Raw genomic sequence first — 56,995 nt, 5'->3', positions numbered from 1 at the left:
CGCCGCGCGGTGAGCGGGCTTCTCGGCGAGGAGATCCGGCAGGAGCTGGCCGGACCCAGGAACGAAGCCGGCAACGACCAGGGCGGGAGCCGCGCATGAAGCTGAGCGTGAACGGACAACCGCTGGACGCCCCGGCCGCTGCCGGCCAGGTGCTGCGCACCTACCTGCGCGCCAACGAGCACTTCGAGGTCAAGAAGGGCTGTGACACCGGCGACTGCGGCGCGTGCTCCGTGCTCGTCGACGGCACCCCGGTGCACTCCTGCATCTACCCTGCCTACCGCGCCGAGAACCGAAAGGTCACCACGGCGACCGGTATCGGCAGCCCGGAGAACCTCGCCCCGATCCAGCAGCGCTTCATCGATGCCGCCGGATTCCAGTGCGGATTCTGCACGCCGGGCATGATCGTGACGGCGTCCACCCTCCAGGAGCACCAGTTGCACGACCTGCCCCGGCTGCTCAAGGGCAACCTCTGCCGCTGCACCGGCTACCGGGCCATCGACGACGCCATCCGCGACCGGCACACCCCGGCCGACGGCGGCTGTGGGAACGAACACGAACACCCCGAACCCGGCGACGACGGGCATGACCACGGGCATGGCAACGCCCATGACCATGCGGCCCACCAGCACACGCCGGCTGCCGCACCCGTCACCGGCCTCGGCCCGCTCCGGTCCACCAAGCCCCGCACCGCCCGCACCTCCGCCACCGACGGTCAGGTCGGCGGCTCCTTGCGCGCGCCCGCCGCCGCCCGGGTGGTGAGCGGTCAGGAACCGTACACGCTCGACGTGGCCGTGCCTGGGCTGCTGCACCTCGCCGTGCTGCGGAGCCCGCACGCCCACGCCCGGGTGCTCTCCATCGATGCCACCGCTGCCCGCGCCCTGCCCGGGGTGCACGCTGTGCTCAGCTCAGCCGACTCCCCCGGCACGCTGTACTCCTCGGCCCGGCACGAGAGCCGCCTCGACGACCCCGACGACAGCCTGGTCTTCGACACCGTGATGCGCCATCGCGGACAGCGGGTCGCCGCCGTCGTGGCCGATTCAGTCGGCATCGCCGAGCACGCCTGCCGCCTGCTCGACGTGCAGTACGAGGAACTACCGGCGGTCTTCGATCCCGACGAAGCCCGCCAGCCCGGCGCCCCGCTCGTGCACGGCGACAAGGACGCCACCACCAGCCGGCTCGCCGACCCCTCCCGCAACCTGGTCGCCGAGCTGCACGGCGAATACGGCGACCTCGCCGCGGGTCTCGCCGCCGCCGACACCGTGGTCACCGGCACCTGGCAGACCCAGCGCATCGCGCACACCCAGCTTGAAACCCACGCCACCATCGGCTGGCTGGAGAACGAGCGGCTCGTCCTGCGCACCAGCTCACAGGTGCCGTTCCTGGTGCAGAAGGAGATCAGCCGCATCTTCGACCTGCCCCTCGACACCGTGCGCGTGTTCACCACGCGGGTCGGCGGCGGCTTCGGCGGCAAGCAGGAGATCCTGACCGAGGACGTGGTCACCCTGGCCGTGCTCGCCACCGGGCGTCCGGTGCAGTACGAATTCACCCGAACCGACGAACTCGCCGCCTCTCCCGCCCGGCACCCCATGCGAGTCGGCGTCACCCTCGGCGCCACCAGCGACGGCCGCCTCACCGCCCTGGCCGTCGATGTGCTCTCCGACACCGGTTCCTATGGCAACCACGGGCCCGGCGTCATGTTCCACGGCACCAGCGAATCCGTGGCGCTGTACAACGTGCCCAACAAGCGGGTGGATGCGCAGGCCGTGTACACGAACAACCCGCCGTCCGGCGCCTTCCGCGGCTACGGCCTCGGGCAGGTGATCTACGGCATCGAGAGCGCCCTCGACGAACTCGCCGTGAAGCTCGGCATGAACCCGTTCGACCTGCGCCGGCTGAACTCGGTGCGGCCCGGCGACCCGATCGTGGTCACCCACGAGGAGGGCGACGATATCGGTTTCGCCAGCTACGGCCTCGACCAGTGCCTCGACCTCGCCCAGGCGGCCCTGGCCCGCGGCAACGGTGTCACCGCCCCCGCCGGCCCCGAATGGCGGGTCGGCGAGGGCATGGCGTCGTCGATGATCGCCACCATCCCGCCCCGCGGCCACTACTCCGAGGCGTCGATCACCCTCACGCCCGACCACCGCTACACCGTGCGGGTGGGCACGGCCGAGTTCGGCAACGGCACCACCACCGTGCACACCCAGATCGCGGCGACGGCGTTGAACACCGGCCCCGACCGCATCACGATCCTGCAGTCCGACACTGACGCCAGCCAGTACGACACCGGCGCGTTCGGTTCGGCCGGCGTGGTCGTGGCCGGCAAGGCCGTGCACGGCGCCGCGCTCAGCCTGGCCGAGCAGCTGCGCGGCAGAGCCGCGATCCGCTCCGGCCTGGCTGCGGACTCATTCAGCCTCGAAGCAGAGGGTCTCCGCTCCGGCGACCTGTTCCTGCCCCTGGCCGACCTGGTCGATCCCGCCGACGGCGATCCCGCCGGTGGTACGGCCGGCCTCACTGCCGTGGGCCGCGAGAACGGCGGTCAGCGTTCACTGGCCTTCAACGTGCACGCCTTCCGGGTCGCGGTGAACACGGCCACCGGTGAGGTGCGGATGCTGCAGTCGATCCAGAGCGCGGACGCCGGCTTCGTGATGAACCCCGAGCAGTGCCGCGGCCAGATCGAGGGCGGCACGGCGCAAGCCATCGGCACCGCGCTGTACGAGGAACTCATTCTCGACGGCGCCGGAACCGTTGAGACCCGGGTGCTGCGCAACTACCACGTGCCGCAGCTGGCCGACCTGCCGGTGACCGAGGTGTACTTCGCAAACACCGCCGACCACCTGGGGCCATACGGCGCCAAGTCCATGAGCGAGTCGCCGTACAACCCGGTGGCACCCGCGCTGGCCAACGCCGTGCGCGACGCCATCGGCATCCGCTCCTACGAACTGCCGATGTCGCGCGACCGGCTGTGGCGCCTGATGAATGTGGTGAACGCGGTCAGGGGCTAACCCTCGAGGCCGAGCCGCACCCGCTTCGGCAGGGACGCCACCACGATGGCGTGCGATTCGGCGATCAGTTCTTGCACATGGCCACCAGGCACGGTGCCGTTCAGGCGCACGGTCACCCAGTGCTTCTTGGCCATGTGGTACCCGGGGTCGATGCCGGCAACGCTCCGGATGAGCCGGGGCACGTTTTCGGGCAGGGCCTTCACGGTGATGGAGACCGTCGGTTCGGACAGGCCCCGATGAACCGGGGTGTTGTCGATGGCGAAGACCTTGCCGTGCACCTTGAACACCCGGGCCTCGGGGCCGAAGGGATAGGTCTCTTCGGCCCCGTTGAGGCCCAGGAGGAACTCGGTCAGAGCGACCGCCGTCAGCGGTTCTGTCAGCGATTCCGCAGCGCCAACGTCGGGAAGCCGGTCAGTCATTCCTCGACACTACTGGCCCGACCCTGACTCGCCGTCATCGGCTTCATCTCCTTGCCGTGCATGGTCACCGCGTAGATCACCAGAACGTCGATGGCGATCATGGTGATAGACCAGAGCGGGTAGGCGCCGAGGAATGCGATGTTCACCAGGGCACTGCCGAAGGCCAGGATGATCGCAACGACGCGGGCCCACATCTGCCCGGCGAGCAGGGCGATGCCCGCGAGAATCACCACGGCGCCCAGGATCGTGTGCACCCAGCCCCAGGTCGTGTAGTCGACCTGCACCACCAGTCCCTCCTGGCCGACGAGGTAGTAGGTGTCCTGGAAGAGCGCGACCAGGCCCTGGATGACGTGGAACGCGCCCATCATCAGCATCATGACGCCGGCGAAGACGATCCAGCCGGTCCAGCCGGAGGTGCCGTAGTTGTCCATATTTTCGGCACCGGTCGCGGTGCCCGTTGCCTGCCGTGTGGTGGTCATTGTGGTTCCTCCCATTCAGTGGACTCGACGAGCACGCTAATGCGGCGGCTCGCCTGTTTCGTCCCCCGAAGAGGGTGAGGGCGAGAGGAAAATCCCGGTCAGCCCCGAGCAGGCCTGCCTCGGTTACGGCGAGGGGTGGATCGGGCCCGGCTTGCTGCGAAGCGGCGACCCGGACGCGCCGGAGCGGGCCACGAGCACCTCGGCGAGGATCGACACCGCGGTCTCCTCCGGGCTGCTCGCGCCGAGGTCCAGGCCGATCGGCGAGTGCAACCTGTCCAGTGCGTCGGCGGAGACACCCGCCTCGCGCAGCCGTGACATCCGTCGCTCGTGCGTGCGCCTGGACCCCATCGCGCCCACATAGGCGACGTCGAGGTTCAGGGCCGTGGTCAGCAGCGGCAGGTCGAACTTCTCGTCGTGGGTGAGCACGCACACGATAGTGCGGGCATCGGTCTCGGTGCGGGCGAGATAGTCGCTCGGCCACTCGACCACGACCTCCGCCGCGGTCGGGAACCGTTCGGCGGTGGCGAACACTGCTCGAGCATCGCAAACGGTCACCCGGTAGCCGAGCAGCGACGCCGCGGCCGAGAGCGCGCTGGCGAAGTCCACCGCGCCGAAGATCAGGCAGCGCGGCGGGGTCGAGGCCACCAGGTAGAGCACCCGACTGGTCGCCCCGTCGCAGTCGACGGTGCCCACCACACTTCGGCCGCTGGTGATGCCGGCGCGCAACGCGGCCCGGATGCGTCGCACGGCGTCGGCGTCCAGGCCGGCCGTTGTCTCCGGGTCGGCGCCGTTCTCGGAGCCGTCGGCGTCCCCGGGGCCGTCCTCCGGCACCACCATGAGTCCCGCCCCGGTGCCGGCGACCACCAGCGCGATCCCGGCGGCCTCGCCGGCGGCGGCTCGCTCCAACTGGGCACGCACCGCGGCCGGCAGGGTGTTACGCTCCCCCGCCGGCGCGAACTCGGCCAGGAACACCTCGACCGTGCCACCACAGCTCAGTCCTACCGCGAAGGCGTCGTCGTCGCTGACTCCGAATTCGGTCAGTTGAGGGCGCCCGGTCTCGAGCACCTCCTGGGCGCTCTCGTAGATCGCGCCCTCCACACAACCGCCGGAAATGCTGCCGATCACGGCACCGGCATCCGTCACGGCCATCGCCGTGCCGAGGGTGCGCGGCGCGCTGCCGAGCACCCGGGTGACCGTTGCGATCGCGACCCGGTGCCCGTGCGCGAGGGCGTCGAGCACCGGACCGGCGATCTCGAGCACGGTTAGCTGCCTGCGCTCTGGTCCATGCCCATACGGCGCAGCACCAGGTTCTCGGCGAACTGCGCCAGACCGTAGAGCACCATCGACACGATCGTGATGACGACCACCGACGACCAGACCTCGAAGTTCTTCACCTGCGACACGGCAACGACGATGCCGTAGCCCAGGCCCTGGCCGGTGGCCAGCCATTCGGCCAGCAGGGCGCCGGTGATGGCGCCGGGAATGGAGATCTTGATCGCCGCGAAGAACGACGGCAGCGAGCTGGGCAACGCCACCTTGCGAAGCGCGGTGAACGGGGTGCCGCCGTACACGGCGATGACATCGCTCACCTGCGGAGATGCGGAGCGCAGGCCGAAGGCGATGTTCACCAGGGCGGGGAAGAGCACCACGATGGCGCCGGTGACCACGGCGATCGACGGGCCGCGACCGGTGATCAGGATGAGCACCGGCACGAACGCCACCAGCGGCACGCTGCGCAGCAACAGGGCGATGGGCATCAGGGCGTGCTCGATGCCCTTGGACAGGGTGAACAGGGTGGCCAGCACCAGGGCGAGCACCATGCCGGCGACGAAGCCGAGGAACGCGTCGGTGAGCGTGACACCCAGGTTGGTGAGGATCAAGGCCCGGTTCTCGGCCGCTTCCGGCACCGTGAACAGCCAGTTGAAGACATCCAGCGGGCCCTTGGCGATGAACGGTGACACACCCAGGAGCAGGATCAGGCCCTGCCAGGCGGCGAGCACGATCACCAGGGTGAGCACGCCTGTGCCCAGCGCCCGGCCGATGTAGGCGCCGACGCCCCGAGCCTGCGCACCGGTGCTCTTGGTGACCACGGTCGGCCGGTTGCCGGAGAGGGTGGGCTTGTCCGAGACCGTCTGCGTGCTCATGAGCTGCTCCGTCCGGTGGTCCAAGGGGTGGCGAAGCGTGAGATCACGGCGAACAACAGGTAGCCGATGCCGGCCAGCAGGCCCGCGACCAGGGCGAGGCTCCACACCCGTTCCACGTTCGCGGCGTTGCCGGCGGCGAGCATGGCCAGGCCGAGCCCGCGTTCGGCACCACCGAGGTACTCGCCGAGGATAGCGCCGAGCAGCGCCGCCGGGGCGGCGATCTGCAGGGCGTTCAGCACGCTGGGCAGGCCGGCGATGAGCCGAACCTTGCGCAGCTGGGTGAACTTGGTGCCGCCGTAGACGGTGACCAGGTCGAGGCTGGCCTTGTCGGCCGCCTTCAAGCCCACCAGGGATCCGACCACGGTGGTGAAGAACACCGACAGGGCGGCGAGGAACACCGCGGTGCCGGACGGGTCGCCGCGGGGCGGGCCGATCACGATGTAGGCGATCGGGCCGATGGCCACGATCGGCACGCAGTAAGTGATCACGGCGACTTGCAGCGCGATCTTCTCGATGCGCGGCACGATCAGCACCAGGCCGGCGAGCAGCAGCGCCAGGCCGTTGCCCCAGAGGAAGCCGATGGCGGCTTCGCTGAGGGTCATGGTGATGTGCGGCCAATAGAAGCCGAAGCCGTCATTGATGAACTGGGAGACCACTTCGGCCGGGGTGGGGATGGCGCCGCCGGGCACCGACCCGGAGTTTTGGAAGATCGTGAGCGCGCTGATCCACCAGAGCGCCACGACGACGGCAACGCCGAGCAGGCCGGTCGCCCAGCCGGGCAGGCCACGGGTGACGGGCATCAGTGTGCTCCGCTGGTGGCCGGGGTGTCGGCGCCGAAGAGCAGTTCGGAGGCGCGGTCGTGCAGCGCGTGGAATTCGGGGGTGCGCATCATCTCGGGCAGCCGCGGACGCGGCAGGTCGATTTCGATGACCTCCTTGACCCGGCCGGGCCGGGGGCTCATCACGGCCACCTGGTCGGAGAGGAAGATCGCCTCGGAGATGCCGTGCGTGACCATCAGGGTGGTGGCGGGCTTCTCGGTCCAGATGCGCAGCAGTTCCACGTTGAGTCGCTGGCGGGTCATGTCGTCGAGGGCGCCGAAGGGTTCGTCGAGCAGCAGCACAGAGGGCTTGAGCACGAGCGACCGGGCGATCGACACACGCTGGCGCATGCCGCCGGAGAGCTGGGCGGGCTTGGCCTTCTCGAAGCCCGTGAGGCCGACGAGCTGGATCAATTCGGTGACATAGTCTTCGTCGACGGGCATCCGGGCGACCTCGAAGGGAAGCTTGATGTTACTGCGCACGCTGCGCCAGGGCAGCAGGGCGGAGTCCTGGAAGGCGATGCCGAGTTCGTGGCCGCTGCGGAGCTCCGCGGGGCTCTTGCCGTCGACCCTGGTCGTGCCGCTGGTCGGGTTCTCCAGGCCGGCGAGGATGCGCAGGATGGTGGACTTGCCACAACCGGAGGGGCCGAGCAGGGAGAGGAAGCTGCCCTTGTCGGTGTGCAGGTTCGCGTTGTCGAGGGCTACCACCTCCTTGCGGCCGACCGAGAAGGTCTTGTGCAGCCCTGAGATGTGCAGACCGGTTCCCGGGGCGGTTTCGGTGGCGGGAAGACCGGTGTCGATCGTGCTCACGTCGTACATTCCTTACTGGGCGTCGTCGGGTGCCGATACATCAGTATCGCCGACGGCACCCGCCTCGAGTGAGACGGGTGCCGCCGGCGTACCGCATGCTGGAGCGACTTGCGGGTGGAGCTGGATTACTTGCTGTAGGCGACGAGGTCGGGGTTCTCCTCGTAGACCTCGTCGAGCAGCGTGGTGTCGAACAGCGTGTCGGCGTCGATGTCGATGCCGGCGGCCTCCAGGGTGGCGATGGACTCCGCCTTGAGGTCGTCGCTGATCGTGAAGAGGCCGTTGGCCTCGGTGTCAGCACTCACGACGAGGTCGGTGGCCTGGATCTCCGCCTGGCGGGTTTCCTTCTCCATGGTCAGGCCCAGGTCCTTGCCGTAGGTGTCCACCGTGAGGGTGGCGGCAGCGGTGGGGTCGTTGATCGCGTCGGACCAGCCCTTGATCTCGGCGACCAGCAGGGCCTTGAGCATTTCGCGGTCGTTGGCGATCGCGTCGTCGGAGGCGGTGAAGGTCTCGGCGACGAACGGCAGGCCGTTGTCGGCCAGCGGCAGGTTGACCGGGTCGAGACCGGCCAGCTCGGCGTCGATCGACTCGTTGGTCAGGTAGGCGAACCAGCCGTCGACCTCACCGTTGAAGAGGGGGGTCGGGTCGTATTCGACCGGAACGACGGTGATCGTGGACGGGTCGATGTCGTTGATCTTGAGGAACGCATCCCAGAGGCTCTGGTTGCTGGCCTGCACACCGATGGTCTTGCCCGCGAGGTCGTCGAGGGTGGCGATGTTGCCGACGCCGGCCAGCGAGAGGATGGTGAACGGGTTCTTCTGGTACGTCGCGCCGATGATCTTCAGCGGTGCGCCCTCTTCGGCGATGACGGTGCCGGTGGAGATGGCGTTGCCGATGCCGAGGTCGACGTTGCCGGAGATGACGCCGGCTTCAGCCGATGCCGGACCGGGGATGAGGTCGACGGAGTCGAAGCCCGCGTCGGTGAAGTAACCGGCGTCGTCGGCGACGAACTCGCCCATGAACTCGGTGTTCTTGATCCAGGACAGCTGGATGCTGGCGTCACCGAACGAGGCGGCCTCAGCCGAGTCGTCCGAGGAGGAGCCGGCATCGCTGGCGCAGGAGGAGAGGACAAGGGTCAGGGCTGCGGCGGCGGCGATGCCGGTGCCGATGCGCTTCACTGATCGACGATTGAACGGGGAAAGTGGGGCTTGCGTCATGACGCGGTCCTCTCGGTGGTGCTCGGGGGTTGCCGTGGAACTCAACGGCGTGCTGGGGCGGATTGCCTGTTTGTGAATGTGATGTCGTGCTGTGGTGATGCTGGTGTGATTGCGGTGTTTCACGACGCCACATCCGCTGCAACAAACGTTCGGATGACTCGAACACTAATTGCTGTGTGTGACGCGGCGAAGACCGAAACATTTCCGGTTCATTACGGCCGAAAAGCCGTGCTGAAACGCGAGATTCTCCCCGGATGATCCGAAAACCCTGGCGTGATAGCGTCACGGGGTCCACCCTGAAAGGAACCCCAATGTCTTCAGCTATCGTACCGACCCCGGCGTTCGTCTCCGGCCTGCCCAAGGCGGAACTGCACTTGCACCTCGAGGGGACGCTGGAGCCGGAGCTCAAGCTGGCGCTCGCTCGCCGCAATGGGGTGGACATCGGCCAGACCACCGTGGAGCAGGTCAAGGCCACTTACGAGTTCGATTCGCTGGCGAGCTTTCTCGGGGTCTACTACCCGGCGGTGAATGTCCTGGTGGAGGAAGAGGACTTCTATGACCTCGCCACGGCGTACTTCGTTCGGGCAGCAGCCGACGGGGTGCGCCGGGTGGAGGCGTTCTTCGACCCGCAGGCGCACACCTCCAGGGGGGTGCCGATCGAGAAGGTGATCGTGGGCTACCACCGGGCCGCCGTCGACGCCGGAGCGTTGGGCGTCTCCGCCGAACTAATCCTCTGCTTCCTGCGCGACTTCTCGGCCGAGAGCGCCCTGGCCACCCTCACGGAGGCGCTGCCGTACGCCGACAGGTTCATCGGTGTGGGCCTGGACTCCGACGAACGGGACAACCCGCCGACGAAGTTCGCCGACGTCTTCGCGCTGGCGCGGGCGAACGGCCTCAAGCTCACCATGCACTGCGACATCGACCAGGTCGGCAGTATCGAGAACATCCGCCAGGTACTCGAAGACATCCAGGTTGACCGCATCGACCACGGCACGAACATCGTGGAGAACCCGGAGCTGGTGGCCCTGGTGCGCGAGCGCCGCCTGGGACTCACCTGCTGCCCGGTCTCGAACAGCTTCGTCACCGCGGACATGAAGGCCGCCGAGATGGTGGCGCTGCTGAAGTTCGGGGTGCTCGTGACGGTCAACTCGGACGACCCGGCGTACTTCGGCGCCTACGTCGCCGACAATTACTCGGCGTTGGCCGAGAAGGCGGGCCTCGACACCGACGAACTGGTGCTGTTGGCCAAGAACTCGTTCGAAGCGAGCTGGCTGCCCACGAACGAGAAGCAGGCCTTCCTCCACGCGATCGACGAGTACGTCGCGGGTTATTCAGCCGAGTAGCCTCCAGCGGCGAATGGTGTTTCATCCGCCTCGATCGTGTGTGTCCGACAGATTTCCGAACCCCGGAACGAGCCAGGAACGACTTCACTAGGGTGACAGGAAGGCAGTCAGAACCCGCTGCGATTAGCCACAGAATCCGACAGGAGAACCCGATGCACGACCTGGTTATCCGCTCGGCCCGAGTGCTCACCGCGCGAGGGTTCGGCGCCGCCGCGATCGCGATCTCCGACGGTGTGATAACGACGATCGAACCGGTGGATGCTGTGTTGCCGGCCCGCACTGACATCACCCTGCCCGCCGGCCAGGTGCTGCAGCCCGGCGTGGTCGACACCCACGTGCACGTGAACGAGCCCGGCCGCACCGACTGGGAGGGCTTCGCGAGTGCGACCCTCGCGGCCGCGGCGGGCGGTGTCACCACGATCATCGACATGCCACTGAACAGCATCCCGCCCACCACGACGGTGGCGGCGCTCGACCTCAAACGCCAGGCCGCCGCGCCCCAGGCCACGGTCAACGTGGGTTTCTGGGGCGGGGCGATCCCCGCTAACCTCGGTGCCCTGCAGCCGCTGCACGAGGCCGGCGTGTTCGGTTTCAAGGCGTTCCTCTCTCCCTCCGGCGTCGACGAGTTCCCGCACCTCTCCCCCGCCGAGCTCGAGACGGCCGCGGTCGAGATCGCCGGGTTCGGTGGCCTGCTCGTGGTGCACGCCGAAGACCCGGCTGTGCTGGATCGTTCCGAGAACGCCGGCGGCACGGCCTACGCCGACTTCGTGGCCAGCCGGCCCGATGAGGCCGAGGATGCCGCCATCGCCCGGGTGATCGACGTGGTGCGTCGCACCGGCGTGCGCGCGCACATCCTGCACCTCTCGTCCGCCACGGTGCTGCCGCGGCTGGCCGCCGCCCGGGCGGAGGGGCTGCCGATCACGGTGGAGACCTGCCCGCACTACCTGAGCTTCGCCGCCGAAGCCATCGCCGACGGCGCCACGGCGTTCAAATGCTGCCCGCCGATCCGGGATGAGGGCAACCGGGAGCTGCTCTGGCAGGGACTGGAGAACGGCGTGATCGATTTCATCGCCTCCGACCACTCACCGGCCACTCGCGAGCTCAAGCTCGGCCACGGCGGCGACTTCGGCCTGGCCTGGGGCGGCATCTCCGGGTTGCAGCTGAGCCTGCCGGCGGTGTGGACCGCTGCCAGGGATCGTGGCCTGCCGCTGGACCGGGTGCTGGCCTGGATGACCACGGCTACAGCCCGGTTCGCCGGCCTGGACTCCGGCGCGATCACGGTCGGCGCCGCGGCCGACCTGGTGGCCTTCGCGCCCGATGAGACCTTCACCGTGAGCGTGGACGCCCTGCGGCACAAGAACCGGGTGAGCGCCTTCGACGGCGCCACCCTGTTCGGCCGGGTGCACACCACCTGGTTGGCCGGAGCCGTGATTTTTGCGGCCGACGCGACCGGCGCATCCGCCCGGCCGCCGGCGGGCCAACTGCTGCGCGCCCGCTGACTTTCTCGTACGACCCGAACTGCGCACGACCCGAAGCACGCACCACCCGGACCATAAGGAGCACCCATGTCGATAGTTCTCGGACCCAACCGCTACGGCAAGGCGGAGAACCGCATCGTGCGCATCTACCGCGACACTCCTCGCCACGAGATCCACGACATCAGCGTCTCCACCGCCCTGCACGGCGACTTCGCCGACGCCCACCTGGTCGGCGACCAGCTGCAGGTGCTGCCCACCGACACCCAGAAGCAGACCGCGTACTCCTTCGCCAAGGAGAAGGGCCTGCTCTCGATCGAGAGTTACGGCCTCGACCTCGCCACCCACTTCGTCGACCACATCGACTCGGTCGCCGGCTCCCGGGTCGAGATCGAGGAATTCGCCTGGGAACGGGTGGTGGTCGACGGCACCGAGCACGACCACACCTGGGTGCGCCGCGGCCAGGAGGTGCGCACCGCAGCCATCTCGGTCGAGGGCACCGGAGACACCCAGCAGATCTGGGTGGTCGGCGGCCTCAAAGACCTGATCCTGCTCAAGTCCACCGGTTCGGAGTTCGCAGGCTTCATGCAGGACCCGTACACGCTGCTGCAGCCCACCAACGATCGCGTGATGGCCACCTCGCTCACCGCCGGCTGGCGCTTCACCGATCACACCGATGTCGACTGGGAGGCTGCCTACGCCGGCATCGCGGCGATCCTCAAGACCCAGTTCGCCGTGGTGCACTCCCTCGCGCTGCAGCAGACGCTCTACAAGATGGGTGAGGCGGTGCTCGAGGCCTACCCCAACATCGCGGAGATCCGGCTGTCCGCCCCCAACAAGCACCACTTCCTCTACGACCTCTCGCCGTTCGGCGTGGAGAACAACAACGAGGTCTACCACGCCGCTGACCGGCCCTACGGGCTCATCCAGGCCACTGTCATGCACGACGACGCATCGGATGCCGGCCCAGCGTGGGACTCCTACACCGGGCTGGTCTGAGAGTGACCAACGATCCCGGCCGGGCGGGATCACCCGGCGCCGGTTCGCTCGGCTCCGGGTCCCTGGGCCACGTCTACCTCGGTCACGTGTTCCACGTCGCCGGCTCGCCCACCCTGGCCGAAGCCCCTGCGCACCTGGTGTCGCTGCCGCAGGGTGCCCTGGTCACCGCCGGCGACGGCACCATCGCCTGGGTCGGCCGCGCCGCCGACCTGCCCGCCGGCTTCGCCTCCCTGACCGTCACCGACACCCGCGGCGGGTTCATCCTGCCCGGCTTCGTCGACACCCACGTGCACTTTCCGCAGACGTACTCCACCGATGCCTACGGCGGTGGCCAGTTGCTCGAGTGGCTGGACAACTGTGTGTTCCCGGCCGAGTCCCGGCTGAAGGACGACGGCTTCGCCGCCGCGATCGCCCGCGACTTCACCCGCCGCCGCACCGCTGCCGGTACCACCAGCGCCCTGGTGTTCGGCTCGGCGTTCCCGCACGCCCAGGACGCACTGTTCGCCGAGTCGGAGCGGGCCGGGCTGCGCCTGGTCAGCGGGCGCGGCATCCAGACCGTCGGCCCGGAATCGGCCAGCGCGCTGATCACCTCGGAAGGACAGGCCCTCGACCTGGTCAGCGACGAGATCTCCCGGTGGCACGCCCGCGACACCGGCGACGCCCGCACGGCGCTGCTGCAGGTGGCCGTTGTGCCCCGGTTCAGTCTCTCGGTGACCCCGCACACCCTCGCGGCGCTCGGCGAGCTCTACGACGGGGTACGCGGCGACGGGGTCTACTTCCACAGCCACCTGAACGAGAACAACCGGCCCGAGACGGGCGAGATCGACGTGGTGAAGGCGATCTACCAGGTCGACCATTACCTCGATACCTATGACGGCAAGTTCCTACCGGGCTCAGCGGTGGGCGGATCGAGCCTGCTCGGCCGGCGCAGCATCCTGGCGCACGCCGTGCACTGCGAAGACGACGAGCTGGCCCGGCTGGCCGAGACCGGGTCGTCGATCGCGCACTGCCCCACCTCGCAGCAGTTCCTGGGCTCCGGCACGATGCCGTGGACCCGCACCACCGGCTTCGGCGTGAACGTGGCGCTGGGCTCCGACATCGGCGCGGGTGACGAATGGCTGATGAGCCGGGTGCTCAACGACTGCTTCAAGGTGCACCTGTCCGAACCCGGTGACGCCGGCCTGTCGATCAGCCCGGCCGAGCTGCTGTTCACCGCCACCCTGGCCGGTGCCAGAGCGCTGGACATGGAGGAGCGTTACGGCAACCTCGATGTGGGTAAGGACGCCGACTTCCTGCTCATCGAACCCGACAAGTGGGAGCCGCTCGCGGCGGTACTGGCCAACGGCATCCGTGCCGACGACGACGCCATGGCCACCGACCAGACCCTGTTCGCCCTGCTGATGGCCCTCCGCCAGCCGGCGATCACGGGCGTCTTCGTGCGCGGCCGCCGCGTCACGGCCCCCTAGCTCCTCCGCACCTGTTGCCGAAACGGACTACAGCTACTCGCCGCCAGCTACTCGCCGACGGTTACTCGCCGGTGGTGCCGTCGATGGCCTCGCGGATCAGGTCGGCGTGGCCGCAGTGCCGGGCGGTCTCCTCGATCAGGTGCAGCAGCAGCCAGCGCAGGTTCCAGCGTTCGCCGTCCCGTCCCGGCGTCACCACCAGGTCGTCGAGGCTGCGCCCGGCCGTGGCACGGCGGGTGCGCTCGCAGGCCGCCTGGTACAACTCACGCAGCTCTTCGGGGTCGTCCAGTGCGGCGCTGCTGAACTCCCAGTCGCGATCCTCGTGCCACGGCGCGCTCCCCCACGGCTCGAGCTCGTCGTCGGAGCGACCGAGGAACCGGGACTGGATCCAGCGGTCCTCCACGTAGGCGAGGTGTTTGAGCAGCCCGGCCAGGGTGAGGGTCGACGGCGGCAGCGCGGTGTTGAAGCCGGTGTGGTCGAGGCCTTCGGTCTTTCGCAGCAGGGTGGCCCGCTGATAATCCAGGAACTGGTTCAGCGCGGTGTGCTCATCGGTGGCGGGCTCGGGGTCGAGACGGGTCATGGGTTCAGCCTGTCACACCGCATCCCGGCGGTCGCGAGATCAGGATTCCGGCATCGCCTGCAACAAGCGGTCGGACGAGGCGAAACCCGCTCGCGTGTAGGCGGTGATGGCACCTGGGGTCGAGTGCACTGTCACCCGTTCCAGGCCCAGACCGAAGGCTCGACGGAGAACAGCGTCGAGCATCCGCCCACCGACGCCTGAGCCGCGCTCAGTCGGCGTCACGTAGACGCTCTGCACGTCTCCGGATGCGCGAACCAGCGCCCGCGCACTCGGCACCCTGGGCACCACGGCCAGCCAGGCCATGCCGATCACGGTCGCACCACGTCGGGCAACAGTGCAGGAGTGCGACCCGGCGTGCTGTGCCGCCCAGTCGGTGAGGATCTCGACGAACTCGTCGTACGGAACGACCGGTGTGCCCTCGTTCTCCAGCACCCACCGCCACCGAAGTTCAGCGACGGCGGCCAGGTCGCTCGCAGTAGCGGTGTCGATAGTGATCGGGCCCGTGGCCGCGTCGCTCGTGGTTCCATTGCTCGTGGTCGCATCGCTCATGGCCCTAGTGTGGGGCAAAGTGCCCCCGCCGAGCCAGGGCGATGAGGCCATCCGCCGGCATCTCCCCGAATCCTCCCCCGCCACGCGCCGCCATACTGGGAGGCATGACAGCATCGGGCGACGCCACCACTCCGCAGCCCGATTCGGTGTTCTTTCCCGACCTGGTGCCGGAGCTCCTGGTCACCGACCTGGCCGCGAGCCTCGACTTCTGGGTCGGGCTCTGCGGCTTCACGGTGCTCTACGACCGGCCGAACGAGGGCTTCGCCTACCTGCATGCCGGCACCGCGCACCTCATGCTCGAGCAGGTCGGGATCGGCCGCAACTGGGTGCCGGCCCAGCTGGAGCGGCCGCTGGGTCGCGGCATCAATTTCCAGGTAGCCGTGCCCGACATCGCGCCCCTGCTCGAGCGTCTGGAGACCGCGGAGTGGCCGCTCTTCATGGCCGCCGAAACCAAGTCGTACGAGACCGGGAAGACCCGTGCCGGTGTCGCCCAGTTTCTGGTGCAGGATCCGGATGGCTACCTGGTGCGCTTCTCCAGCCGGCTCGGCGCCACCGCCGCCCGCCTGCGGGATCCGGGTGACTCTCGTGCGGTGACGGAGTAATCTCGGCCACATGTGCGGCAGATTTGCAATGAACGAAGACGTTGACGACCTCATTCAGGAGTTCGTGGCGGCGGGCGGTCGAGCCAACGATTGGCGGCCGAGTTACAGCGTCGCGCCGACCGACTCGGCCCCCATCGTGCGGGAGTACCAACCCACCGACGCGGACGAGCCCACGCGTGAGGTGACCCTGGCGAAGTGGGACTGGCCCCAGCCCACCGGGCAGCCCCGGCGCGGGCCGATCATCAACGCCCGCATCGAGAAGCTCGACCAGCGGTTCTGGGTGGGCGCGTTCTCCAACGCCCGCTGCATCGTGCCGATGCTCGGCTACTACGAATGGACCGGCGAGAAGGGCGCCAAACAGCCGCACTTCATCCACGGTGACGGCCTGCTGGCCGCGGCGGGAGTGAGCTGGGCGTCGAAGGATGCCGACGGCGAGTGGTCGCGGGTCTTCGCGGTCATCACCCGGGAGGCTCGGGACGCATCCGGTGAGGTGCACGACCGGATGCCGGCCTTCCTCGAGCCCGACACCTGGTCGACCTGGTTGAACCCGCAGTCGATCACCACAGAGAATCCTGCCGAGTCGGCGGCCAAGCGCACCGCCTTGATGGAGCTGCTCGACCGCACGTCGACAGCGGTCGCGGGCACGATGCGCACCCGGCTGGTGGACCGGCGGGTGAACAGTGTGCGGGCGATCGACCCGCAGGATGCGACGCTGATCAACCCTCTCGCCGGCTAGGACATTGCCGCAGGGTCACTCTCCCTCCCCTCCACAAGTGGCCACATCCAGAACCTTTCCACACCCCTTTTTCCAGGGGGCTGGAGTGTCGGTGGTGGGTGCGATTATGAACGCATGAGCAGCCCCGCAGAGCAGTTCCCGCCCGACCCGGATGATCCGGGTCACGACGCCCGCGCGCAGCCTCACGATCGCACGGGCGGACCCACACCCCGCCCGAATTCCAGCCAGGATGCCGGCGCGCACGCGCAGACCCGCCGACGCCGCCGCACCCTTCAGGAACAGGCCCGGGCGACCTTGGCTGCAAAGGTCGCGAAGGCCCAGAAAGCCCACCGGAGCATCGCGAAAGCGAATGCGAAGCGGGCTCGCGCTCTCGCTGATCTGCAAGAGTGGAGCAGCGACCCGGTGAACGCGAAACTGCTCAACCGTGACTACGCACTCCACGAGGCTCGGGGCCCTGTTCTCACCGACGCGCAGTCGAGCCCGCGAAAGGTAGCGGCCTGGGAAGACCAAGAGATCGCCCGCCGCACTGTGACCAGCGAGGTCGCCTGCGCCCTGCACCTGGCCGATCGGACCGCGGAGGGACTGGTCGGGGAATCGTCGATGTTCGCCGGTCCGATGAAAGCGACCCTCACGGCGATGAGTCAGGGTGAGATCAGTTACCGGCACGGGCAGGTGATGATGGAGCAGCTCAGCTTCATCTCACTCGACGAAGCGGCCGAGCTGGAAGCAGAGTTGTTGCCCGCGGCGAAGGACCTCACCGTGGGCAAGCTGAAGGCAAAGGCCCGGCGGCTGCGAGAGCATCGGCACCCGGAAACCCTCACTACCCGCGCCACCGCCGCCGTGGCCGAGCGGGGAGTGTGGTGGGAGGGCCGGCCCGATGGCATGGGCACTCTCACCTGGTACGGCACTGCCACACAAACCCAAGCCGCGCACGACAGGCTCACCCGCATTGCCCAAGCCACCCAGGACGCCGAGCGCCAGGACGACAGCATCTCGGAGGAACAGCGCCGCACGATCAACCAGATCTGCGCCGACGCGATGGCCGACCTGATTCTGGACGGAGTCACTCCGTCCGGCACCGGCGGCGGTATCCGCGGGCAGGTGATGGTCACCGTCCCGGTACTCACCGCGATGGGCATCAGTGAGGAACCTGGCTTGCTCGAAGGCTATGGGCCGATCCCCGCCGATATGGCCCGGGAGATCACCGGCGGAGCACCCAGCCTCACCCGCCTGCTCACCCACCCGGAAACCGGTGCGGTGCTGTCCGTCGGGAAGGAGCACTACACCGTCCCCGCCGACCTACGCCGCTGGTTACGGCTGAGAGACGGCACCTGCCGATTTCCCGGCTGCACCCGGCCCGCCTCCCGCAGCGAGATTGACCACACCACAGCCTGGGAGCACGGCGGGCCGACCGACTATGACAACCTCGCGCATTTGTGCGGCCCGCACCACCGGCTTAAACACCAAACCCTGTGGTCGGTCGTGCAGGAACCGGGCGGGGTGATGGTCTGGACCTCCCCGTCCGGCGCCATCCACCGAACCTGTCCCGAAACCATTCTCGGACCACCAGCCACGCGGCCGCCCAAGCCCACACCACGCGCACCAGTTGCGGTGGATGACGGTTCCAAGGACCCGCCCCCGTTCTAGAAACCGGCAGGGCTCGACGCCAATGGAGGCCGGACGCTAGGTTGGCACTACGTGTTGGCAGCACCTTTCCGCGAGGGATCAACTTTTTCCGTCACGGATCACGGCACTCCTGCCGCTGAGTCAGCTCGTGTCTCTGCTTGCTTATTCGCGCCGCTCGATAGATCGGACACCATGCCTGCACAGCTCACCGCCCGCACGATGCTCTGGATCGGCGTCATCCTCACAGCCGTCAGCGTGCTCTGTCAGGCGGCACTTGATTTCGTCTTCCGGTCGGCTGGCATGGACGTCATGACTGCGATGCTGGACAGCTGGTGGTATTCGCTGTATCCGTTCGTCCCCACAGTGCTTCTCCCGCTGGGAACACTGCTCATCGCTGCCTTTTTCGTCGCGAATGCCGTTGAACGGAACGTGACTCTCGTGACGACGCCACTGCGCCGCCGCGCGATCCCGGCGGCGGGGCTGTTCTGGTCGGGTGTGGTTCTCATCGTTTTGGGCATCCTGGTGCAGTCGTCCTATCAGGACTGGTTGACCGACCTGACTGCGCAAGGGCGCACCAGCATCGCCTTGGATGGGTTGAACCTGGTGGTGGTTCCGCTGCGGATGGTGCTCATTCCGCTGGGCATTGCGTTGCTGCCGGCGTCCGTCCTGGTGAAAAAAGTCCAGTCCGTCCGGTCCCCTCAACTACCGGCCGTTCCCGTCGCAGACTGACGACGACGGCAGCGAGACGAACGGCTCAGCTACCGCGGTAGGTGGAGTAGGCGAACGGGCTGAGCAGCAGTGGCACGTGATAGTGCGCGGCCTCGTCATCCAACTCAAAGACGATGGTCACGTGCGGGTAGAAGGTCGCTTGGTCGCGCGCGGCGAAATAGCTGCCGGTGTCGAAGGTCACACGGTAGCGTCCGGCGGGCAGGGCCTCGGGGCCGAGGTCGGAGATCCGGCCGTCGGCATCCGTGTCGCCCGCGGCCAGTTCACGCCAGCCGCCGGTCACGCGCTGCTCCAGAACGACGGCGACTTTCACCGCAGGACGCCCGGTGACACTGTCGAGGACGTGGGTGGTGATGTGGCTGCGGGTACTCATCGGGGGTCTTCCTGGGCGGGCTGTTCGGGAGGAGCGGCTGCAACATCATCGTCGTGCCACTGGGTTGCGAGCACGCCCAGACGGAGCAGGGCGATATCGCGCAGTTCCGATCCTACGATGTCCGCCTCGGTCTCGTCGTCTAGCTCGAGCCGGCGGGTGAGCTCGCCCAGAATCTCCCGACGGCTGCGACCGGCGGCCCGGATCAGGAAAACCCGGTCGAATCGCTCCTCGTAGCGACGATTTCCGTCGGCGATCGCTGCCGCCAACTCGGCATCATTCGCGTCAACAGAGTTCTGCTCCGTACGTGAAAAGCCGGCCGCCTGCGAGCTGCCCTGCGGCTTCTCACCGATTCGCGGATGCTCCGCCATCGCCTGGTCGATCTCGGCCCTTCTCAGCGGCGTGGCGGACTGCCGGGCGGCGTCGAGCAGCTCCGTCGCCGACCCGAACGGAGCGCGCCCGGCCACATCGTCGACCCAGCGCGGAACGGCCAGGCAGGCGGCTAGAGCGGCGCGCAGCTCGTTCCCGACGGGAATCGTGGTCATGGGTTCCTCCTGGTGGGTTGGGCTGAGAAAAGCGGCGCGCAGTCGAACTTAACAGCACCCCGTACGATGTCTGGCATGACGAGCGACGACAGCACCCGGGTGGCTGGCCTTGTCCTGGCCGCGGGCGCCGGCAGTCGGTACGGCACACCGAAAGCGCTGGTCGTCGACGATGCCGGCGAGTCGTGGCTGGTACGCGCCGCACTCGCTCTCGAGGATGCGGGCTGCGACCCGGTGCTGGTGGTGCTGGGAGCCGCGGGTGACGAGGCCGAACGCCTGTTGCGTGCCTCCGCCGCCCGGTTCGCCCGGCCGCACCGGCAGCTGACCGTGCACGCCGAACGGTGGGCAGACGGGCTGTCGGCGTCACTCGAAGCCGGCCTGCACCGCCTGAGCGAGATGGACGCGGTCGTCGCGGTCGCCCTGGTGCCGGTAGACGTGCCCGATCTCACCGCCGCGACCGTGACCCGCGTGCTCGGCAGCACGGCCGCCGATGCCGCGGTGGGTCCGGTCGATGCGGACTCGCTCCGCCAGGCGCACTTCGGCAGCCGGCCCGGGCATCCGGTGGTCATCGGCCGCTCGCACTGGGCGCCGCTGACGGCGAGCCTGGGCGGCGACACGGGCGCGAGGCCGTACCTGCTGGCGCACAACGTGACCGCCGTGGCCTGCGACGACCTCGGCACGGGACTCGACGTCGATCTGCCCCCGGCATAACCCGCGCCGTCTTCGTTCCACAATCCACTCACCAGGGCGCTTCGAGTTCCTCGAGATCCTCGTAAACGCTGGTGATCGCCGCGATCCGGGTGCGGCTCTCCCGCACCTGCGCGCCCATCGCCCCGGTGGCCAGCAGGTTCACCAGGCTCATCGCCGTGGCGTAACTGTCGAACGCCGAGACCGAATCCACCGGGCACTCCAGCCAGTGCGTTGCCTGGTCGGAGTACTTGCGGGCCGAGGAATCCGCGATCAGCACCAGCGGGATGTCCCGGCGGCGGATGGCAGCCACGAGGTCACCGAAACCCTCCATCCGGCGGCGAAACCCCATCAGGACCACCACATCCCGCGGGCCGAGGCCGGCGAGTTCCTCCCCCAGCGACTGGCCGGGCAGCGGAGCGAGGCGCACGTGGCCGCGGGCCTGCACCAGTTGTTGGCGCAGGTGCAGCGCCAACGGGTAGCTGTTGCGCAGCCCCACGATCACCACGTTCTGGGCGGACTGCACCAACCGGGCGGCGGCATCGAGCCGGCCGTCTTCCAGCGTGAGCAACAGCCGCCGCAGGTTGTCGTGTTCGGCCTCGGCGTGCGCGGCCAGACGTGACGGCGTACCGGCGGATGCGCCCGGACCGCCGAGCGGGGCGCCCAGGCTGCGGAGGGCCCGGGCATGCTCACGCACCTCCGCCGAGTCCTGGAAGCCGAGCCGGCGGAACAGCCGGGAGACCGTGGCCTTGGACACCCCGCTGAGCCGGGCCAGCTCCGAGGCGTTGTACACGGCGAGGTCGCTCATGTGGTCGAGGATGAAGTCCGCGGCGCGCTGTTCCTGGGGAGAGAGCTCGCCATAGCGTCCGTCGATGCGCTGGCCGATGTTCATCGTCATGCGGCACCGTCGTGGTCGGCCAGGGTCAGAACGGCCGCCTCGAATGCATCCAGCGCCCGGGCCACGTCGGCCTCTATGACGGATTCGTCGGGGTGGTGGCTCACCCCGCCGGCGCAGCGCACGAAGAGCATGCCGATCTCGGTGAGATGGCCCACGGCCATCGCGTCGTGGCCCGCCATCGACAACAGTTCCAGCGGCGCACGCGACGCATCCGCGGTGCCGTCGCCTGCAGCACGGATGCCCGCACCGATCACCGCACGCAACCGGTCGCTGCAGTGCGCGGCCGGCGCCGCGTGGGTCTGCTCGACCGCCACGTGCAGGCCGCGCGCGGCGCAGATCTCCTCGAGCAGATCCTCGATCCGTTGCCAGGCGGCGTCACGGTCGGCGTCGAAGCGTCCGCGCAGGTCGAGGCTGAACTCCGCCCGGCCGGCGATCACGTTGACGGCATCGGGGAACACCTCGAGGTGCCCGACCGTGGCGATCAGGTCGGCGTCGCGGGCGAGCCGTTCGATGGCGACGATGGCTTCGCTGGCTCCGGCGAGGGCATCCCGGCGGTGCGCCCACGGGGTGCCGGAGTGACCGGCCTTGCCGGTGATGGTGATCTGGAACCGGCGGGCACCGGCGATCGACGACACGATGCCCAACGGCCGGTCCTGCTCCTCGAGTACCGGGCCCTGCTCGATGTGGGTCTCGAGGTAGCCGACGAAGTCATTGGAGCTGCGCGCGGCCCGGCCCACGGCGGCCGGGTCGAGGCCGAAGGCCACGAACGCTTCGTGCAGGGTGGTGCCGGCTTCGTCGGTCAGCTCCCACCAGGCATCCAGCCAGGTGCCGGCCAGAGCCCGACTGCCGAGCAACGCCGTGCCGAAGCGGGTGCCCTCCTCGTCGCCGAAGGCCACGACCTCCAGGGCGAACGGCAAGGTGCGACCGCTGGAGCGGATCCGATCCACCACGGCGATGGCGGTGAGCACACCGAGGATTCCGTCGTACCGGCCGGCCGAGGGCACGGTGTCCAGGTGCGACCCGAGCAGCAGCGCGGGCAGCCCCGGCGTTGCGCCCTCGAGGCGGCCGCACTGGTTGCCCGCGGCGTCCTGCCAGGTGGTCAGCCCGGCCTCGCGCATCCAGCCCGCCGCGAGGGCGTTCACGGCGGCATGCTCCGGCGAGAGGTAGACCCGTTCGATCAGGCCGTCGGGCAGGCTGGAGTGGGTGGCGAGTTCGTCGCAGCGTTCCAGCACGGCGGCAGCACTGGTGCGCAGAGCCGCATCCCGGGGGGTCATGAGCCCGCGGCATCCTGGTAGACCTCGTAGGCGGCACCGACGCCGCCGCCACCGGTCACGGCCACGCCGGCCCGGCGCAGCACCTGCTCGAGCGCGGCCAGGGTGGTGAGCACGGAGTCCTTGCGGGCGTTGTACCCCATCGTGCCGATCCGCCACACCTTGCCGTGCAGCGGGCCGAACGAGGTGCCGATCTCGATGCCGAAGTCGTTCAGCAGCTCACCGCGCACGGCGTCACCGGTCACGCCCTCGGGGATGTGCACCGCCACCACGTTGTTCATCCGGTGGTCCAGGTCGCCGAAGACGCCCAGACCCAGGCCCTGCACCCCGGCGAGCATCGCGGCGCCGTGCAGCCGGTGCCGTTCGACGGCTGCGTCGATGCCCTCGTCCACCAGCAGCCGGGCGCATTCGCGGGCGCCGTAGAGCATGGTGGTGGCCTCGGTGTGGTGGTTGAGCCGTTTGGGCCCCCAGTAGTCGAAGATCATCGACAGGTCGAAGTAGTTGGAGCGGATCGGGTGGGCGCTCACGGCGTCCCCGGCCTCGCGGATGCCGGCTTCGATGCTCTTGCGGGCATTGATGGCCTCGACCGCGCGGGGCGAGAACGTGGCCGGTGCCGAACCGGATGGGCCGCCCAGGCATTTCTGCAGGCCGGCCGTGACGGCATCCAGCCCCCAGGCATCCGCCTCGAAGGCGTTGCCCGCCAGAGATGCGGTGACGTCGGTGTAGAAGAGCACGCCGTACCGCTCGCAGATCTCGCCGAGTTCGTCGAGCGGCTGGGCCACGGTGGTGGAGGTGTCGCCGTGCACGATGGCGAGCAGAGCTGGCTTGGTCTCGCGGATGGCCTGCTCGATCTGGGCGGGCGTGAACACCGTGCCCCACTCGATCTCCCGCACGTGCACCTCGGCGCCGGCGCGTTCGGCGATCTCGCGCAGCAGGTGGCCGAACCGGCCGAAGATGGGCACCAGCACCCGGTCGCCGGGGCTGATCAGTGACACGAGTGCCGCCTCGATGCCGGCCCGGGAGGTGCCGTCGATGAGCAGGGTCTGCTCGTTCTCGGTCTTGAAGACGCCGCGGTACAGCTCCATGGTCTCGTTCATGTACGCCGTCATCGACGGGTCGTACTGGCCCACGAGCTGGGCGGACATGGCGCGCAGAATCCGCGGGTCGGCGTTGACCGGGCCGGGGCCCATCAGGAGGCGGGGCGGCGGATTGATCGGAAGACTGGAAATGGCTGTTTCACCCCTCGGCAATTCTGAATCATGTGTTTCAGGTGCTCAGTTTACGCAACAGGTGTTTCAGCCATGTTTCCAGTGGTTCTCGTCCCCGATCCGTCGACCGAGTCCCCCGGCCGGCCGGCTCAGCTGGCCCGCTCAGCCGGCCAGGGCGGCCCCGATGTCGATCAGCGCCAGGTCGCTGTATCGCGGACCCACCAGGCAGAGCCCGAACGGTGCGCCGTCGATCTCGAACAGCGGTACCGACAACGCGGGGTACCCGCCGATGCCGGCCAGGCTGGTCATCGAGAGGGTCGCGGTGCGGGTGGCTTCGATCTCGGCCGGGCCGGCGTTTCGTGCCGGCGCGGTCGACGACGCCGACGGCAGCAACAGGATGCGCCCGTCGAGCACCGCGTCCAGCCGTGCCCTGGCCGCGGCCAGCTCGGTGCGGGCCTCGGCCTCCGCGGTGGCACCCACTCGGGCCGCAGCGGCGAACCGGCCGGCAATCGCCGCGCCCAGCGCTCCCGGGTGCGCGGTGACCCAATCGCCGTTGGCTAGCCAGGCTTCGGCGGCCTGCACGGCCCGGAAGATGCCCAGCGCCTCGGCGAGGTCGCCGACGTCGACGAGATCCGGTGCGTCGATCCGCCCCGCGCGGGTGAGCCGGTCGAGGCCGTCGACGAATGCGGCCTGAACGCTCTCGTCAGCGGCGAAGACCAGCGCGGCCGAAACAGCGAACCGGGGGGGCACCGGCACCTGGAGCGACGCGTCGAGTGAGGCGGCCGCTGCCGCACGCAAGACGCCGGGGCGGCGGGTGAGCCAGCCCACGGTGTCGAACGAGGGCGCAAGCGGCAGCAGCCCGGCCCGGTCGACGGCGCCGTGGGTGCTGCGCAGCCCCCAGAGTCCCTGGTACGACGCGGGCACCCGGATCGAGCCGGCGGTGTCGGTGGCCAGCCCGATGCTCGCCTGGCCGAGGGCCACTGCGGCGGCCGGTCCGCTCGACGACCCGCCGGGCAGGCCGCCGGGCACCCGCACGTTCGGCGGGGTGCCGTAGTGCTCGTTGTCACCGGCGATGCTGTACGCGAACTCGTCGGTCTGGGCGATGCCGCGCACGCTCGCGCCGGCACCGAGCAGGACCGCGACCGCCGGGGCGGTTTCGGTGGCCGGCCGGGCTTCGCGCAGGTAGGCCGGGTTGCCGGCGCCCACGGTGAAACCGACGATGTCGTAGAGGTCCTTCACGGCGATGGTCTCGCCGGCCAGGGCACCCGGTGTGGCGCCGTCGGCCGGGGCGTCGGCGGCCACGAGCGGGTTGCCCACCAGGCGCCACACGGTGGGGTTGATCGCGGCCGGCGGGGCGGCCACCTGAGCGGCCTCCACCTGCCAGGCGCCCGTGTCACTCACGGTCCAGAGCTGGGTCACCAGGCCGGCGCCGCCGGCATCCGGGGCGTTCACCGAAACGATCAGGGCATGCCCGGCGTCGATCACGCGCACGTGCAGGCTCCGGATGCTCCGGGCCACGGTTCCGCTGCGGGCCCCACGAAAACCGCTGATCGCGTCGTGGCCCACCAGCAGGCCGCTCGCATCGCCGCGCAGGGTATGCTCGCCCGGCGCGAAGTAGGCGTCGAGCGCGGCGAGGTCGTTCGCGGCCAGGGCGTTTTCGTAGCCCGCGAAGGCGGCCAGGAGGCCGTCGGGCAACTCGCCGGTCACGCTGGTCGGAGTCGGCAACGCCGGTGCGGCCGGCTCAGGCAGTGCCGGCTCAGGCAGCAGCGGCTCAGACATCGAAGTCCGCCACTCGGATGCGAGCGTGCACGCCGGTGACCAGGTCGACCACCTGCGAGATGTTGAAGTCTGTGGCGGCGCTGAGGTAGGCGTAGGCCAGGGTGCGGTCCATGCCGTACCGCGCGGCGAGCAGGTCGATCGCCGCGCGCACGCATTTGCGCACGGCCTCGTCGAGGTCGGCGTCCATGCCGGTCGGCACCAGGAACTCGGTCGTCTCGGCGAGCGGCCCGGCCAGTTCGCCGAACGCGGCGATCGCGTCGGCCTGGGTCACCACGTCGAAGCGGAGCGTCACCCGCAGCGACGCTTCCATGGCCGTGAGCGCCACCTCGCCGTCGCCCTGGGCGAAGTGCGGGTCGCCCACGTAGGCCAGCGCGCCCGGCACCTGCACCGGCAGGTACAGCGCGCTGCCCACCGTGAGCAGGTTAATGTCGATGTTGCCGCCGTGCGCGCCGGGCGGCACCGAATGCGGGCGCACGTCGCCGGCGACGGCGACACCCATGATGCCCAGGAACGGCCGGAGCGGGAAGTGCACGCTCCGCGGCCCGCCCGGCACCAGCGGGAGAGTGCCGACCTGGCCGGCCCCGGTGTCGTCGAGGGCGGCGAAGACGCTCACGTTGGCCGCGCCGAGCGGGTACTCCCCCGGCAGCGCGCCGCGGCCGTGCCGGTTGGAGATCACTCCGTACGGCACCCGTGGTGTGGCCTCGAGCACCGTGATCTTGAGCAGGTCGCCCGGCCGGGCGCCCCGCACGTGGATCGGCCCGGTGACCAGGTGCGGCCCGTCCACGGCGGCCTCACGGGCGCTGACGGAGGCCAGCAGCACGGCGTCGTCGAGCACAGCCGTGCGCTCGACGCCGTGGCCGGCGAAGAAGGCCACCGGGTCGCTGCCCTGGTCTTCGAGCACGCCCTCGTGGCTGATGGTGTCGATGGTGACCTCGGTGCCGGCGTCGATCGTGAGCACGGCCGCATCCGTTGCGCAGGGCAGCCGGCCCCAGAGCACGGTGTCCGGCGTGGCGGGCAGGTACTGCGCGGCACGGATGGGCCCGGTGCCGGGCTGCAGGATGTCGAATGGCTGGACGTCGACTGGCATGAATGCGCCTTCTCGGATCGTGGATGAGCAACCGGCTCGGTGATGGCCACGTGGTCGGCACATCTTCCGTTGGTCGAGAGTAGCGCCAGTTTTGCGCCCAGCCCGACAGCCGCTACCGTGACAATTCCCGAGCCGATAGGACCGCCGTGCCCTCCACTCCCGTCATCCACCGTCTGCGCAGCAAGCCCGATCACCTGCACCTCGGCCTGATGCTGGCCCTCACCTTCTCCACCGGTGTGGCGGATGCGGTGGGTTACCTCGGCCTCGACAAGGTGTTCACCGGCAACATGACCGGCAACGTCGTCATCCTAGGCATGGCCATCGCCGGCGCCGACGACCTGCCGGTGGTGGGCCCGCTCATCGCCCTGTTCACCTTCATGGTCGGCGCCGCGGTCGGCGGCCGGGTGCTGCGGCACGTGAAGGTCGGCTGGACCACGGAGTCGACGGTGCTGTTCGGCGCGGTCGGCGTGATCATGGCCGTTCTGGCGGTGTTCTTGTTCGTGGTCGGCGGCACCCCTCCGGCACCGTTCGACCTGATCGTGACCGGTTTCCTGGCCGCCGTGATGGGCCTTCAGGCTGCCGTGGCCCGGCACATCGCGGTGAAGGACGTCACCACCGTGGTCGTCACCTCCACCATCACCGGCTTCGCCGCGGACTCCCGTTTCGGCGGCGCCAAAAACCAGCCCTGGTTCCGCCGACTGGCCGCGATCGTGCTGATCCTGGCCGGCGCCGGTGTGGGCGCCCTGCTGCTGATGGTGCACATCGGCTGGGGCATCGCCCTCACCGCGCTGATCACCCTGGTCGTCACCGCCATCGGCCACGTCGCCGGCCGCCCGCACCACGCCCCGGCCCCGGTTGCATAACTCCTGCTGGATTCCCCGATCGGTCTCAAACCGGCCGCTGGGGGCCGTTCGGCGGAGAATTGCAGGAGTTGTGCACCGGCCAACGGGGTAGCGCTCAGCCGAACGGCATCACGGCCATTGCGGCCGTCATGACCGACATGCTCAGCAGGTTGCCGCGCTCCGACCGGCTGCGCCGGCCGACCAACACCATGGCGGCGGCGGCGAGCACGAACAGCGCCCCGGCCACGCACACCACGGCCACGAAGATCGATACCGAGTGCGGATGCGTCAGGCCGGCCATCGCACCCGACCCGCCCGCTCCCTGGCCACCGGTTGCCGACCCGCCGGTCATGGCCGAGCAGAGCGCGATCTGCCCGGCCACCACCACCAGCCCGAGTTGGTGCAGCAGGTGCAGGTGCCGACGGTCCGCGACCGCGGCGGCGTCCGCGGGAATACCTCCCGGGCTGGCACTGGCCGATGAGACCACATGCGCCTCCGTCCGGCGCTCCCGCCACCGGGCGGCACCGGCGGCCACCATCGCCCAGCCGAGCAGGATGCCGGTCCACCCGAGTGGCGGCAGGCCGACCAGCCCGAAGGCCAGGTCGGCCATGGCCGCGACCATCAGCACGGTGCCGCCCACGGCCGTGACCGACCGGGTGCGCCGGCTGCCGAGCACGCAGCAGAGGCTCGTCGCCGCCGCCACGATCATGATCAGGTGCAGCGCTGAGATCACGGTGTGCTCCTCCGGCCGCTCGGTTACTCGTCGTGGGCCGCGTGGCCGGCGCAGGCGCAGCCGCCCGCTGCCGGAGCCGCCGAAGCAGCCGCAGCCGAATCGGCCGGAACACCGGCAGCGGCACCATGCGCCGCGTGCACCTCTGGGTCGCCGCCGTGCGAGCAGTGCGCCACCGGTTCGTTGGCCGGCACGTTCAGGGTCGGGTTCTTGCCGAAGAAGCCATAGGGCTTGAGGGTGAATTTGGCATAGTCCACCGGCATCACCGGCCAGTCCTCCACCCGCGGAAAGTGGGTCGGTCCGAAGGTGTGCCAGAGCACGATGTCCTCACCGTCGATCGGAGCGTCGTCAGCGATGTACTTCGTGATGCCGTCGCCGCCCGGGTTCTGGTGCACGAAGTCGCCGGCGGCGTACTGCTCCGCCGGGTCGTAGCGGGTCACGAAGAGGTGTTTGGTGGAGAACTCCGCCCGCTTGGCGATCGACGACTGCGGGTCGGCCATCAGGGTCGGGTTGGCCTCGGGCAGCAGGGCGTAGCCGGTGGGCCGGCCCATCCGGTTGGTCTTCTCGGTGTTCACGATGTGCCAGGAGCGGGCCACGGATGCGTCGGCGACGCGGCCGGAGCCGGCCTCACCGGTGAGCCGGGTGCTCTTCATGGTGAAGGCGTTGCCGTGTTCGTTGCCGGGGCCCATCGGCAGGCGCACCGCTTCGATCTCATCGACGGCGTTGGCCAGTCCGTCGACGGTCATGTCGAGCCGGGCACTGAACAGGTGCTGGTGGTACGGGGCACCGAGCCCCGGAGCGACCTCGCTGGCATACGGGTAGTCTGCTCCCGCCTCGACTGTGGCACCAGGGGCGGCCACACCCGGGTAGGCGCTGGTGAACAGCACCCCGGTGAGCTTGGCCTCGCATTCGATGGTGCCGTCCAGCGACAGGTACCAGTAGAAGCCGTAGTCGTAGTTGCCCACGGTGGTGAAGAAGCTGATCACCAGGCGGCGCTGGCGGCGCACCTCGTTCGCGCCGGTGAACAGGTCGCCATGCTTCCACAGCGTTCCCACGTCTTCCTCGTGCATGCAGATGCCGTTCGGGATGGTGAACGGGTTGCCGAGCTCATCGGCCAGCACCGCATCGAAGTACTTGATCTCGCCCACGCAGTCGCAGCCCAGGGCGAGCGAGTTGGTGTACCGGCCGAAGAGGTACTCGCCGGTGTCGAAGTAGTTCTGCCAGAACCGCACCGGCGACGGGTCGCCGTAGGGCACCAGCATCTCGTTGATCGACGCCCGGTAGACGATCGGACGTTCCTCGCCGGCATCCGTGAACGAGAGTTGGCGCAACACCAGGCCCTCGCGGGTGTCGAAGCCCACCTGGAATTTCCAGTTCGCCCAGGTGACCCATTCACCGTCGACGGTGAAGCTCGGCCCCTCCGGCTGGGTGATCACGATGGGCTTGAGGGTGGTGAGCGGTTCGCCCTGCACGGCCGGGTCGTCGAAGTTGCCGCCCTCGGCGGGGATGGCCAGGGTGGCCGCGTCGATCAGCCGGGTGATGGTGCCGGCCGCGGTGTCCACATAGGCGCAGAGGCCGTCGACGGGGTGCGCCCACGGGTGGTCCGTCGGGTAGTCCTGGCGGAAGGCGAGCACCCGCACGATGCGCCGGCCGATCTCCTCCGGGTAGTCGTAGAAGCCCGCCGACAGCGGCACCACCACGACCTCGTCGATGCTGGTGCCGCGCTCGGCGAGGGCGGCGACCCAGCGCGGGTCGGCGTTGACGATGCCGGCAATCGCCTCGAACTCGGTGTCGAGAATCGGCAGCTGCCCAGCCGAGCCGTCCAGCACGTGGGTGCTCTCAATGACACCGCATCCCAGCGACACCACGTTGTCGGTGGAGCGTCCGGTGGCCATGTCGAGCAGCATGACCCGTGCCTTCCGGTCGGGCAGCGCCCCGGTGCCGGCCTGCCAGGCGAGCACGTCGCGTTTGTGCGGTTCGGACAGGCCCACGTAGGCGAACCGGGTGGTGTCGGTGAAGTCGGGTGCGGCCACGATGATGTCGCGGATGGCGGTGAACTCCGCGGTGCTGAGGCTGCCGAGCGGATGCGGCGTTGCCGGGGCAGCCGCGCCGGTGAGGGTGAGATCGGTGATGGTCATGTGTGATACTCCTGTCGAAACGGGGGTGTGCGGGTGCGAGGAAAGTGGTGGTGGCGGGTCAGGCGCCGATGGCATCCGTGATCTGCTCGTACACGGCCGGGTTGTTGCGCTTCAGCCAGAGCGCCTGCACCAGGCCGACCAACGGGAAGAGCACGATCAGGCCGAGCAGCACGGCGGTGAGGGCGCCGAAGGTGGGCTCGCCGTTGGCGTCAACGTCGCCGACCAGGAACGGGAAGTTCACGCCGATCATGACGGCCGAGATCAGCAGGCCCACGAAACCGAGTGTCGGGGCGATCACGGTGTTCCAGAGCCGGCGGTCGCTCCGGGTGCGGGCGAAGTAGACCACGACGGCGATGCTGGTCACGGCCATCAGCAGGGCCACAGACAGGGTGGCGACACCGGAGAACCAGGTGAACACCTGCAGCACGGGGTCGAGGCCGAGAACCGCGAACAGGACCACGAGCAGGCCGGCCGTGATGGTCTGGACCACCGATGACACGTGCGGGGCGGAATGCTTGGAGTGCACGGCGGAGAGCGAGTGCGGCAGCACCTTGGCGGTGGACATGGAGTGCTGGTACCGGGTGATCACGTTGTGGAAGGAGAGCACGCAGGCGAGCATGCTGGTGATCAGCAGCACGTTCATGACCAGTTCACCGACCGAGCCGAGGTAGGTGAGCGTGGTGATCAGGATCATCGCGCCGGGGTCCTGCGCCGCCTGCGCGACCACCCCGTCCGGACCCCAGGCCATCACGAGAGCCCAGGAGGCGAGGGTGTAGAAGATGCCGATGCCGATGACCGCGACATAGGTGGCGCGCGGAATCGTGCGCGCCGGGTCCTTGGCCTCGTCGCGGAAGATGGCGGTCGATTCGAAGCCGATGAACGCGGCGATGGCGAACATCAGGCCGACGGAGGGCGAACCGCTGAGCACGTTGTTCGGTTCGAACGGGGCCAACGACAGTCCGTCGGCGCCGCCGGAGATCACCACGGCGGCCACGAGCACCAGCACGATGCCGACCTCGCCGATCAGCAGCACGCCCAGCACCTTGGAGCTCAGGTCGATGTGACGGAAGCCGAGCACCCCGACCAGGGCCACCACGACCAGGGAGTACAGATACCAGGGCAGGTCGGGGCCGCCCAGGCCGGTGACGGTGACCGAGAGGATGTACCCCACGTAGCCGTGCACCGAGACCTGGATGGTCGTGTAGGTGAGCAGCGCGAGGAACGCGGTGGCCAGGCCGGCGGGCTTGCCCAGGCCGTAGTTGACGAAGGTGAAGAAGGCGCCGGGCTTGGGAACATGCCTGGTCATCGCGGCCAGACCCACGGCGAAGAACAGCAGCACGATCGCGGCGATGGCGAACATGGCCGGAAAGCCCACCCCGTTGCCGAGCAGGATGCCCAGCGGAGCCGCGCCGCCGATCACGGTGAGGGGTGCGGCGGCCGCCACGACCATCAGCACGATGGCGGTGACCCCGAGCGAGCCGGTGAGCTTTCTCGGCGGCGCGGCCCCGACGGCGGTCGATTCTGTCGTTACGGTCATGGCGACTCCAAACTGGGCGGATGCGGGTGAGCGAATTCCTTCAGCCTGCCGAGGCCCTGTTGCGCCCCGGTCTCCCGCAGGTAAAAGCCAGTTCGCCCGCGAATGGGACCGTTCGGGCGGGTTGTCTCATTTGGCGGACACATCCCCGAAACATCGACGTCTCCGCGCGGCAATCGTGGCTGGCTACCGTGGGCACCTGCCCGATCGGCAGGGAAGCGAGGGGCCATGAGCGCCACCGGGATGTCCGCCCTGGAGCGGGCCATCGTCGACCCGCAACCGGTGGCCGGGATCGAAGCGCGGTCGCCGGTCGACGGGCTGAACCGCCGCAGCGTCGGCTTTCTCGACGTTCTCGCCCAGTCGGTGTCGGCGGTGGCCCCGTCGGCCGCTGCCACGACCATGCCGCTGCTGGTGGCGATGGTCGCCGGCGGCGCCACGGTCTGGGCGCTGCTGGCAGCGATGCTCCTCGCCCTGCTGGTGGCGACCACGGTGAACCAGTTCACCCGGCGCATCGCCGCCACCGGGTCGCTGTACACCTTCGTCGCGCACGGCCTGGGCACCACGGCGTCCTTCGTCACCGGGGTTGCGTTGTTGGTCGGCTACGGCTTCGTGGCGATGTTCGCTCTGGGAGGCGCGGGCTACTACTTGGCGATCGTGGCCTCGAGATTCTGGCCGGCGCTGGCCGGCACCGTGCTCGTACCGGTGCTGCTGATCGTGCTGATGGCCGCCGGCTGCCTGTATCTGCTGGTGCGAGGCATCCGCGTGTCGACCAGGGCCACGCTGCTGGTGGAATGTGCCTCGGTGGTGATCATTCTCGGGCTCGTCGTGGCGCTTCTGGTGATGCAGGGCCCCAGCCTGGACTGGTCGGTGTTGAACCTCGCCGGCGCGGAGCCGGCCGACTTCGCCGTAGGCGCGGCCATCGCCCTCACTGCGTTCGTCGGGTTCGAGAGCTCGGCCACCCTGGGTGTGGAAGCCAGGCGGCCGTACGCGACGATCCCGCGCGCGGTGACCTGGACCGTGATCGGCTCCGGGCTGCTCTACCTGCTGGCCGCGTTCAGCCAGCTGGTAGGTTTCGCCTCGGTGGGCGGCAGCATCACCGGCAGTTCCTCCCCGGTCAATGACCTGTCCGCGGCATACGGCGTCGACGCGCTGGGCCTGCTCCTGGACGGCGGCATTGCCGCGTCCTTCCTGGCCTGCGCGATCGCGTCGATCACGGCTCTCGTGCGGGTGCTGTTCTCGATGGGCCGGGAGGGCCTGGTGACCAGCGCCTTCGGTCGCAGCCACCCGCGGCACCGCACCCCGTACTTCGCGATTCTGGTGACCGTGCCTGTCCTCACGGCCGCACTGATCGGCACCATCCTGCTGGCCGGCGGGGTGTGGCCGGCGATGCAGATTCTCATCGTCGGCGCGGCCGGCGGGTACATCACCGCCTACATCCTCACCTGTGTCGCGGCTCCGGTCTTCCTCTGGCGGATCGGCGAGCTCACCCTCTGGCCGCTCGTGCGGGCGGCGGCCGCCACTGTGCTGCTGAGCGCCGTGCTGGTGGTCTACATCGGCGTTGAGGCCACATCGACCCGGTCGGCGGGCGTGTGGGTGTTCCTGGCGGTGCTGGCCGCTGGCACGGCCTACGCCGCGGTACGGCACCGGCGCCGGCCGTGGCTGCGGAATGTCGTGGGCATCTACGACGTACCGGTGACCGGCGACGTGCTCGGCACCATGGGGCTTGAGGACCGGGCCGCTCCGTGACCGCCGAGGCCGGCGACCTGCGCGCACGCCAGCCCAAGGCCATCCACAGCGCGTTGACCGTGCTCGAGGAGGTGGCTCGGTGCGGTGCCGGCGTGACCGCCAGGCAGGTCTCCGACAATCTCGGCCTGCCACGTGCCACCGCTTACCGGCTGCTCAACCTGCTGGTGCAAGACGAATACCTGGTGCGGATGCCCGACCTCCGCGGCTTCGCCCTCGGCCGCAAGGTCGTCGAACTGGCCCAGCTCGTTGCGCCTGCCCGGCCCCCGGAGGCGGTGCGGACGGTCCTGACCGACCTCCGCGCCCGGATCCGCGGCGGCGTGCACCTGGTGCGCTACGACCGCGAGGGGCCGCGCATCATCGACCCCGACCCCGACTTCCCGCCGACCGGCGCCTCGGGCGGTGCTCCGCTTCGCACGTCGGCGATGGGACGGCTCCTGCTGGCGGAACGCACCCTCCCCGACGGCCGGCACACCGGAGACCCGGCCTACACCGACCCGCTCACGGCCACCGCGGCTGCCGAGGCCGGCGCCGAGCTGCGCTCCCTCGGCTTCGCCCGCCAGTTCGACGCGTTCAGCGCCGGCAGCGGATGCCTCGCGGTGCCGATCCGGGACCGGGACGGCACCCTCGTGGCGGGCCTCTGCCTGGCCGCGCCCACGGCCCGGATCGAGCAGCCCGGCGACCACCTGCTTCTCCTGCAGCAGGCCGCCCTCACCCTGGCCCCTCTCCTCGCTTAAGTTCAGGCGTCGCAGGTGGCGAGCACGGCGGTCATCGCGGCGCGGTCTTCGGGGGTGACGCCGAGCTCGTAGGCGACGAACACCGGCACCAGTTTGTCGATATACCAGCACTGCAGGCTGGTGTCCGCGGGCAGGTCGTCCCAGGCCACCCGCTGGCCCAGGTCGTGCCGGTCGGACACGTCGGGGTAGAAACCGGGCAGCCAGTCGCTGGGCAGGGAATCCGACTTCGAGGAGTTCTCCGAACCCTTCACCGCGAGCAGGTTGACCGGGTCGTTCGCCAGTGCCTCGCGCTTCTCGGCCGGCCAGGCCTCTCCCCCGGTGGCGTACACGGCTTTCAAGGGCAGCAGGTGGTCGATCTGCACCTCAGCCGAGGTGTCCTGGCCGCGTTCGAAGTCGATGGTCTCGCCGGTGTACGGGTCGGTGAGGATGCCGGAGAAGACCCGGCAGCTGCCCGGGTCGATGTCGGCGGAGGTGAGATCTCTGGTGAGGATGTCGTTGCGGGTGTCGCAGCCGTTCTGGTCGAAGTCGAACGCCCAGGCGTCACCGAACAGCTCCTCCCGATTGCCGGCGTAACTGCCGTCGTCGGTGTACACCGCATCGGGCAGGGCGGCAAGGAGCGCGAGCGCCTCGGCGCTGGAGAGCGTGGATGCCGGCACGGCGGGAGGAACGGCAGTGCCGCCGTCGACCGAGGAGTCCTGGCCGGTGCCGCTGGAATCAGTGTCGCCCCATTCGCCGGAGAGGTAGCCCACCCCCGACACCAGGGCGATGGCCACCACCACGAGTAACAGGAGCGGGCGGGTCCGCCGGGTGCGAGTGGTGCTGCGGGGGCGAGCGGTCGGGCGGCGGCTCATAGCTGGTGTCTCACGGTGTCCCCATCTTGTCATGTGGTGGTGGAACTATCCGCCCGCGCGTGTGAGGCTTAAGCGTGCCCAAAACCGACGAACGAGTGCACCTCGACGAGGCCGTGTCCCTCGACCGGCCGTGGGTCACCGTGGTCTGGGACGACCCGGTCAACCTGATGTCGTATGTGTCCTACGTTTTCCGCAGCTACTTCGGCGTGCCCGCCGAGGAGGCCGAACGGCTCATGCTGCAGGTGCACAACAACGGTCGGGCCATCGTGGCCACCGGCAATCGCGAATCGATGGAGCGCCACGTCGAAGCCATGCACGGGTACGGCCTCTGGGCCACCCTCGACCAAGCGGAAGAGTGAGCGCACAGTGATGGAATTCAGCCGGGACGAGTCCGGAACGGTCTCGGCGATGTTCGAACCCATCGAGGTCGACCTGCTTCGCCAGGTCTCTGGCCAACTCATCCGCATGCTGCAGAGCATTGACACCGAGAACCCCGAGACCTTCACGCTCTCGAATGTGAGCCGACTGCTGCCGGCCGCCTACCCGGACGACGCCGAGGCCAGCGCCGAATTCCGCCGGTTCACCGCCGACGGCCTGCTCGAGGGCAAGATCGCCAATGCCGGCACAGTTCTCGCCGGGCTCGGTGACGAACCTGTGCCGGATGCCACGCTGCACGACCCCCTGCCGGTTCCGGTCGTGCTGCATCCCGCCCAGGTGCAGTCGTGGCTGCGCACCCTCACCGACCTGCGCCTCGTGGTGGCCGACCGGCTGCAGGTCGACCCGAACGGGGTCCCCCAGTTGCACGATGAGGAGTCCCAGGTTCTGGGCGACGTCTACGACTGGCTGGGCATGGTGCAGGAGTCGCTGGTCTACGCGATCGACGCGTAACCGTCGTCGTCGTCCTCGGCCGGTTCGCTCTCGGGCAGCTCAGCCAGCTGCGTGAGCGCCGCGTAGGCGCGTCTTGGCCCGGCACCGTCGGCAAGTGAGGCGCTGAGCGCCCGCAGCCGCTGTCGCGGTTCCCCGGTCAGCGCGAGCAGTGTCGCGGCGGCCTCGCGCAACTCGGACGGGCTCGCCGTGTTGGGATCGAGGGAGAGCGCGAAGCCGGCGTCGTCGAGGGCCGCGGCCCCGGCGAACTGGTCGGTCGAGAAGGGCAGCACCAGCAGCGGAACGCCGGCCGTCATGGCCTCTGTCACCGAGTTGTTCCCGCCGTGGGTCACGGCCAGGGCTGCGTGGCTGAGCACCGCCACCTGGGGTAGGAAGGATCGCACCAGCCAGGTCGCCGGCAGGGGGCCGAGGGTGGCGGCATCCGTGGATCCCACCGCGATCGCCACCCGCAGGTCGTGCCCGTCGTACTGCAGGCTGCGCAGCGCCTCGGTCACCCGGGCGAGCACATCATCGCGCACCGACAGGAAGCTGCCGAAGCTCACGTAGACGATCGGGGTGTCGCCGGCCTCGTCGAGCCACCGGGTCACCTCGGGGTCGTCGGCCTCCGTGCGCACCGCGGAGCCGAGGAAGGCGTGCTCCGGCAGCAGCGCCGTGCGGGCCGGAGAGTGCAGTTCGGCCGGGTAGTTGAGCAGCAGCACGTCACCGGACTCGGTGAACGCGTCCCCGCTGGGCGGAGCAGCCGGGTCCAGCTGCAGAAGAGCGTCGTTCCACTGCAGGGTGAAATCATCGCGCACCCGTTCGCAGAGTTCCCGCAGCCGCACCAGCTCGAGCGGGTCAGGGGTGAAGGCGGCCGGCCACTGGGACGGGTAGCCGTAGACCTCGTCCCCCACCGGCAGGGCGGTCGGATGCCCGAGCACGACATCGGCATGCCGCACGCCGGCGCTGATCAGGGCCAGCCTGGCGCTGAAGGCGAGGTGGTCGACGATCACGTGGTCCGGCCGCACCTCCGCCACGATGCGCTGCACTTCGCGTGCCACCGCGACCGGGTTCCAGAGCAGGTCGCTGCTGCGTGCTTCGGCCTGGAACCGCAGGGTTTCGACAAGACCGACCCTGGTGGCAGCGAAGAAGCCGCGCAGGGCGTCATCCTCTCCGGTGGGCTGGTCCTCGGCACGGATGGTGCCGGGGTTCGACCCGCGGCCGAGCTGCAGGTTCACCCGCTCGAAGCCGAACTCGGCCACGATCCCGGCCGTGGCCGGCCCGCTGGCCACCACGACGCGTTCCCCCTTGGCCTGCCAGGCGGTGCCGAGGGTGGCGAGCGGAAAGAGGTGCGAGGCGTAGTCGGGGCTGATGATCAGGAGGGTCATGAGGCGCTCAGCGCCAGGTCGAGCGCGTGCGCTTCGGCGACCGAACTGTAGACGTCGGCGAGCGTTGAGGCCATGGCCTGGATCGCGAAGGTGCCCGCGACCATGTCCGCGGCCTTCTCGGCGAATTCCTCGCCGAAGGGGCCGGCGGCCAGGTCGAGTGCCTCACGGATGCCGCCGGCCAGGGCGGTGGTGCTGCTGGTGTTGACCAGGAAGCCGGTGGTGCCGGCTTCCACGTAGGTGGCCGGTCCGCCCTTGTCCGGGGCGACGACGGTGAGCCCGGTCGCCATGGCTTCCAGCAGGGCGATACCGAATTCTTCCTTCATGCTCGCGCAGACATACACGCCGTTCGGAGCGGCCAGGCCGGGTCGGCCGTGCCTGGTGGCGGCCAGCCACCGGGCCACAGAGTCGTTGGCGCGGTGCCCGGCGAGCAGCAGGCCGTTATCGGACGCGGCGGCTCGCGGTACGACGGCATCGATGAGGTCGAGTTGGCCGCGCTCGTCGACCGATGGGGTGACCAGGTCGCCGCCCACGATCAGCAGATTGCAGCGCTCCCGCAGGGCGGCATCCGCTGCCCAGGCCTGCACCAGCGTCGCCATGCCCTTCACCCGGTGCAGCCGTCCGACGGTGACGGCCAAGGGCAGGTGGCGGCGGTGCGGCGGCAGGGTTTCGAGCAGGGCGTCGAGGTCGGCGAAGTCGGCCGGGTCGGCGGTGAGCGCGGCGGCCACGGAGCGTTCGATCACGGTGAGGTCGATGCCCTCGGCGACGACGGAGTGGCGTTCGGGATGCGCCGTGATGTCGATCCCGACCAGCTCGCGCATGTCCCGTTCCAGCTCCGGCCTGGGGAACAGCACCGTGCGGGCGGCATCGGCGGCCAGTCGTTGCACCAGGCGGGCCCTGAACCAGAAGTGCTCGACCTCGTCGACGGCGCCGAAGTTGGCGCGGGTGAGCGAGCCTGCTCCCTCCATCGCGCTGATCACGCTGTGCGGGTCGGGGGCAACGGTGAAGACCACGGGGATCTCGAGTTCCCGGGCGACGGTTGACGCGGCGAGGGTGCCGACGTCGGCCATCCGCAGGTGCATCACATCCACGGTGCCGGCTGCGCGCAGGATGCGCCGGATGCCGCGTTGCACGGCCACCCGGCGCGGCCAGGAGTCGGCGGAGGAGATGGGGGCGCCGAGGAACGGCACGGTCGCGAAGGCATGCCCGGGCAGGGTGGAGCTCACCTCGGGCAGGCAGGCCAGTGCATCCGCTGGGCCGCCGCGGGACAGGGTCAGCACCCGGTCGACGCCGGCGTCGGCCACGAGGGAATCGCCCAGGCGCACGAGCAGCGTGGCGATGCCGCCGTTGTCACCGGCGCCGACCTGGCTGAGCTCACGGTCGATGTCGGCGTGCAGGAAGAGCTGGGCCACGGTCTGGCCGCGGCTCCACGGCGCCCGCGGGTAGGCGGGAACGGTGAGGTCGAGCAGGGCGAGCCTGGCCACATCGGCCAGTTCGTCGTCTCCCCGGGCGAGGTCGCTGACGAGGGTGATGACGGCATCGGATGCGGGCCGGTCGCCGAGCGCGGCGACCGCGGCGGCACGCGGTTCAAGGGCCTCGGCGGCGTCGCCGGCAATGCGGCGGAGCAGGCGCTGCGGAATGCGGCCGGCGATCAGGCCGATGGTCTCGACGAGGCGGGCGCGGGCGCCCGGGTCGGCGACGCCGAGCATGCCGCCCTCTACGGCCAGGGCCACGTGCTCGGGGGCGGATGCCGCCCACTGCTCGAGGGTGCGCTGGGCGATCATTCCGGAGAACCCGCCGCCGACGACCATTCGCACGAGCCCGCCGACGGCGTCGAACCGGGGCAGCCGGGTGCCGAAGGCCCAGGCGGCGTGCTCACGAAGGAACGCGGCGTCGTGCTCGAGCAGTGCGACCAGGACCTCGTCCGCCGCCTCGTCGAACACCTGGGCCAGCGAGTGCACGGCCGCGATGGCGGTGAGCTGATCGGTGGGGTCGAGCGCGGCCTGCGCGAGCAGCCGCACGGCCCTGCTGCCGCCATCGCGGCTCGCCTCGATGGTGAGATCGTCGGCCGAGCGGATGCCGGCCAGAATGCTCTCGGCCTGTCGCATCGAGTCCAACGCAGTGTGGGTTCCCACAGTGTCTCCCTCTTGGCGGATTCCCCGCGCATCGTCCGGGGCCATCGCCCGGGTGGTACGTATCAACTTCGGAGCCAGGCACCGAACGGTTTGCCCCGGAGCGACAGTCTGTCACCGTGCACAACCGTTGCCGTGGGTCTCCGAGTCTTGGTCAGCAGATTAGCAGGTAGGTAACCTGGTTAGCGATTAGAAGACCAGTCCAGCCGAGGCGGTCAGGCCGCCGTCGACCGCCAGCGTGGTGCCGGTCACATACGACGCGGCCGGAGAGATCAGGAAGGCGATGACCTGGGCGATCTCCGGCGGTTCCGCCAGCCGGCAGAGCGGGATCCGGCGGGAGAAATCCCGGCCGAACACGTGGTTGTCGGCTGTGTCGGCCTCGGTGTCGGTACGCACCAGCCCTGAGGCGACGTTGTTCACCCGGATGCCGCGGGCCGCATAGGTCAGCGCGGAGGACCGCACCAAGTCGATCATGGCGACTTTCGACGCGTGGTACGCCCAGTTGCCGGGGTCGGAGAGCAGGCCGGCAACGGAGGCCGAGGCGACGATGCTGCGGTGGCCGTCGAGGGAGAGTCCCTCCACCGCGGCCTGGATGCCCAGCGCGATGCTGTTCAGGTTGCGGGCCAGGAGGTGTTCGCCTTCCGCGACGCTGGCCGGCGCGTGCAGGGCTCGGGACCCGCCGATGTCGGCGAGCAGCACGGCGGAGTCGAGACGCCCGAAGGTGTCGAGGGTGTGCGTCACCGCCAGGCGGGAGTCGCGCTCCGTGCCCACGTCCGCCACCAGGGACACATGGTTCTTACCCAGCACCGCGGTGCTGCGTCCGTCGATGCCGGCGACGGCGTATCCGTCGGCGAGAAGGCGGGCCACGACGGCCCGGCCGATGATCGATCCTGCCTCGGTGACCAGGGCAACCGGCGTTCGTGGCTCGCTCTCCGGGGCCTCAACGAGCTGAGGCTCGGCTTTCTCGGCCTCAAAGAGCTGGGACTTTGCTTTCTGACTCTCAATATCGAGTGTCATACGCACCTTCTCACGGGATCGCAGCTGGCGATTGCGCACCCATCAAAATGCTACGCTCGGCCGGCCCCGATTGGGTAATCTTTCGCGCCAGCCCGCGTGCGGCTCGCTTAACAGGTCAATGGGCGAATCCAGAGTGATGCTTTTCAGCCGGCATCGGGGCTTCCAACCGGTCGAGGTAGTCGGTTTCTTCGGTGATCGCGGTCAACAGGCGGGAGGCGAGGTCCAGGCTCAGTCCGTTCCGCACCACGATGCGCTGCACGGTGCGGTCGGCCAGGTTGTCGGGCATCGGGTACGCCGGCACCAGCCAGCCCCGAGCCCGAAGCCGGTCGGAGAGGTGGTGCAGGTTCCACTTGTCGGTGTGCCCGGCGGTGAGCTGCCAGGCGAAGACCGGGATATCCGACCCGTCGCTGACCAGGGTGAAGGCGTCGTTGGCCCCGATCCCCTTGGAGAGGTACATCGCCACATCCTGCGACGCCTGCTGCACCTTGCGAAAGCCGTCGAAGCCCAGCCGCAGGAACAGGTAGTACTGCAGCAACACCTGCGCGCCCGGCCGGGAGAAATTGAGGGCGAGGGTCGGCATGTTGCCGCCGAGGTAACTCACCTCGAAGACCATGTCCTCCGGAAGCAGGTCCCGGCTGCGCCAGACCACCCAGCCCAGGCCCGGGTAGACCAGGCCGTACTTGTGCGCGGAGGTGCTGATCGAGTGCACCCGCTCCAGCCTGAAGTCCCAGACCAGGTCGGGCTGCAGGAACGGCGCGACCATGCCGCCGGAGGCGCCGTCCACGTGGATCGGCACATCCAGGCCGGTCCGCGCCTGGATCTCGTCGAGTGCAGCGGCGATCTCCTGCACCGGCTCGTAGATGCCGGTGTACGTCACCCCCATGATGGCGACCACGCCGATGGTGTTCTCGTCGACGTAGTCGGCCAGGTCGTGTCCGTCCAGGCACGGATGCTCGTCGGTCACCGGCACCAGGCGCGCCTCGACGTCCCAGTAGTTGCAGAACTTCTCCCAGCACACCTGCACGGCGCTGCTCATCACCAGGTTGGGCTTCTCGGTGGACAGCCCGGCGGCGCGCCGGGCGTGCTGCCACCGACGCTTGAACGCGAGCCCGCCAAGCATGCAGGCCTCCGATGAACCGATGGTGGAGGTGCCGATGGTGGAGCGCGGCTCCGGGGCGTGCCAGAGATCGGCCACGATGTGCCAGCAATAGTCCTCGATGGCGGCGGTCTGCGGGTACTCGTCCTTGTCGATCATGTTCTTGTCGAAGGACTCCGCGTAGAGCCGGCGGGCATGGTCGTCCATCCAGGTGCCCACGAACGTCGCCAGATTGAGTCGGGAATTGCCGTCCAGCTTGATCTCGTCGTGCACGATTTGATACGCCGTATCCGGCGCCATCTGATCCTCACCGAGCTGGTACCGGGGGGCGAGGGTGACCTCGCCCGGCCGGGCAAAGAGCGGATTGACCTGGATGAATTCTGGGTTCGTCGCCATGGAACACCAGAGTGCCCCCGCGCGGGCCCGTGGTCTACCCCGTGGCGCGGGGCGGAGCGGCCCGTTGGCGTGTGTCGGAGGAGTGACGTACACTTCCGAATATCGAACATTTGTTCGAAGTGCGATTCGGAAGGCGGCCCCCATGCCCCAGATCATCGACGCCGAGGTGCAGGTTGAGCTCTCCGAAGACGGAGACCCGCAGGCCTTCGTCTGGGACAGGTTCGAACACACCATCATCGGCCAGCCACAGGCTGTTTTCACCCGCACCAGGTGGTGGGAGAACGAGGGCACCCCCACCCGGATCGACACCGAGCTGTGGCGGGTGGATGCCGCTCGCGGCACGGAAGACCAGCATCGTTACGACCTGCGTCACGACGCCGACGGCACCTGGGTGCTGTCGGTCGACTGGGGCTGAGCCGGCATCGTGTCTTTTCCGCACCTGCACGTCGCCAGCGCGTATTCGACGCATTTCGGCGCCACCCTGCCGGAGGCGCTGGCCGAGCAGGCCGCCGCCGACGGGGCGAGCTTCCTGGCCGTCACCGACCGCGACGGGCTGTACGGCGCGGTCAAGCACGTGCGGGCGTGTGTCGCCGCCGGCATCCGCCCCGGACTCGGCGCCGACCTCGAGGTGCACGATGATGACACTCTCGCCCCGCTCGGCCGGGTGGTGGTGCTCGCCCACGGTGACACCGCCGGGCGCGGCTACGCGGCGCTCTGCCGGGCCGTCTCCAGCGCCCACGAGACCACAGTGCGGGTGCAGGGTCACACCCCGAGCGTCCCGCGTGGCCGGCTGGCCCAGCTGGCCGGGCTCAGTTCGCTGACCGTTCTGCTCGGCCCGGCCAGTGACGTGGGCCAGGCCGTGGAGCGCCGGGACACGGCCGCCGCCAGGGCGGGCCTGGCCGACTGGCTGCGCCTGCTGCCGCCTGGCGCCCTCGCCCTGGAGGTGGTGTGCCACCTCACCGAACCCGGCACTCCCGGCAGCGTCGCTCCGGCCACCCGCATGCTCGCGCTGGCCGAATACGCCCAGCTGCCGGCCGTGCTGACCAACGCGGTGCGCTACGGCACGCCAGACGAGGCCGTGACGGCCGACCTGGCCGATGCCGCCAGGCACCTCACCCCGCTAGCGCAGCTCGACCAGATCCAGCTGAACGGGCAGGCCTGGCTGAAACCGGCCGCCGCGATGCGGCAGGTCGCTCGCATGGTCGTTGACGCCGGAACGCACAACGACGGCGCGCTGGCCCGGCTGCTGCGCGACACCATCGAACTCGCCGAGCGGTGCGCGCTCGATCCCGTCGGCGACATCGGGCTCGGCCGACCGCGGATGCCAGAGGCGAGCGTGATCGGCATCACCGGCGACCCGCTCACCGAGCTCTGGGCCAGGGCGCGACACGGCATCGACGAGAGATACGGCGACGCGGGGCGAGGGGCGCTGACCGCCGCGCACGACAGGCTCGCCCACGAGATGGCGACGGTGCGCTCCCTCGGTTTCGCCAGCTACTTCCTCACCGTGGCGAAGGTGGCCGACCTCGTGCGCGGCATGGGCATCCGTATTCAGGCCCGCGGCTCCGGCGTCGGCTCGGTGCTCAACTATGCCCTGCACACCTCTTCGGTCGAGCCGATCGGCAATGGCCTGCTCTGGGAACGCTTCCTCTCCCCCGAACGCCAGACCCTGCCCGATATCGACCTCGATGTCGAGTCGGCCAGGCGGCACGACATCTACCGCGCGGTGTTCGAGACGTTCGGCGGCGACAGGGTCTCGCTGATGTCGATGACGAATGCCTATCGCGGTCGCGGTGCGGTACGCGACGCCGGCCTCGCCCTCGGCATGCCCGACACCGAGGTGGCCGCGATCGCCAAGCAGATGTGGCGGTTCAATGCCCGCGACTTCCGGGCCGCGCTGGCTGAGAAGCCCGAACTCGAGGACCTCGCCGCCGAGGTGCGCGAGTCGTCCCAACTCGACCTGCTGGTGGATCTCACCGCCAGGCTCGACCGCCTGCCCCGGCACATCTCGGTGCACCCGTGCGGGGTGATCCTCTCCGACGCCTCGCTGCTGGACCGCACCCCGGTGCAGGTGTCGGGGATGGGCCTGCCGATGTCGCAGTTCGACAAGCACGACATGGACCCGATGGGGCTGATCAAGCTCGACATCCTCGGGGTCCGCATGCAGTCGGCGATGGCCCATGCCGTGGAGGAGCACCGCCGGCTCACCGGTGAGCACATTGACCTGGACCGGGTGCCGCTGGACGACCCGGCCACGTTCGAGCTGATCCGGTCCACCCGCACCCTGGGGATCTTCCAGATCGAATCGCCCGGCCAGATGGAGCTGGTGGGCAAGCTGCAACCCGAAGAGTTCAACGACCTCACCGTGGAGATCTCGCTGTTCCGGCCCGGGCCGATGAAGAACAACATGCCGCTGCGCTACCTCGAGGCCAGGCACGGCGAGGTCGCTCCGGACTACATCCATCCCCGCTTCGAGCCGATCCTGCGCGAGACCAAGGGCGTGGTGATCTTCCACGAGCAGGTTATGCGACTGTTCGACGAGCTCACCGGCTGCGGCCTCGGCCACGCCGACGTGCTGCGCCGGCACCTCGGCCGGCCGGACCAGCTGCCGCAGATCGAGGCTTACGTGCGCGAGAACGCCCTCGCCCGCGGGTTCGACGACGCCACCATCAGCCGGGTCTGGACCGTGCTGGCCGGGTTCGGCAGTTTCGGTTTCGCCAAGGCGCACGGTGCGGCGTTCGCGCTGCCCACCTACCAGTCCGCCTGGCTCAAGACCCACCACCCGGCCGCGTTCCTGGCCGGCCTGCTCACCCACGACCCGGGCATGTGGCCCAAGGACCTGCTCGTGGCCGAGGCCAGGGTGCTCGGTGTTCCCGTGCTCGGCCTCGATGTGCAACGCAGCGCCCTGGACTACCGGGTGGAGTCGCACGGCGAGGGCCAGGGCATCCGGATGCCCCTGCCGGAGCTCTCGGGCTCGAGCGACGCCGAGCGCGCCCGTATCGTGCGCCACCAGCCGTTCACGTCGCTGCAGGATTTTCGCGACCGGGTGCGCCCCCGCCGGCGCACCTTCGAGGCCCTCGCCCGCATCGGGGCGCTCGACAGCTTCATCGACCACGACCGCACCAGGCGGCACGAGCTGCTCGCGCACATCCAGTCGTTGCGCGGCACCGCCATCTCGATCACCGACGACCAGCTGGCATTCGAGGTGCCACTGCCGGTACTGGATTACGAGGGCGCCCGGTTTGATACCGTCACTTCGCTGCAGCTGCGCGGGCGCACCCAGTCGGACCTCGAACTTCTCGACACCGGGCTGGCCGTGTCCGGGCACCGGATGCGCAAGTACTATCCGCTGTTCGCCGAGCTCGGGGTCACCCCGGCGTCGCAGTTGGCAACCCTGCCGGGCGGCACCGAGGTGCTGCTGGCCGGGGTGCGCCGGGCCACGAACACCCCGCCGATGCGGGGCGGGCGCCGGGTGGTGTTCGTGAGCCTGGACGACGGCACCGGGCCGGTCGCGAACGTGGTGTTCTTCCATGACGCGCAGGAGAGCATCGGCAGCGGAGTGTTCCAGACCGAACTCATGCTGGTGCGCGGCCGCACCCGGCGCTCCGGCGCCCGCGGCGTCTCGGTGACCGGCGACGGCATGTGGGACCTGGTGACCGTGGCCAAGAACCGTGCCAGGGCTCTCGCAGCGGCGGCGAAGGCCGAGCTGGCCGGCACCGTGACCGGCACCGGTCCCGGCACTGCGCCCGGATCAGCGGCAGTGCAACGTCAGGCCGAGCGTCGCCCCGGCGCCGGCACGGCCGAATTCGACCTCTGGTCTACCCGTACCGGCTAGAAGTTGCCGTCGTCGGTGTCGTCATTCTGATCGGGGCCCTGGTCGTCGTCGTTGTTGCCGTCATTGTTGTCGTTCTCGTCGTCGTTGTCGTTGTCGTTCTCGTCGTCGTCCGACGGGTCGGGGGCCACCGGCCCCACAAACGGTTCTCCGCCGTACTTCGCGTTGGCCACCGACATCACATCGGGCCACATCCGGTGTCTCGCGGTGGCGACAGGACCGCTGTCGAATCGCATCGCGCGTTGGTTGGCGTCGCCGGTCACGCTGACCACCCCGACCACGGTCGCGACCCGGCTGCTCGCCCCGCTCATCCAGGTGTCCTTGGCGCCGTCTGTCGTTCCGGTCTTGCCGATCATCTGCACCTTGGGGCTGGTTGCAGAGTTCGACTGCGTCGCCGTGCCCCCGGTCATCACTTGGCCGAGGGCGGCAACCATCTGCCGGTCGGTCTCCGGCGACACCGATTGAGTGCACTGGCTGGCGGGAACCAGCACCTCGGCGCCGGCGGAGTCGAGCATCCGGTCGATCACGATGGGACTGCAGGTGACGCCGTTGTTGGCGATGCCCGCGAAGGCCACGGCCAGGCTCAGCGGCGCCACCTCGTTCGTGCCGATCACGGCGGCAGCGCTCTGGCTCAGAGGGTCGCCATCCGCTCTGTGCATGCCGAACGCTTCGGCCCTCGTGCGGATATCGCAGAGGTCGAGCCGTTTGGCCATGCCGATGTAACCGGTGTTGATCGACCGAACGGTTGATTCGAGTGCGCTGTAGTTGCGGCCGGACTCGTTGGCGTCGTTCTTCGGGCTCCAGCCTTCAGCGTCGTAATTCTGCGGCCCGAGACACCGGTCCTGGAATGTTCCCCAGCGGGACTTGGGGGCGGAATCGACCCGTTCCCGCAACGAGTGGCCGCTCTCCAGCCATTGCGCCAGGGTGAACACCTTGTAGGTCGACCCAGGCTGGAATCCCCGCGAACCGCCGTAGGCGAAGTCGGTGTTGTAGTTCACGCTCGTCCAGTTGTTGCCGGTGGCCTGCACCGCCGGATCCTGGCTGTAGTCCTTGTTCTGTGCCATCGCGAGCACGCGGCCGCTGCCCACCTGCACGCTGCTGACCACGGCGCCCACATCCCAACCGGCCACCGACTTGGGCACATTCTCGTTCAGGGTGGTCACCGCCGCGTGCTGCAGGTCGAGGTCGAGGGTCGTATACACCTCGAATCCGCCGCGGCGGATGTTCTTGATCCTGGTCTCCTCGTCGGCGCCGAAGACCGGGTCGCTGGCCAGCACGTGCACGACATAGTCGCAGAAGAAGGCATCCGCCAGGGCGGTCTGACAGCCCGTGCTGGGCTCGTGGATACTCGGCTGCACGGGGGAAGCCACCGCCTCGTCGTACTCGGCGGGAGTGATCTTCTGGTACGTGAGCATGGCGCCCAGGATGTAGTCGCGACGCTGCTTGTTGTCCAGATAGCCGTTGGCCACCCCGTTCGTCTCACTCTCGGGCCGGTCGAGCCGGAATTTGTCGGGGTTGTTGACCACTGCGACGAGACTGGCTGCCTGGGCGGCCGTGAGGGCCGACGCCGAGGTGTTGAAGTAGTAGTTCGCGGCGGCCTCGATGCCGTACACCCGGCCGCCGAAGCCGGTGATGTTGAGGTATTGGCGCAGGATCTCGTTCTTCGAGTACGACTTCTCCACCCCGATCGCCAGGCGCATCTCCTTGAGCTTGCGGGATGCGGTGGTGACCGTGGCCTGGTCGTAACAGTCCGCGATCTCGGCTTCGGTCGGCAGCAGCTCGCACTTCTGCACCAGCACGTTCTTCACGTATTGCTGGGTGATCGACGATCCGCCCTGCACGGTGCCGTTCAGCACCGTGGTGAGGGCGCCGCGCACCGTGCCCTGGATATCGACGCCGCCGTGTTCGTAGAAGCGGGGATCCTCGCCCGCGATCGCGGCATCCTTCACGTTCTGTCCGATGTCGTCCCAGCCCACCTCGATGCGATTCTGGTCGTACAGAGTGGCCAGCAACACCGGCGTGCCGTCCGAGGCCGTGGCGTAGATGCTGCTGCGCTGGGACAGCGGTTCGATGGCGAGGTAGTCCGGCAGGGTCTCGAACGCATTGATGGTGTTGGTGGCGGTGAGGCCGCTGAGGGCGAGCACGGGGGTGAGGCCGACGGTCACGAGCAACCCCGCGACCGCACTCGCCGCGACCAGGCCGAGGACCCCGCCGAGCACGCCACCGAACGACCGCTGTTCGGTCACTCCGGTCCCGTTCATTCCATTTGTGCCGTTACCCGCCATCACGTTTTCGACTTCCGACGATTCCCGCCAACGAACCACCACTCAATTCCGGCAGGCCGCGTCGCGCAAGGGGCTTGCGCGATCGAGCCTCAGATGTTCGCGGATAGAGTTGGAGGATGGCCGGTCCCGCAATCCCCAATGTGCCCACCAGACGCAACGTCAAGGTGCTGACCGATGCGATCGCTTCGCTGAAGTCCGGCACCAACGTCAGTGCGATGTTCCTCACTAAGCGCTACGGCGCCTTCACCATCGACGGCACGGCGTTCATCTCGGCGTCCGTGAAGACCCTCACGGTGGGCGGACGTTCCATCGAGCAGAACCTCAAGCCGCACAAGTCGCTGCAGGCGTTGCAACCGGAACCCGAGCTTGTGCTCGGTGAGACCGACGAAGCCACCGCCGAGACCGAACCCGCGCCCGTCGTACCCCTCCTCGCCGAATCCGGGCAGACAGCCCCGGAGGTGCAGCACGGCGACCTGATCTCGGTGCGCTTCATCGATCCGGCCTACGGCCCGTTCACTGTCACCGGAGTGAGTGTCGCCTCCACCGTCAGCGACGTGGTGCTGGTCGGCGGATGGTTCGTCAGCCAGGCCGGCGCCACCGCTCCTCGCGTGGCGAGCATCGAGATCCTGGCTGCGAACGGTACCCACGAGTATCCGCTGCCCCCGCGCATCGTGAGCTGGGGCGAAGACACCGAAGGCGCAACAGAGTACTGACCGGCAGAACGACAGGACTGGAGCTCCGCATGGGCATCGAACCGAACTTCACCATCGTCACCCTCGGTGTGGCCGACCTGGGCCGCTCCATGGCCTTCTACTCCGGGCTCGGCTGGGAGCAGCGCGGCGATCCGTCGGCCGGCATCACCTGGTTTCGCACCTCCGGTACCTGGATCGGCCTGTTCGGATACGACGAGCTCGCGGCAGACATCGGACTGGCGCCCTCCGCCCCCGCCGAGTACCGGGGAATCACGCTGGCCCTCAACTTCGGTACAGAGGATGAAGTGGATGCGGCGCTCGCTCACGCTGTCGCCACCGGGGCCCGGCTGGTGAAACCGGCTGAGCGCGCCGTGTGGGGCGGCTACTCGGGCTACTTCGCCGACCCCGACGGGCATCTGTGGGAGGCGGCCTTCGCGCCGGGCTTCCCGGTCTCGGCCGACGGCACTATCACCATCACCGACTAGGCCCGACTACTTGGTCGTGCCCCACTACTTGGTGGTGAGAGTCAACTTCGGAGTGGTCGGAGCGCCACTCGCGGCGACCTGGAGGCCAACGCGCACGGTCTGGCCGGGCGCAACCGGTCCGGCCCAGTCGGCGCCGGTGCAGGTGATCGAGATCTTCGCCTTGACGGTGCAGCTCATTCCCCAGGCGTTCACGATGCTCGTGGCCTTGGTGTCGGGCCAGGTCACAGTCCAGCCTTTCACCCCGGTGGTGCCGGCGATGAGAACGTCGGCGACGTAGCCCTCGCCCCAGGAGTTCTGCAACTTCCAGCTGGCTGTGGCGCCTGCCCCGGTGGGCCGAGGAGTCGCGGTCGGGGTAGGTGTCGCGGTCGGCTTGGGCGTGGCGGTGGGCTTCGGCGTCGCTGTCGGCTTCGGCGTGGCCGTTGCTGTCGGCTTGGGCGTTGCTGTCGGCTTAGGCGTCGCTGTCGCGGTCGGCTTCGGGGTCGGTGACACCGGCGGCACCGTGCCAGCCAGCAGCGGCTTGATGGCGGCGAGTTTGGCGGCCTGCGGGGTAACCCAGTCGTCGGCGACGATTCCACCGGTGTCGCCGCTGTTGGGGTTGAACGACCAGTAGGCGAAGCTCGTCTTGTTCGTGCCGAGATAGCTCACGAGCGCGCTCATCCATTGCTTGTCAGACGTTGTCTCCAACTTGCTGCCGAACTCCCCCACCAGCACGGGAGCGATGCCCTTCTTGCTGATGTAGCCCCAGTTGGCGTCCCACACCGCGGTCAGGTTGGCCGGGTAGTTCGAGGCACTGAACCATTTCTGGTAGTAGACGGAGGCCGGGTAGTCATGCGGCGAGTAGACCACCTGGTGGGCGACCTTGAGGGTGACGGGCTTTGCGGCCACTCCGCTGAGTCCCCCACCCCACCAGGTGGAGGTGCCGCCGGACTGGTTCTCGATGCCCTCCACCAGGATGAGGAGTTTGGGGTTGACCGCGAGCACCGCGTTGCCGCCGCGGGTGGCCGCGGCCTGCCAGTCGGTGGCCGGGTTGCCGCAGCCCCAGCAGGCCTGGCCGTGCGGCTCGTTGTGCAGGTCGACACCGATCACGGTGGAGTTGGTCTTGTACCGGGTGGCCAGGGCCCTCCAGTCGGCGATCCAGCGGGCCTCGCTGTACTGCGAGGTGTACCAGAGTTCGGACTGCGAACCGGAGTCGGGGCGATGCCGGTCCAGGATCACGTTGAGCCCGGCTGCGGCGGCCTTGGTGATCACGACGTCGAGCACCTGCTGCGGCGTCTTGCCTGCCAGGTCGGGATTCACCGAGTAGTTGATCGAGCTGGTGGCGCCGGCAGCCAGGCATTCGTTGGAGAAAGGCACCCGCACGGTGGTGAAGCCCATCGACCTGATCTGGGCCAGGCCGGCGGCCAGGGAGATGGTCCAGAGTCCGTGCGGGGCGCAGTTCGACGTCTCCATCCCGAACCAGGAGATGCCCTTGATCACATAGGGGGCGCCGGACGCCGTCACGATGCGGCCACCGGAGGTGTGCAGCCAGCCGGGCGCCGCTGTCGTGGCGGCGGGCACGGCAGCACTCGCGGGCGTCGCGACGGCGCCGCCGACCAGAACCGCGGTCAGGGCCAGGGCCGTCAGTGCACGCCGCAAGCGTGACGACAGATGCGCGCTCATTGTTCCCCCAGGCAGATCTACGGCCACGATTTCGGGGCCGTGAAACGGCCGCCTTCGATCACACTAGGGCCAGTTGAGCACGTCGTCGTCGAACTTGCGCAAATCGTCACGGACCGAAAAACGTAGCTCGCGTCACTCGCCCCTGTCCTGGCACACAGAAACGACCCGGCGGCGGGTGCTGCCGGGTCGTTTCGGATGGTGCAGGTAGTGCGAGAACGCAGGTTACGCGACGGTACCCGTTGCGGTGATCTTCTTGGGCCAGGCCGGAGCGAGGGTCAGGAGAGCCCAGCCGAAGAGGCCGGACAGAACGCCCATGCCGATGGCGAAGGCCGAGACACCGAACGACACCACTGAGGTGAAGAGCGAGGTGCGCAGGAACGAGGCGTTCATGACGGTCGCGCGCAGCGGGTCATCCTGCTCGAGCTCGGCGTAGGTCTTGTTGTCGGCCATCTCGAGGGCGTGGTGGTTGATGATGGTCGCCTGCGCGTAAGCGGAGAACGGACCGACCACCGGAGCGCCGGCGAGGAACTCGGCGTCTTCGGACACGGTGATGTTCTCGGCAGCGAGCTGCGAGCTCACGATGCCCCAGACGACGCCGCCGCCGATGATCATGACGATTGCACCGAGGATTCCAGCCCAGCCGATGAGCTTGACTACCTTGATTTTGGTGGCGCTCAGGGCCGTGGCCGGAACGGTTGCTGTTGACACGATGTTGCCTTTCGTTGTGATTCTGAAGATAACCACAGTCTGGCAGCATCCGGTTTTCCCAGTCAGGGTATAAAGTCCCGGTGCTTTGAACTCGAAACATTAAAAATACTGATCAAGCCGTAAAACCACGCGCGAAAATTTATATGCGTAAGGCTTGTATCGGGATTCCGCGTTCACGCACTGTTCAGCGCGCCGCCCCCGGCCGGTACCCGGTCCGAGGCCGAGAAGCGCGGCTTAGAAGACCGTGAGGCCGCGGGCCTCGAACTGGCCGCGCACGCGGGCCAGCAGGTCGTTCTCCGGCGGGTGCACGCCGTGCAGCGGGTAGGGGATGCTCAGGCGATCCCACTTGTCTTCGCCCATCTGGTGGAAGGGCAGCACTTCGACGCGCTGCACATTCGGCCAGGACGTGACGATGTCCACGACGGCTTCGACGTTCTCGACGGCGTCGGTGAGCCCGGGTACCAGCACGAAGCGCACCCAGACCGGGATGTTGCGTTCGGCGAGCCGGTCGCCGAAGGCGATGGTCGGGGCGAGTTCGCGGCCGGTGACCTTCTTGTAGGTCTCGGGAAGCCCGGACTTCACGTCGAGAAGTACGAGGTCGACGTTGTCGAGGAGTTCGTCTGAGGCGCTCTTGCCGAGGTAGCCGGAGGTGTCCAGGGTGGTGTGCACGCCGAGGGCGTGGGCTTCGGCGAACATCCGCTTCACGAACGCGGGCTGCATCAGCGGTTCGCCGCCGGAAATGGTCAGGCCGCCGTTGGTGGCCTTGAAGACGCCCAGGTACCGCTTCATGCGGGCGGTGAGCTCGTCGATCGGGGTGACCAGCCCGTCGCGCATCTTCCAGGTATCGGGGTTGTGGCAGTACTGGCAGCGCAACAGGCAGCCGGAAAGAAAGAGGGTCATGCGGGTGCCGGGGCCGTCGACTGCGGTGACGAGCTCCCAGGAGTGCACACTGGCGACGGTGCCTTCGCGGATCGCCTTCATCTCGAGCGTGTGCAGCTCGGCCTTGCGGTCAGCGTCGTTGAGGGCGCTGACCCCGTCGGCCACGTCGACCGAGAGGTCGACGTGGGCGTCGAGTTCGACAACGGGACAGGCAACGCTAGGGAAGCCGAGGTTGATTGCGGTCATGGTCTCGTCCTACCTAGCGTTGCCGGTCATGTGTTGCGGATTTTCTTTAGTGCGAGTGGAACGTGCGGCTGATGACATCCATCTGCTGCTCGCGGGTGAGGCGAACGAAGTTCACCGCGTAGCCGGAGACGCGAATCGTCAGCTGCGGGTAGTTCTCCGGGTGAAGCATGGCGTCTTCAAGGGTTTCCTTGTTGAGCACGTTGACGTTCAGGTGGTAACCCGTCGCCGACGTGAACGCGTCGAGCAGGCCGACCAGACTGGTGATCTGCTCGTCCTTGGTGTGACCCAGGCCGCTCGGAACGACCGTGTTGGTCAGCGAGATGCCGTCCTGCGCTTCACTGTACGGGAGCTTCGCGACGCTGAGTGCCGACGCGAGCATGCCGTGCGTGTCGCGGCCGTTCATCGGGTTGGCACCCGGTGCGAACGGCTCACCCTTGCGGCGACCATCGGGCGTGTTGCCGGTGGCCTTGCCGTAGACCACGTTGGACGTGATCGTCAGGATCGACTGGGTGTGGATCGCGTCGCGGTAGGTCGGGTGCTTGCGGATCATGGTCATGAAGCGTTCCATGACGTCGACCGCAATGACGTCGACGCGGTCGTCGTCGTTGCCGAAGGTGGGGAATTCGCCCTCGACGGTGTAGTCGACAACCAGGCCGGTCTCGTCGCGCACCGGACGGACCGTGGCGTACTTGATGGCGGACAGCGAGTCGGCAACCACGCTCAGGCCGGCGATGCCGCAGGCCAGGGTGCGGATGATTTCCTTGTCATGCAGTGCCATTTCGAGGCGCTCGTACGCGTACTTGTCGTGCATGTAGTGGATGCAGTTGAGCGCGGTGACGTAGGTCTCAGCAAGCCATTCGAGGGTCTCGAGGTAGGCCGGGAACACGGTCTCGTAGTCGAGGATCTCGTCGGTGTTCGGCGCGGTGGCCGGGGCGATCTGCTTGCCGGACACCTCGTCCTTGCCACCGTTGATGGAGTACAAGAGCGCCTTGACGGCGTTGACGCGAGCTCCGAAGAACTGCATCTGCTTGCCGACCCGCATCGGGGAGACGCAACATGCGATCGCGGCGTCGTCACCCATCTCGTTGCGGATCAGGTCGTCGGACTCGTACTGGATGGCCGACGTGTCGATCGAGACCTGGGCGCAGAAGCGCTTGAAGCCCTCGGGCAGCTTGTCGCTCCACAGCACGGTCAGGTTCGGCTCGGGTGCGGGGCCCACGTTGTAGAGGGTCTGCAGGAAGCGGAACGCGGTCTTGGTGACCAGCGGGCGGCCGTCTTCACCGATGCCGGCGAGCGACTCGGTGACCCAGGTGGGGTCGCCGGCGAAGATCTCGTCGTACTCCGGGGTGCGGAGGAAGCGTACGATGCGCAGCTTGATGACCAGGTCATCGATGAGCTCCTGCGCACCGGACTCGGTCAGCGTGCCGGCCTTGAGGTCGCGCTCGATGAAGGCGTCGAGGAAGGCCGCGTTGCGGCCGAACGACATTGCTGCACCGTTCTGCTCCTTGACGGCACCGAGGTAGGCGAAGTACAGCCACTGCACGGCTTCGCGGGCGGTGGTGGCCGGCTTGGTGATGTCGGAGCCGTAGCTGGCTGCCATCTGGGCGAGTTCCTTGAGGGCCCGGATCTGCTCCGAGTTCTCCTCGCGGGCACGGATGATGTCCTCGGTCGAGGGCTCCATGTCCAGCTCGGCGCGGTCGTTCTTCTTGCCGGCGACGAGTGCATCGATGCCGTACAGGGCCACGCGACGGTAGTCGCCGATGATACGGCCGCGGCCGTAGGCATCCGGCAGACCCGTGATCAGGTGGCTGCTGCGTGCGCGGCGGACCCCGGGAGGGTAGACGTCGAACACGGCCGTGTTGTGGGTCTTGCGGTAGTCGGTGAAGATCGTCTCCAGCTCGGGCGAGACCGGGTAACCGTAGGTCTCGAGCGAGGTGGCGACCATACGCCAGCCACCGAAGGGCATGATCGCGCGCTTCAGGGGCGCGTCGGTCTGGAGGCCGACGATGACCTCGTTGTCCTTGTCGATGTAGCCGGGCTTGTGCGCGGTGATGGACGAGGGCGTCGTGGCGTCGATGTCATAGACGCCCTTCTCGCGCTCGACCGGGAACATCGCGGACAGCTTGGCCCAAATGCCTGTGGTGCGCTCGGTGGCGCCTTCGAGGAAGCTTGCGTCGCCGGTGTACGGCGTGTAGTTGCGCTGGATGAAGTCGCGCAGGTTGATCGAGTCTTGCCACGGGCCGGCAACGAATTCTGCCTGGCCGGGTTCTGCGAGACCGCGCTGGTCGCTTCGGATGCCATCTGTTACGGTCATATGGATTTGCTCTCCTTGTAGGATCGAGGCTTTCCCGCTGACTGAGTGTTGATCCCAACAGCAGGCCACAAGAGCAGACCACGAGGTACCAGCTACTACGTCGGCGCCGGTGGTTCGCCCTCTGTTTTGAACACTACTCTTTTGCATACTCCCGGAACCGGGACCTAAGTCCCTGATTCACCTCCAGTTGGGGGTGCTGTCCGCAGGTCTACCTCACGTCGATGGCGAGCAATTCGAACTCCCGCACCGGGCGTGCGGTGACGGCCGCGCAGGTGCTCAGCAGCGGAGCCGAGAGGGTCTCACCCAGCCGTACGGTGAGGTGCTCGCCGTCGTGGTTGAAGTCCACCTCGTGCACTCCCCCGTCCTCGGTCCAGGCCAGATATTCGAATGCGGTGATCCGGTTGTCGCCGCGGTCCGCGCGCGCGAATGCCGCGGCGGCCTGCACCACATTCGGCAGTGAGCTGCGGCCGCGGAACCAGCGCGGTTCGAGCCGGCCGTTCCGGTACGCGTCCACGATGCCCGGGGCATCCGCGCCCGTCGCCCGCCCGTAGTAGAGGCCGTGCGGAAAGAGGATGAAGGTGGCCGCGAACCTGTCACCGCCCAGGTGCGAGCACTCCCAGGTCGCGCGCGGGTAGGCCTTGGCCAGTGCCGTGACCACGGGACGGCCCTTGACGGCGCAGCACTGGTCGTGCCGGGCGTGCGTGCACACGCAGATCACGGGATCAGTCGACAGCACTCCGGTCGAGCCGTCCAGGGGCACGGTAAGCAGGTCGGCCGGATCGTCGACAGATCCCCAGTGCACCGACTCGTGACCGACCCTGGAGTCGACAGCCGCCCAACGCCACGTCGTCTGGTCGCGGCGCTGGTCCGCCTTCCGGCCGGTGCGGCGGATGGCGAGTGGGCGGATGCCGGCGCCTTCTATTCGGGTGACCAAGGCACGGCCCAAGGCGGGGTCGAGCTGCGATTGCAGAAAGGCGTGCGCTCCCCAGGCCCCGTCGATCTCGACCAGGAACCAGCGTTCGCCGTACCCGGCGGTGCCGGCCAGCGGATCGTCGCGCTCCACCGACCGGTCACTGCACGGCAACCAGCCGGGCGCTGGCGTGGTCACCGAACGACCAGGACGCCCTCGCGCACGAGGCGCCGGGCGACCACGAGCGAGGAGGCGGAGTCGAGTCCGGGCAGGTCGCCGGCCCGGATGGTGTCGCCGACGATCACGGCGTCGAGCGCGGCCGCTGCCTCGGCGGGCAGGGTCACCGTCTTCCCCGGCAGGACCAGGGCCACCTGGCCGTCGGCGGCGTCTCCGATCCGGGCGTCGAGGCCGTGCCGCAGGCTCACCGTGGTGGCTTCGTGCAGGGCCGCGGCGCCTTCCATCGTGGCCAGCGGCGCGATCGGCTCCGGCCGGGTCGAGGTGCGCACCCGGCGGGCCAGCCGTCTGGCCACCTGCCCGGCCTGGTCGGGATCGTCCCGGCTGAATCGGGCCAGGTCGTCGACGGCATCTGCCACGAGGGCGGCCACCACGGCCGGGTCGGTGAAGTCGACGCCCAGGGGCAGGGCGGCGCGCAGGCCTTCGTGCTGGGCGGCCGTGGCCAGGACCTCTTTCAGCACAT

General features: G+C 68.8%; 51 protein-coding genes (2 of these 51 running past the window's edge). 20 read left to right on the top strand and 31 right to left on the bottom strand.

The window, feature by feature from the left end:
• Positions 1-99 carry the final stretch of an FAD binding domain-containing protein gene (locus CTB96_RS11515; RefSeq protein ID WP_110127046.1) on the top strand. Its footprint begins 750 nt before the window's first position, so 99 of the gene's 849 nt are visible here — the last part of the coding sequence; its start codon lies off the left edge, out of view; the stop codon is at positions 97-99.
• On the top strand, positions 96-3,002 hold the full coding sequence (locus CTB96_RS11510) for a molybdopterin-dependent oxidoreductase (protein ID WP_110127045.1): 2,907 nt from the start codon (positions 96-98) through the stop codon (positions 3,000-3,002). The genes CTB96_RS11515 and CTB96_RS11510 overlap by 4 nt, the downstream gene beginning before the upstream one ends.
• Here CTB96_RS11510 and CTB96_RS11505 read toward each other — a convergent pair.
• The 7 genes from CTB96_RS11505 to CTB96_RS11475 all read right to left on the bottom strand — a co-directional run bounded on the left by CTB96_RS11505 (position 2,999) and on the right by CTB96_RS11475 (position 8,885).
• Positions 2,999-3,421: an MmcQ/YjbR family DNA-binding protein gene (locus CTB96_RS11505; RefSeq protein WP_110127044.1), complete on the bottom strand. Its 423-nt coding sequence runs from the start codon at positions 3,419-3,421 to the stop codon at positions 2,999-3,001. The genes CTB96_RS11510 and CTB96_RS11505 overlap by 4 nt on opposite strands.
• A complete protein-coding gene (locus tag CTB96_RS11500; protein WP_110127043.1) occupies positions 3,418-3,900 on the bottom strand; it encodes a DUF7144 family membrane protein in 483 nt (160 codons plus the stop codon). Before CTB96_RS11500 ends, CTB96_RS11505 begins: the two co-directional genes overlap by 4 nt.
• A gap of 123 nt (positions 3,901-4,023) precedes the next feature.
• Complete coding sequence (locus CTB96_RS11495) at positions 4,024-5,160, bottom strand: XdhC family protein (RefSeq protein ID WP_110127042.1); 1,137 nt, start codon at positions 5,158-5,160, stop codon at positions 4,024-4,026.
• 2 nt (positions 5,161-5,162) lie between these two features.
• On the bottom strand, positions 5,163-6,044 hold the full coding sequence (locus tag CTB96_RS11490; protein WP_110127041.1) for an ABC transporter permease: 882 nt from the start codon (positions 6,042-6,044) through the stop codon (positions 5,163-5,165).
• Positions 6,041-6,844: an ABC transporter permease gene (locus CTB96_RS11485; protein WP_110127040.1), complete on the bottom strand. Its 804-nt coding sequence runs from the start codon at positions 6,842-6,844 to the stop codon at positions 6,041-6,043. The genes CTB96_RS11490 and CTB96_RS11485 overlap by 4 nt, the downstream gene beginning before the upstream one ends.
• A complete protein-coding gene (locus CTB96_RS11480) occupies positions 6,844-7,662 on the bottom strand; it encodes an ABC transporter ATP-binding protein (protein ID WP_427846503.1) in 819 nt (272 codons plus the stop codon). The genes CTB96_RS11485 and CTB96_RS11480 overlap by 1 nt, the downstream gene beginning before the upstream one ends.
• A 134-nt stretch (positions 7,663-7,796) precedes the next feature.
• Positions 7,797-8,885: an ABC transporter substrate-binding protein gene (locus CTB96_RS11475; RefSeq protein WP_110127038.1), complete on the bottom strand. Its 1,089-nt coding sequence runs from the start codon at positions 8,883-8,885 to the stop codon at positions 7,797-7,799.
• Positions 8,886-9,196: 311 nt separating this feature from the next.
• Here CTB96_RS11475 and add point away from each other — a divergent pair, with 311 nt between their 5' ends.
• The 4 genes from add to CTB96_RS11455 all read left to right on the top strand — a co-directional run bounded on the left by add (position 9,197) and on the right by CTB96_RS11455 (position 14,168).
• Positions 9,197-10,228, top strand: a complete 1,032-nt coding sequence (gene add, locus CTB96_RS11470; RefSeq protein WP_110127037.1) for an adenosine deaminase — start codon at positions 9,197-9,199, stop codon at positions 10,226-10,228.
• 152 nt (positions 10,229-10,380) lie between these two features.
• Complete coding sequence (gene allB, locus CTB96_RS11465; protein WP_110127036.1) at positions 10,381-11,727, top strand: allantoinase AllB; 1,347 nt, start codon at positions 10,381-10,383, stop codon at positions 11,725-11,727.
• 66 nt (positions 11,728-11,793) lie between these two features.
• A complete protein-coding gene (gene pucL, locus CTB96_RS11460) occupies positions 11,794-12,702 on the top strand; it encodes a factor-independent urate hydroxylase (protein ID WP_110127035.1) in 909 nt (302 codons plus the stop codon).
• Positions 12,703-12,704: 2 nt separating this feature from the next.
• Entirely contained in the window at positions 12,705-14,168 is a 1,464-nt protein-coding gene (locus tag CTB96_RS11455) for an amidohydrolase family protein (protein ID WP_248283346.1), read from the top strand.
• Between the two features lie 61 nt (positions 14,169-14,229).
• Here the strand turns inward: CTB96_RS11455 and CTB96_RS11450 are convergent, their stop codons facing one another.
• On the bottom strand, positions 14,230-14,745 hold the full coding sequence (locus tag CTB96_RS11450; RefSeq protein ID WP_110127034.1) for a DinB family protein: 516 nt from the start codon (positions 14,743-14,745) through the stop codon (positions 14,230-14,232).
• A gap of 39 nt (positions 14,746-14,784) precedes the next feature.
• Positions 14,785-15,294, bottom strand: a complete 510-nt coding sequence (locus CTB96_RS11445; protein ID WP_110127033.1) for a GNAT family N-acetyltransferase — start codon at positions 15,292-15,294, stop codon at positions 14,785-14,787.
• A gap of 104 nt (positions 15,295-15,398) precedes the next feature.
• Here CTB96_RS11445 and CTB96_RS11440 point away from each other — a divergent pair, with 104 nt between their 5' ends.
• From CTB96_RS11440 to CTB96_RS11425, 4 genes are all read left to right on the top strand, one after another.
• A complete protein-coding gene (locus CTB96_RS11440) occupies positions 15,399-15,896 on the top strand; it encodes a bleomycin resistance protein (protein ID WP_110127032.1) in 498 nt (165 codons plus the stop codon).
• Between the two features lie 10 nt (positions 15,897-15,906).
• Positions 15,907-16,632 carry an SOS response-associated peptidase gene (locus CTB96_RS11435; protein ID WP_110127031.1) on the top strand — a complete coding sequence of 242 codons (726 nt, stop codon included), beginning with the start codon at positions 15,907-15,909 and terminating at the stop codon, positions 16,630-16,632.
• Positions 16,633-16,746: 114 nt separating this feature from the next.
• Entirely contained in the window at positions 16,747-18,279 is a 1,533-nt protein-coding gene (locus CTB96_RS11430; protein ID WP_110127030.1) for an HNH endonuclease signature motif containing protein, read from the top strand.
• 171 nt (positions 18,280-18,450) lie between these two features.
• Positions 18,451-18,987 carry a hypothetical protein gene (locus tag CTB96_RS11425; protein ID WP_110127029.1) on the top strand — a complete coding sequence of 179 codons (537 nt, stop codon included), beginning with the start codon at positions 18,451-18,453 and terminating at the stop codon, positions 18,985-18,987.
• A gap of 25 nt (positions 18,988-19,012) precedes the next feature.
• Here the strand turns inward: CTB96_RS11425 and uraH are convergent, their stop codons facing one another.
• Positions 19,013-19,357: a hydroxyisourate hydrolase gene (uraH, locus tag CTB96_RS11420; RefSeq protein ID WP_110127028.1), complete on the bottom strand. Its 345-nt coding sequence runs from the start codon at positions 19,355-19,357 to the stop codon at positions 19,013-19,015.
• On the bottom strand, positions 19,354-19,899 hold the full coding sequence (uraD, locus tag CTB96_RS11415) for a 2-oxo-4-hydroxy-4-carboxy-5-ureidoimidazoline decarboxylase (protein WP_110127027.1): 546 nt from the start codon (positions 19,897-19,899) through the stop codon (positions 19,354-19,356). The genes uraH and uraD overlap by 4 nt, the downstream gene beginning before the upstream one ends.
• 75 nt (positions 19,900-19,974) lie before the next feature.
• On the opposite strand from uraD, the gene CTB96_RS11410 reads away from it, so the two are divergent.
• Complete coding sequence (locus tag CTB96_RS11410) at positions 19,975-20,607, top strand: nucleotidyltransferase family protein (RefSeq protein WP_110127026.1); 633 nt, start codon at positions 19,975-19,977, stop codon at positions 20,605-20,607.
• A 28-nt stretch (positions 20,608-20,635) separates the two neighbouring features.
• Here CTB96_RS11410 and CTB96_RS11405 read toward each other — a convergent pair whose 3' ends face one another.
• The 5 genes from CTB96_RS11405 to CTB96_RS11385 all read right to left on the bottom strand — a co-directional run bounded on the left by CTB96_RS11405 (position 20,636) and on the right by CTB96_RS11385 (position 26,826).
• The gene (locus tag CTB96_RS11405) at positions 20,636-21,481 is read right to left on the bottom strand and encodes a MurR/RpiR family transcriptional regulator (RefSeq protein WP_248283345.1); all 846 of its coding nucleotides are present in this window, start codon (positions 21,479-21,481) and stop codon (positions 20,636-20,638) included.
• Positions 21,478-22,755 carry an allantoate amidohydrolase gene (locus CTB96_RS11400; RefSeq protein WP_110127024.1) on the bottom strand — a complete coding sequence of 426 codons (1,278 nt, stop codon included), beginning with the start codon at positions 22,753-22,755 and terminating at the stop codon, positions 21,478-21,480. Before CTB96_RS11400 ends, CTB96_RS11405 begins: the two co-directional genes overlap by 4 nt.
• Complete coding sequence (locus tag CTB96_RS11395) at positions 22,752-23,942, bottom strand: pyridoxal-phosphate-dependent aminotransferase family protein (protein WP_110127023.1); 1,191 nt, start codon at positions 23,940-23,942, stop codon at positions 22,752-22,754. The genes CTB96_RS11400 and CTB96_RS11395 overlap by 4 nt, the downstream gene beginning before the upstream one ends.
• 180 nt (positions 23,943-24,122) lie before the next feature.
• Entirely contained in the window at positions 24,123-25,739 is a 1,617-nt protein-coding gene (locus CTB96_RS11390; protein ID WP_110127022.1) for an AtzH-like domain-containing protein, read from the bottom strand.
• The gene (locus CTB96_RS11385) at positions 25,732-26,826 is read right to left on the bottom strand and encodes an acetamidase/formamidase family protein (RefSeq protein ID WP_110127021.1); all 1,095 of its coding nucleotides are present in this window, start codon (positions 26,824-26,826) and stop codon (positions 25,732-25,734) included. The genes CTB96_RS11390 and CTB96_RS11385 overlap by 8 nt, the downstream gene beginning before the upstream one ends.
• A gap of 146 nt (positions 26,827-26,972) precedes the next feature.
• Here CTB96_RS11385 and CTB96_RS11380 point away from each other — a divergent pair, with 146 nt between their 5' ends.
• A complete protein-coding gene (locus tag CTB96_RS11380; protein ID WP_345788780.1) occupies positions 26,973-27,689 on the top strand; it encodes a YoaK family protein in 717 nt (238 codons plus the stop codon).
• A gap of 94 nt (positions 27,690-27,783) precedes the next feature.
• Here the strand turns inward: CTB96_RS11380 and CTB96_RS11375 are convergent, their stop codons facing one another.
• From CTB96_RS11375 to CTB96_RS11365, 3 genes are read right to left on the bottom strand one after another with little or no spacing between them, the layout of a single operon-like run.
• Positions 27,784-28,401: a hypothetical protein gene (locus CTB96_RS11375; RefSeq protein ID WP_110127020.1), complete on the bottom strand. Its 618-nt coding sequence runs from the start codon at positions 28,399-28,401 to the stop codon at positions 27,784-27,786.
• A 23-nt stretch (positions 28,402-28,424) separates the two neighbouring features.
• Positions 28,425-30,536, bottom strand: a complete 2,112-nt coding sequence (locus CTB96_RS11370) for a primary-amine oxidase (RefSeq protein WP_110127019.1) — start codon at positions 30,534-30,536, stop codon at positions 28,425-28,427.
• A gap of 58 nt (positions 30,537-30,594) precedes the next feature.
• A complete protein-coding gene (locus CTB96_RS11365; protein ID WP_110127018.1) occupies positions 30,595-32,073 on the bottom strand; it encodes an APC family permease in 1,479 nt (492 codons plus the stop codon).
• Positions 32,074-32,298: 225 nt separating this feature from the next.
• Between CTB96_RS11365 and CTB96_RS11360 the strand changes: the two genes are divergently transcribed.
• Complete coding sequence (locus CTB96_RS11360; protein ID WP_248283344.1) at positions 32,299-33,816, top strand: APC family permease; 1,518 nt, start codon at positions 32,299-32,301, stop codon at positions 33,814-33,816.
• Entirely contained in the window at positions 33,813-34,550 is a 738-nt protein-coding gene (locus tag CTB96_RS11355; protein ID WP_248283343.1) for an IclR family transcriptional regulator, read from the top strand. Before CTB96_RS11360 ends, CTB96_RS11355 begins: the two co-directional genes overlap by 4 nt.
• A gap of 2 nt (positions 34,551-34,552) precedes the next feature.
• On the opposite strand, the gene CTB96_RS11350 is transcribed toward CTB96_RS11355, so the two are convergent.
• Positions 34,553-35,401, bottom strand: coding sequence for an HNH endonuclease family protein (locus CTB96_RS11350; protein ID WP_181397239.1), 849 nt, complete (start codon positions 35,399-35,401; stop codon positions 34,553-34,555).
• Positions 35,402-35,475: 74 nt separating this feature from the next.
• On the opposite strand from CTB96_RS11350, the gene clpS reads away from it, so the two are divergent.
• Together clpS and CTB96_RS11340 are read left to right on the top strand one after the other, a co-directional pair.
• Positions 35,476-35,760: an ATP-dependent Clp protease adapter ClpS gene (gene clpS, locus CTB96_RS11345; RefSeq protein WP_219993260.1), complete on the top strand. Its 285-nt coding sequence runs from the start codon at positions 35,476-35,478 to the stop codon at positions 35,758-35,760.
• Between the two features lie 10 nt (positions 35,761-35,770).
• A complete protein-coding gene (locus tag CTB96_RS11340) occupies positions 35,771-36,289 on the top strand; it encodes a DUF2017 family protein (protein ID WP_110127016.1) in 519 nt (172 codons plus the stop codon).
• Here CTB96_RS11340 and CTB96_RS11335 read toward each other — a convergent pair.
• The 4 genes from CTB96_RS11335 to gad all read right to left on the bottom strand — a co-directional run bounded on the left by CTB96_RS11335 (position 36,271) and on the right by gad (position 42,288).
• Complete coding sequence (locus CTB96_RS11335; RefSeq protein ID WP_110127015.1) at positions 36,271-37,650, bottom strand: nucleotide disphospho-sugar-binding domain-containing protein; 1,380 nt, start codon at positions 37,648-37,650, stop codon at positions 36,271-36,273. The two genes, CTB96_RS11340 and CTB96_RS11335, sit on opposite strands and share 19 nt — an antisense overlap.
• A complete protein-coding gene (locus CTB96_RS11330; RefSeq protein WP_110127014.1) occupies positions 37,647-39,782 on the bottom strand; it encodes a glycosyltransferase in 2,136 nt (711 codons plus the stop codon). Before CTB96_RS11330 ends, CTB96_RS11335 begins: the two co-directional genes overlap by 4 nt.
• Positions 39,783-39,968: 186 nt before the next feature.
• On the bottom strand, positions 39,969-40,796 hold the full coding sequence (locus CTB96_RS11325) for an SDR family NAD(P)-dependent oxidoreductase (protein WP_110127013.1): 828 nt from the start codon (positions 40,794-40,796) through the stop codon (positions 39,969-39,971).
• A 115-nt stretch (positions 40,797-40,911) separates the two neighbouring features.
• The gene (gene gad / locus CTB96_RS11320; RefSeq protein ID WP_110127012.1) at positions 40,912-42,288 is read right to left on the bottom strand and encodes a glutamate decarboxylase; all 1,377 of its coding nucleotides are present in this window, start codon (positions 42,286-42,288) and stop codon (positions 40,912-40,914) included.
• Between the two features lie 142 nt (positions 42,289-42,430).
• Between gad and CTB96_RS11315 the strand changes: the two genes are divergently transcribed.
• Both CTB96_RS11315 and CTB96_RS11310 read left to right on the top strand, forming a co-directional pair.
• The gene (locus CTB96_RS11315; protein ID WP_110127011.1) at positions 42,431-42,703 is read left to right on the top strand and encodes a hypothetical protein; all 273 of its coding nucleotides are present in this window, start codon (positions 42,431-42,433) and stop codon (positions 42,701-42,703) included.
• A 9-nt stretch (positions 42,704-42,712) separates the two neighbouring features.
• Entirely contained in the window at positions 42,713-46,123 is a 3,411-nt protein-coding gene (locus tag CTB96_RS11310) for a DNA polymerase III subunit alpha (RefSeq protein WP_181397238.1), read from the top strand.
• Here CTB96_RS11310 and CTB96_RS11305 read toward each other — a convergent pair.
• Positions 46,120-48,381 (bottom strand): transglycosylase domain-containing protein, encoded by a 2,262-nt coding sequence (locus CTB96_RS11305; RefSeq protein WP_110127009.1) that lies wholly within the window; start codon positions 48,379-48,381, stop codon positions 46,120-46,122. The two genes, CTB96_RS11310 and CTB96_RS11305, sit on opposite strands and share 4 nt — an antisense overlap.
• A 140-nt stretch (positions 48,382-48,521) precedes the next feature.
• Between CTB96_RS11305 and CTB96_RS11300 the strand changes: the two genes are divergently transcribed.
• Positions 48,522-49,118: a hypothetical protein gene (locus tag CTB96_RS11300; protein ID WP_110127008.1), complete on the top strand. Its 597-nt coding sequence runs from the start codon at positions 48,522-48,524 to the stop codon at positions 49,116-49,118.
• A 29-nt stretch (positions 49,119-49,147) separates the two neighbouring features.
• Positions 49,148-49,582 (top strand): VOC family protein, encoded by a 435-nt coding sequence (locus tag CTB96_RS11295; RefSeq protein ID WP_110127007.1) that lies wholly within the window; start codon positions 49,148-49,150, stop codon positions 49,580-49,582.
• A gap of 24 nt (positions 49,583-49,606) precedes the next feature.
• Here the strand turns inward: CTB96_RS11295 and CTB96_RS11290 are convergent, their stop codons facing one another.
• The 6 genes from CTB96_RS11290 to CTB96_RS11265 form a co-directional block, all read right to left on the bottom strand.
• The gene (locus CTB96_RS11290) at positions 49,607-51,241 is read right to left on the bottom strand and encodes a cellulase family glycosylhydrolase (protein WP_110127006.1); all 1,635 of its coding nucleotides are present in this window, start codon (positions 51,239-51,241) and stop codon (positions 49,607-49,609) included.
• A gap of 222 nt (positions 51,242-51,463) precedes the next feature.
• On the bottom strand, positions 51,464-51,949 hold the full coding sequence (locus tag CTB96_RS11285) for an aromatic ring-opening dioxygenase LigA (RefSeq protein ID WP_110128441.1): 486 nt from the start codon (positions 51,947-51,949) through the stop codon (positions 51,464-51,466).
• A gap of 234 nt (positions 51,950-52,183) precedes the next feature.
• Positions 52,184-53,074, bottom strand: a complete 891-nt coding sequence (pflA, locus tag CTB96_RS11280) for a pyruvate formate-lyase-activating protein (RefSeq protein WP_110127005.1) — start codon at positions 53,072-53,074, stop codon at positions 52,184-52,186.
• Between the two features lie 46 nt (positions 53,075-53,120).
• Complete coding sequence (gene pflB, locus CTB96_RS11275; RefSeq protein ID WP_110127004.1) at positions 53,121-55,388, bottom strand: formate C-acetyltransferase; 2,268 nt, start codon at positions 55,386-55,388, stop codon at positions 53,121-53,123.
• A gap of 208 nt (positions 55,389-55,596) precedes the next feature.
• Positions 55,597-56,496, bottom strand: a complete 900-nt coding sequence (locus CTB96_RS11270; RefSeq protein ID WP_181397237.1) for a ferredoxin family protein — start codon at positions 56,494-56,496, stop codon at positions 55,597-55,599.
• A protein-coding gene (locus tag CTB96_RS11265) for a cupin domain-containing protein (RefSeq protein ID WP_110127003.1) crosses the window boundary here: on the bottom strand, positions 56,493-56,995 show its 3' portion. It continues 739 nt past the right edge of the window; 503 of the gene's 1,242 nt are visible here — the last part of the coding sequence; its start codon lies off the right edge, out of view — the gene reads right to left on this strand; the stop codon is at positions 56,493-56,495. The genes CTB96_RS11270 and CTB96_RS11265 overlap by 4 nt, the downstream gene beginning before the upstream one ends.

Source organism: Cryobacterium arcticum (genome assembly GCF_003185895.1).
GTDB lineage: Bacteria > Actinomycetota > Actinomycetes > Actinomycetales > Microbacteriaceae > Cryobacterium > Cryobacterium arcticum.
Note: the sequence above shows the minus strand (reverse complement) of the source record. Positions and strands in the feature narration are given on the sequence as shown.

Coding starts and splice junctions, on each gene's coding strand:
- allB (WP_110127036.1), top strand. CDS start 10,381: ATGCACGACCTGGTTATCCGCTCGGCCCGAGTGCTCACCGCGCGAGGG.
- CTB96_RS11490 (WP_110127041.1), bottom strand. CDS start 6,044: ATGAGCACGCAGACGGTCTCGGACAAGCCCACCCTCTCCGGCAACCGG.
- CTB96_RS11325 (WP_110127013.1), bottom strand. CDS start 40,796: ATGACACTCGATATTGAGAGTCAGAAAGCAAAGTCCCAGCTCTTTGAG.
- CTB96_RS11300 (WP_110127008.1), top strand. CDS start 48,522: ATGGCCGGTCCCGCAATCCCCAATGTGCCCACCAGACGCAACGTCAAG.
- CTB96_RS11365 (WP_110127018.1), bottom strand. CDS start 32,073: ATGACCGTAACGACAGAATCGACCGCCGTCGGGGCCGCGCCGCCGAGA.
- CTB96_RS11485 (WP_110127040.1), bottom strand. CDS start 6,844: ATGCCCGTCACCCGTGGCCTGCCCGGCTGGGCGACCGGCCTGCTCGGC.
- gad (WP_110127012.1), bottom strand. CDS start 42,288: ATGGCGACGAACCCAGAATTCATCCAGGTCAATCCGCTCTTTGCCCGG.
- CTB96_RS11385 (WP_110127021.1), bottom strand. CDS start 26,826: ATGCCAGTCGACGTCCAGCCATTCGACATCCTGCAGCCCGGCACCGGG.
- add (WP_110127037.1), top strand. CDS start 9,197: ATGTCTTCAGCTATCGTACCGACCCCGGCGTTCGTCTCCGGCCTGCCC.
- CTB96_RS11295 (WP_110127007.1), top strand. CDS start 49,148: ATGGGCATCGAACCGAACTTCACCATCGTCACCCTCGGTGTGGCCGAC.
- CTB96_RS11450 (WP_110127034.1), bottom strand. CDS start 14,745: ATGACCCGTCTCGACCCCGAGCCCGCCACCGATGAGCACACCGCGCTG.
- CTB96_RS11315 (WP_110127011.1), top strand. CDS start 42,431: ATGCCCCAGATCATCGACGCCGAGGTGCAGGTTGAGCTCTCCGAAGAC.
- pucL (WP_110127035.1), top strand. CDS start 11,794: ATGTCGATAGTTCTCGGACCCAACCGCTACGGCAAGGCGGAGAACCGC.
- CTB96_RS11350 (WP_181397239.1), bottom strand. CDS start 35,401: ATGAGCCGCCGCCCGACCGCTCGCCCCCGCAGCACCACTCGCACCCGG.
- CTB96_RS11425 (WP_110127029.1), top strand. CDS start 18,451: ATGCCTGCACAGCTCACCGCCCGCACGATGCTCTGGATCGGCGTCATC.
- uraH (WP_110127028.1), bottom strand. CDS start 19,357: ATGAGTACCCGCAGCCACATCACCACCCACGTCCTCGACAGTGTCACC.
- CTB96_RS11335 (WP_110127015.1), bottom strand. CDS start 37,650: ATGACCCTCCTGATCATCAGCCCCGACTACGCCTCGCACCTCTTTCCG.
- CTB96_RS11435 (WP_110127031.1), top strand. CDS start 15,907: ATGTGCGGCAGATTTGCAATGAACGAAGACGTTGACGACCTCATTCAG.
- pflA (WP_110127005.1), bottom strand. CDS start 53,074: ATGACCGCAATCAACCTCGGCTTCCCTAGCGTTGCCTGTCCCGTTGTC.
- CTB96_RS11500 (WP_110127043.1), bottom strand. CDS start 3,900: ATGACCACCACACGGCAGGCAACGGGCACCGCGACCGGTGCCGAAAAT.
- CTB96_RS11400 (WP_110127024.1), bottom strand. CDS start 22,755: ATGACCCCCCGGGATGCGGCTCTGCGCACCAGTGCTGCCGCCGTGCTG.
- CTB96_RS11290 (WP_110127006.1), bottom strand. CDS start 51,241: ATGAGCGCGCATCTGTCGTCACGCTTGCGGCGTGCACTGACGGCCCTG.
- CTB96_RS11370 (WP_110127019.1), bottom strand. CDS start 30,536: ATGACCATCACCGATCTCACCCTCACCGGCGCGGCTGCCCCGGCAACG.
- CTB96_RS11395 (WP_110127023.1), bottom strand. CDS start 23,942: ATGGGCCCCGGCCCGGTCAACGCCGACCCGCGGATTCTGCGCGCCATG.
- pflB (WP_110127004.1), bottom strand. CDS start 55,388: ATGACCGTAACAGATGGCATCCGAAGCGACCAGCGCGGTCTCGCAGAA.
- CTB96_RS11505 (WP_110127044.1), bottom strand. CDS start 3,421: ATGACTGACCGGCTTCCCGACGTTGGCGCTGCGGAATCGCTGACAGAA.
- uraD (WP_110127027.1), bottom strand. CDS start 19,899: ATGACCACGATTCCCGTCGGGAACGAGCTGCGCGCCGCTCTAGCCGCC.
- CTB96_RS11340 (WP_110127016.1), top strand. CDS start 35,771: ATGGAATTCAGCCGGGACGAGTCCGGAACGGTCTCGGCGATGTTCGAA.
- CTB96_RS11475 (WP_110127038.1), bottom strand. CDS start 8,885: ATGACGCAAGCCCCACTTTCCCCGTTCAATCGTCGATCAGTGAAGCGC.
- CTB96_RS11405 (WP_248283345.1), bottom strand. CDS start 21,481: ATGACGATGAACATCGGCCAGCGCATCGACGGACGCTATGGCGAGCTC.
- CTB96_RS11510 (WP_110127045.1), top strand. CDS start 96: ATGAAGCTGAGCGTGAACGGACAACCGCTGGACGCCCCGGCCGCTGCC.
- CTB96_RS11430 (WP_110127030.1), top strand. CDS start 16,747: ATGAGCAGCCCCGCAGAGCAGTTCCCGCCCGACCCGGATGATCCGGGT.
- CTB96_RS11410 (WP_110127026.1), top strand. CDS start 19,975: ATGACGAGCGACGACAGCACCCGGGTGGCTGGCCTTGTCCTGGCCGCG.
- CTB96_RS11360 (WP_248283344.1), top strand. CDS start 32,299: ATGAGCGCCACCGGGATGTCCGCCCTGGAGCGGGCCATCGTCGACCCG.
- CTB96_RS11440 (WP_110127032.1), top strand. CDS start 15,399: ATGACAGCATCGGGCGACGCCACCACTCCGCAGCCCGATTCGGTGTTC.
- CTB96_RS11390 (WP_110127022.1), bottom strand. CDS start 25,739: ATGTCTGAGCCGCTGCTGCCTGAGCCGGCACTGCCTGAGCCGGCCGCA.
- CTB96_RS11445 (WP_110127033.1), bottom strand. CDS start 15,294: ATGAGCGATGCGACCACGAGCAATGGAACCACGAGCGACGCGGCCACG.
- CTB96_RS11305 (WP_110127009.1), bottom strand. CDS start 48,381: ATGAACGGGACCGGAGTGACCGAACAGCGGTCGTTCGGTGGCGTGCTC.